The sequence below is a fragment of the Oceanobacillus sp. B139/18 genome (assembly GCF_055524595.1).
On record NZ_JBVFXI010000005.1, the window covers coordinates 57,672 to 115,342 of the forward strand.

Annotated in this window: 54 protein-coding genes, 1 pseudogene and 1 riboswitch (1 of these 56 only partly in view); of the genes and pseudogenes, 17 read left to right on the plus strand and 38 right to left on the minus strand. The window is 40.6% G+C overall.

Annotated features, from left to right (window positions below):
* The 9 genes from icmF to ACZSMY_RS15255 all read right to left on the minus strand — a co-directional run.
* Nucleotides 1–392 carry the 5' end (the start) of a fused isobutyryl-CoA mutase/GTPase IcmF gene (gene icmF / locus ACZSMY_RS15215; RefSeq protein ID WP_193064712.1) on the minus strand. 2,839 nt of this gene lie to the left of the window's left edge, so the window shows 392 of its 3,231 coding nt (coding positions 1–392); the start codon lies at nucleotides 390–392; its stop codon lies beyond the left edge, outside the window.
* A 59-nt stretch (nucleotides 393–451) separates the two neighbouring features.
* On the minus strand, nucleotides 452–1,057 hold the full coding sequence (locus tag ACZSMY_RS15220; protein ID WP_042529447.1) for a TetR/AcrR family transcriptional regulator: 606 nt from the start codon (nucleotides 1,055–1,057) through the stop codon (nucleotides 452–454).
* Between the two features lie 32 nt (nucleotides 1,058–1,089).
* Nucleotides 1,090–2,229: an acyl-CoA dehydrogenase gene (locus tag ACZSMY_RS15225; RefSeq protein WP_193064713.1), complete on the minus strand. Its 1,140-nt coding sequence runs from the start codon at nucleotides 2,227–2,229 to the stop codon at nucleotides 1,090–1,092.
* A gap of 2 nt (nucleotides 2,230–2,231) precedes the next feature.
* Nucleotides 2,232–3,374: an acyl-CoA dehydrogenase gene (locus ACZSMY_RS15230; RefSeq protein ID WP_193064714.1), complete on the minus strand. Its 1,143-nt coding sequence runs from the start codon at nucleotides 3,372–3,374 to the stop codon at nucleotides 2,232–2,234.
* Between the two features lie 10 nt (nucleotides 3,375–3,384).
* Nucleotides 3,385–4,242 carry a 3-hydroxyacyl-CoA dehydrogenase family protein gene (locus ACZSMY_RS15235; RefSeq protein WP_368901271.1) on the minus strand — a complete coding sequence of 286 codons (858 nt, stop codon included), beginning with the start codon at nucleotides 4,240–4,242 and terminating at the stop codon, nucleotides 3,385–3,387.
* 45 nt (nucleotides 4,243–4,287) lie between these two features.
* Nucleotides 4,288–5,481 carry an acetyl-CoA C-acetyltransferase gene (locus ACZSMY_RS15240; RefSeq protein WP_042529441.1) on the minus strand — a complete coding sequence of 398 codons (1,194 nt, stop codon included), beginning with the start codon at nucleotides 5,479–5,481 and terminating at the stop codon, nucleotides 4,288–4,290.
* A gap of 88 nt (nucleotides 5,482–5,569) precedes the next feature.
* Nucleotides 5,570–7,678 carry a (Fe-S)-binding protein gene (locus tag ACZSMY_RS15245; protein ID WP_465147948.1) on the minus strand — a complete coding sequence of 703 codons (2,109 nt, stop codon included), beginning with the start codon at nucleotides 7,676–7,678 and terminating at the stop codon, nucleotides 5,570–5,572.
* Between the two features lie 475 nt (nucleotides 7,679–8,153).
* Nucleotides 8,154–9,824: an arginine--tRNA ligase gene (gene argS, locus ACZSMY_RS15250; RefSeq protein WP_368901268.1), complete on the minus strand. Its 1,671-nt coding sequence runs from the start codon at nucleotides 9,822–9,824 to the stop codon at nucleotides 8,154–8,156.
* 182 nt (nucleotides 9,825–10,006) lie between these two features.
* Nucleotides 10,007–10,438: a YwiB family protein gene (locus ACZSMY_RS15255; protein WP_042529435.1), complete on the minus strand. Its 432-nt coding sequence runs from the start codon at nucleotides 10,436–10,438 to the stop codon at nucleotides 10,007–10,009.
* 302 nt (nucleotides 10,439–10,740) lie between these two features.
* Here ACZSMY_RS15255 and ACZSMY_RS15260 point away from each other — a divergent pair, with 302 nt between their 5' ends.
* Complete coding sequence (locus ACZSMY_RS15260) at nucleotides 10,741–12,753, plus strand: transglycosylase domain-containing protein (protein WP_455725672.1); 2,013 nt, start codon at nucleotides 10,741–10,743, stop codon at nucleotides 12,751–12,753.
* Between the two features lie 62 nt (nucleotides 12,754–12,815).
* On the opposite strand, the gene ACZSMY_RS15265 is transcribed toward ACZSMY_RS15260, so the two are convergent.
* From ACZSMY_RS15265 to ACZSMY_RS15310, 10 genes are all read right to left on the minus strand, one after another.
* The gene (locus ACZSMY_RS15265) at nucleotides 12,816–14,177 is read right to left on the minus strand and encodes an MmgE/PrpD family protein (RefSeq protein WP_455725673.1); all 1,362 of its coding nucleotides are present in this window, start codon (nucleotides 14,175–14,177) and stop codon (nucleotides 12,816–12,818) included.
* A complete protein-coding gene (locus ACZSMY_RS15270; RefSeq protein WP_455725674.1) occupies nucleotides 14,170–15,312 on the minus strand; it encodes an amidohydrolase in 1,143 nt (380 codons plus the stop codon). Before ACZSMY_RS15270 ends, ACZSMY_RS15265 begins: the two co-directional genes overlap by 8 nt.
* Nucleotides 15,305–16,054, minus strand: coding sequence for an amino acid ABC transporter ATP-binding protein (locus ACZSMY_RS15275; protein WP_042529429.1), 750 nt, complete (start codon nucleotides 16,052–16,054; stop codon nucleotides 15,305–15,307). Before ACZSMY_RS15275 ends, ACZSMY_RS15270 begins: the two co-directional genes overlap by 8 nt.
* A 12-nt stretch (nucleotides 16,055–16,066) precedes the next feature.
* Nucleotides 16,067–16,744: an amino acid ABC transporter permease gene (locus ACZSMY_RS15280; protein ID WP_042529427.1), complete on the minus strand. Its 678-nt coding sequence runs from the start codon at nucleotides 16,742–16,744 to the stop codon at nucleotides 16,067–16,069.
* A gap of 150 nt (nucleotides 16,745–16,894) precedes the next feature.
* Nucleotides 16,895–17,677, minus strand: a complete 783-nt coding sequence (locus ACZSMY_RS15285) for an amino acid ABC transporter substrate-binding protein (protein ID WP_455725675.1) — start codon at nucleotides 17,675–17,677, stop codon at nucleotides 16,895–16,897.
* Between the two features lie 19 nt (nucleotides 17,678–17,696).
* The gene (locus ACZSMY_RS15290) at nucleotides 17,697–18,209 is read right to left on the minus strand and encodes a GNAT family N-acetyltransferase (protein ID WP_465147949.1); all 513 of its coding nucleotides are present in this window, start codon (nucleotides 18,207–18,209) and stop codon (nucleotides 17,697–17,699) included.
* Entirely contained in the window at nucleotides 18,202–19,566 is a 1,365-nt protein-coding gene (gene purB / locus ACZSMY_RS15295) for an adenylosuccinate lyase (RefSeq protein ID WP_465147950.1), read from the minus strand. The genes ACZSMY_RS15290 and purB overlap by 8 nt, the downstream gene beginning before the upstream one ends.
* A 316-nt stretch (nucleotides 19,567–19,882) precedes the next feature.
* Nucleotides 19,883–20,392 carry a YwhD family protein gene (locus ACZSMY_RS15300; RefSeq protein WP_256705234.1) on the minus strand — a complete coding sequence of 170 codons (510 nt, stop codon included), beginning with the start codon at nucleotides 20,390–20,392 and terminating at the stop codon, nucleotides 19,883–19,885.
* Nucleotides 20,393–20,456: 64 nt separating this feature from the next.
* Entirely contained in the window at nucleotides 20,457–20,963 is a 507-nt protein-coding gene (locus ACZSMY_RS15305; protein ID WP_042529382.1) for a YwgA family protein, read from the minus strand.
* A 6-nt stretch (nucleotides 20,964–20,969) separates the two neighbouring features.
* On the minus strand, nucleotides 20,970–22,271 hold the full coding sequence (locus ACZSMY_RS15310; RefSeq protein ID WP_042529381.1) for an HD domain-containing protein: 1,302 nt from the start codon (nucleotides 22,269–22,271) through the stop codon (nucleotides 20,970–20,972).
* Nucleotides 22,272–22,438: 167 nt separating this feature from the next.
* On the opposite strand from ACZSMY_RS15310, the gene ACZSMY_RS15315 reads away from it, so the two are divergent.
* Entirely contained in the window at nucleotides 22,439–23,278 is an 840-nt protein-coding gene (locus ACZSMY_RS15315; protein WP_465147951.1) for a lipoate--protein ligase family protein, read from the plus strand.
* 116 nt (nucleotides 23,279–23,394) lie between these two features.
* On the opposite strand, the gene pta is transcribed toward ACZSMY_RS15315, so the two are convergent.
* Complete coding sequence (gene pta / locus ACZSMY_RS15320; RefSeq protein WP_042529377.1) at nucleotides 23,395–24,369, minus strand: phosphate acetyltransferase; 975 nt, start codon at nucleotides 24,367–24,369, stop codon at nucleotides 23,395–23,397.
* Between the two features lie 387 nt (nucleotides 24,370–24,756).
* Between pta and hemQ the strand changes: the two genes are divergently transcribed.
* The 4 genes and pseudogenes from hemQ (at nucleotide 24,757) to ACZSMY_RS15340 (ending at nucleotide 26,898) form a co-directional block, all read left to right on the plus strand.
* Nucleotides 24,757–25,506 (plus strand): hydrogen peroxide-dependent heme synthase, encoded by a 750-nt coding sequence (hemQ, locus tag ACZSMY_RS15325; protein WP_042529375.1) that lies wholly within the window; start codon nucleotides 24,757–24,759, stop codon nucleotides 25,504–25,506.
* A 127-nt stretch (nucleotides 25,507–25,633) separates the two neighbouring features.
* Nucleotides 25,634–26,059, plus strand: a pseudogene (locus ACZSMY_RS15330) (cell wall hydrolase).
* Between the two features lie 68 nt (nucleotides 26,060–26,127).
* The gene (gerQ, locus tag ACZSMY_RS15335; RefSeq protein WP_042529373.1) at nucleotides 26,128–26,559 is read left to right on the plus strand and encodes a spore coat protein GerQ; all 432 of its coding nucleotides are present in this window, start codon (nucleotides 26,128–26,130) and stop codon (nucleotides 26,557–26,559) included.
* A gap of 87 nt (nucleotides 26,560–26,646) precedes the next feature.
* Nucleotides 26,647–26,898, plus strand: a complete 252-nt coding sequence (locus ACZSMY_RS15340) for a hypothetical protein (protein WP_042529371.1) — start codon at nucleotides 26,647–26,649, stop codon at nucleotides 26,896–26,898.
* Between the two features lie 43 nt (nucleotides 26,899–26,941).
* Here ACZSMY_RS15340 and ACZSMY_RS15345 read toward each other — a convergent pair whose 3' ends face one another.
* The 6 genes from ACZSMY_RS15345 to ACZSMY_RS15370 form a co-directional block, all read right to left on the minus strand.
* Entirely contained in the window at nucleotides 26,942–27,313 is a 372-nt protein-coding gene (locus tag ACZSMY_RS15345; protein ID WP_042529369.1) for a DUF423 domain-containing protein, read from the minus strand.
* 50 nt (nucleotides 27,314–27,363) lie between these two features.
* A complete protein-coding gene (locus tag ACZSMY_RS15350; RefSeq protein WP_341173374.1) occupies nucleotides 27,364–27,681 on the minus strand; it encodes a YwdI family protein in 318 nt (105 codons plus the stop codon).
* Nucleotides 27,682–27,785: 104 nt separating this feature from the next.
* Complete coding sequence (locus ACZSMY_RS15355) at nucleotides 27,786–27,941, minus strand: hypothetical protein (RefSeq protein ID WP_175296994.1); 156 nt, start codon at nucleotides 27,939–27,941, stop codon at nucleotides 27,786–27,788.
* Nucleotides 27,942–28,170: 229 nt separating this feature from the next.
* Nucleotides 28,171–28,764, minus strand: coding sequence for a lysophospholipid acyltransferase family protein (locus ACZSMY_RS15360; RefSeq protein WP_193064726.1), 594 nt, complete (start codon nucleotides 28,762–28,764; stop codon nucleotides 28,171–28,173).
* A 113-nt stretch (nucleotides 28,765–28,877) separates the two neighbouring features.
* Nucleotides 28,878–29,213, minus strand: coding sequence for a CHY zinc finger protein (locus ACZSMY_RS15365; protein ID WP_042529363.1), 336 nt, complete (start codon nucleotides 29,211–29,213; stop codon nucleotides 28,878–28,880).
* An 82-nt stretch (nucleotides 29,214–29,295) separates the two neighbouring features.
* Complete coding sequence (locus tag ACZSMY_RS15370) at nucleotides 29,296–29,631, minus strand: phasin family protein (protein ID WP_193064738.1); 336 nt, start codon at nucleotides 29,629–29,631, stop codon at nucleotides 29,296–29,298.
* Between the two features lie 337 nt (nucleotides 29,632–29,968).
* Here ACZSMY_RS15370 and ACZSMY_RS15375 point away from each other — a divergent pair, with 337 nt between their 5' ends.
* A complete protein-coding gene (locus tag ACZSMY_RS15375) occupies nucleotides 29,969–31,312 on the plus strand; it encodes a YjiH family protein (RefSeq protein ID WP_332094103.1) in 1,344 nt (447 codons plus the stop codon).
* 59 nt (nucleotides 31,313–31,371) lie between these two features.
* Here ACZSMY_RS15375 and ACZSMY_RS15380 read toward each other — a convergent pair whose 3' ends face one another.
* The 3 genes from ACZSMY_RS15380 to ACZSMY_RS15390 all read right to left on the minus strand — a co-directional run bounded on the left by ACZSMY_RS15380 (nucleotide 31,372) and on the right by ACZSMY_RS15390 (nucleotide 34,051).
* Nucleotides 31,372–32,382 carry an acyltransferase family protein gene (locus ACZSMY_RS15380; RefSeq protein ID WP_042529357.1) on the minus strand — a complete coding sequence of 337 codons (1,011 nt, stop codon included), beginning with the start codon at nucleotides 32,380–32,382 and terminating at the stop codon, nucleotides 31,372–31,374.
* 245 nt (nucleotides 32,383–32,627) lie between these two features.
* Nucleotides 32,628–33,077 (minus strand): OsmC family protein, encoded by a 450-nt coding sequence (locus ACZSMY_RS15385; RefSeq protein WP_332094102.1) that lies wholly within the window; start codon nucleotides 33,075–33,077, stop codon nucleotides 32,628–32,630.
* Between the two features lie 152 nt (nucleotides 33,078–33,229).
* Nucleotides 33,230–34,051 carry a TerC family protein gene (locus tag ACZSMY_RS15390; protein ID WP_042529354.1) on the minus strand — a complete coding sequence of 274 codons (822 nt, stop codon included), beginning with the start codon at nucleotides 34,049–34,051 and terminating at the stop codon, nucleotides 33,230–33,232.
* Between the two features lie 402 nt (nucleotides 34,052–34,453).
* Here ACZSMY_RS15390 and ACZSMY_RS15395 point away from each other — a divergent pair, with 402 nt between their 5' ends.
* On the plus strand, nucleotides 34,454–35,548 hold the full coding sequence (locus ACZSMY_RS15395) for an AI-2E family transporter (protein ID WP_193064731.1): 1,095 nt from the start codon (nucleotides 34,454–34,456) through the stop codon (nucleotides 35,546–35,548).
* 11 nt (nucleotides 35,549–35,559) lie between these two features.
* Nucleotides 35,560–35,745 carry an SE1832 family protein gene (locus ACZSMY_RS15400; RefSeq protein WP_042529350.1) on the plus strand — a complete coding sequence of 62 codons (186 nt, stop codon included), beginning with the start codon at nucleotides 35,560–35,562 and terminating at the stop codon, nucleotides 35,743–35,745.
* Nucleotides 35,746–35,880: 135 nt separating this feature from the next.
* Here the strand turns inward: ACZSMY_RS15400 and ACZSMY_RS15405 are convergent, their stop codons facing one another.
* The 4 genes from ACZSMY_RS15405 to ACZSMY_RS15420 all read right to left on the minus strand — a co-directional run bounded on the left by ACZSMY_RS15405 (nucleotide 35,881) and on the right by ACZSMY_RS15420 (nucleotide 40,855).
* The gene (locus ACZSMY_RS15405) at nucleotides 35,881–36,942 is read right to left on the minus strand and encodes a dipeptide epimerase (protein WP_042529348.1); all 1,062 of its coding nucleotides are present in this window, start codon (nucleotides 36,940–36,942) and stop codon (nucleotides 35,881–35,883) included.
* Nucleotides 36,943–36,985: 43 nt separating this feature from the next.
* The gene (locus ACZSMY_RS15410; RefSeq protein WP_042529346.1) at nucleotides 36,986–38,143 is read right to left on the minus strand and encodes a DUF819 family protein; all 1,158 of its coding nucleotides are present in this window, start codon (nucleotides 38,141–38,143) and stop codon (nucleotides 36,986–36,988) included.
* 179 nt (nucleotides 38,144–38,322) lie between these two features.
* A complete protein-coding gene (locus tag ACZSMY_RS15415) occupies nucleotides 38,323–38,652 on the minus strand; it encodes a DUF3870 domain-containing protein (protein WP_042529344.1) in 330 nt (109 codons plus the stop codon).
* A gap of 397 nt (nucleotides 38,653–39,049) precedes the next feature.
* Nucleotides 39,050–40,855, minus strand: a complete 1,806-nt coding sequence (locus ACZSMY_RS15420; RefSeq protein ID WP_042529341.1) for a cation:proton antiporter — start codon at nucleotides 40,853–40,855, stop codon at nucleotides 39,050–39,052.
* A 519-nt stretch (nucleotides 40,856–41,374) separates the two neighbouring features.
* Between ACZSMY_RS15420 and recQ the strand changes: the two genes are divergently transcribed.
* A complete protein-coding gene (gene recQ, locus ACZSMY_RS15425) occupies nucleotides 41,375–43,537 on the plus strand; it encodes a DNA helicase RecQ (RefSeq protein ID WP_465147952.1) in 2,163 nt (720 codons plus the stop codon).
* 69 nt (nucleotides 43,538–43,606) lie between these two features.
* Here recQ and ACZSMY_RS15430 read toward each other — a convergent pair whose 3' ends face one another.
* Entirely contained in the window at nucleotides 43,607–44,845 is a 1,239-nt protein-coding gene (locus ACZSMY_RS15430) for an aminopeptidase (protein ID WP_193064734.1), read from the minus strand.
* A gap of 225 nt (nucleotides 44,846–45,070) precedes the next feature.
* Here ACZSMY_RS15430 and ACZSMY_RS15435 point away from each other — a divergent pair, with 225 nt between their 5' ends.
* The 3 genes from ACZSMY_RS15435 (at nucleotide 45,071) to ACZSMY_RS15445 (ending at nucleotide 48,094) form a co-directional block, all read left to right on the plus strand.
* Nucleotides 45,071–45,391: a winged helix-turn-helix transcriptional regulator gene (locus tag ACZSMY_RS15435; protein ID WP_455725676.1), complete on the plus strand. Its 321-nt coding sequence runs from the start codon at nucleotides 45,071–45,073 to the stop codon at nucleotides 45,389–45,391.
* A gap of 767 nt (nucleotides 45,392–46,158) precedes the next feature.
* A complete protein-coding gene (locus ACZSMY_RS15440; protein ID WP_042529332.1) occupies nucleotides 46,159–46,641 on the plus strand; it encodes a PH domain-containing protein in 483 nt (160 codons plus the stop codon).
* The gene (locus ACZSMY_RS15445; protein ID WP_052484870.1) at nucleotides 46,631–48,094 is read left to right on the plus strand and encodes a PH domain-containing protein; all 1,464 of its coding nucleotides are present in this window, start codon (nucleotides 46,631–46,633) and stop codon (nucleotides 48,092–48,094) included. The genes ACZSMY_RS15440 and ACZSMY_RS15445 overlap by 11 nt, the downstream gene beginning before the upstream one ends.
* A 65-nt stretch (nucleotides 48,095–48,159) precedes the next feature.
* Here ACZSMY_RS15445 and ACZSMY_RS15450 read toward each other — a convergent pair whose 3' ends face one another.
* The 3 genes from ACZSMY_RS15450 to megL all read right to left on the minus strand — a co-directional run bounded on the left by ACZSMY_RS15450 (nucleotide 48,160) and on the right by megL (nucleotide 51,509).
* Nucleotides 48,160–48,675 (minus strand): acyl-CoA thioesterase, encoded by a 516-nt coding sequence (locus tag ACZSMY_RS15450; RefSeq protein WP_042529327.1) that lies wholly within the window; start codon nucleotides 48,673–48,675, stop codon nucleotides 48,160–48,162.
* Between the two features lie 29 nt (nucleotides 48,676–48,704).
* Nucleotides 48,705–50,144 (minus strand): cardiolipin synthase, encoded by a 1,440-nt coding sequence (gene cls / locus ACZSMY_RS15455; protein ID WP_042529325.1) that lies wholly within the window; start codon nucleotides 50,142–50,144, stop codon nucleotides 48,705–48,707.
* Between the two features lie 186 nt (nucleotides 50,145–50,330).
* Nucleotides 50,331–51,509: a methionine gamma-lyase gene (gene megL / locus ACZSMY_RS15460; protein WP_042529323.1), complete on the minus strand. Its 1,179-nt coding sequence runs from the start codon at nucleotides 51,507–51,509 to the stop codon at nucleotides 50,331–50,333.
* 249 nt (nucleotides 51,510–51,758) lie between these two features.
* Here megL and rarD point away from each other — a divergent pair, with 249 nt between their 5' ends.
* The 4 genes from rarD to ACZSMY_RS15480 all read left to right on the plus strand — a co-directional run bounded on the left by rarD (nucleotide 51,759) and on the right by ACZSMY_RS15480 (nucleotide 56,666).
* On the plus strand, nucleotides 51,759–52,670 hold the full coding sequence (rarD, locus tag ACZSMY_RS15465; protein WP_042529321.1) for an EamA family transporter RarD: 912 nt from the start codon (nucleotides 51,759–51,761) through the stop codon (nucleotides 52,668–52,670).
* Between the two features lie 196 nt (nucleotides 52,671–52,866).
* Nucleotides 52,867–52,965: riboswitch (SAM riboswitch) on the plus strand.
* A 93-nt stretch (nucleotides 52,966–53,058) separates the two neighbouring features.
* The gene (locus tag ACZSMY_RS15470; RefSeq protein ID WP_042529319.1) at nucleotides 53,059–54,717 is read left to right on the plus strand and encodes an O-acetylhomoserine aminocarboxypropyltransferase/cysteine synthase family protein; all 1,659 of its coding nucleotides are present in this window, start codon (nucleotides 53,059–53,061) and stop codon (nucleotides 54,715–54,717) included.
* Between the two features lie 372 nt (nucleotides 54,718–55,089).
* Nucleotides 55,090–55,989, plus strand: coding sequence for an SGNH/GDSL hydrolase family protein (locus ACZSMY_RS15475; RefSeq protein ID WP_244882322.1), 900 nt, complete (start codon nucleotides 55,090–55,092; stop codon nucleotides 55,987–55,989).
* A gap of 17 nt (nucleotides 55,990–56,006) precedes the next feature.
* Nucleotides 56,007–56,666, plus strand: coding sequence for a YpmS family protein (locus ACZSMY_RS15480; protein ID WP_042529315.1), 660 nt, complete (start codon nucleotides 56,007–56,009; stop codon nucleotides 56,664–56,666).
* A 63-nt stretch (nucleotides 56,667–56,729) separates the two neighbouring features.
* Here ACZSMY_RS15480 and ACZSMY_RS15485 read toward each other — a convergent pair whose 3' ends face one another.
* Entirely contained in the window at nucleotides 56,730–57,308 is a 579-nt protein-coding gene (locus ACZSMY_RS15485) for a hypothetical protein (RefSeq protein WP_042529313.1), read from the minus strand.
* Nucleotides 57,309–57,671: the final 363 nt, after the last annotated feature.

Here is a 57,671-nt window from a genome sequence, read left to right on the forward strand (position 1 = left end):
AGACCATACTTTCTCCCATCCTCAGGAGAAAAAACCTGAGCTACGCCATAATCATGAAGCTCTTTGATTTCACGGGGGAGAATCGTCCCTCCGCCGCCGCCTAACACTTGAATATGAGCCGCATCCAGTTCTTTCAACAGGTCAATCATATATTTAAAATATTCCACATGCCCGCCCTGATACGATGAGATAGCAATCCCCTGCGCGTCCTCCTGGATTGCTGCGTAGACGACTTCTTCTACGGAACGGTTATGTCCAAGATGAATAACCTCGGCACCGCTCGCCTGCAAAATGCGCCGCATAATATTAATGGAAGCATCATGCCCGTCAAACAGGCTCGATGCCGTTACAAAACGAATAGGATGCTTTGGCGAATAACGTTCTTCTGTCATGCTTATCCCCCTCTTTTAGTCAGCTCTTAACATAGTAAAATCCCTAATCCTCCCTATAGTTACAGCCAGCAATCCACTTGCTTCATCTGCAGCTCGACATACTCATCGAGGGTAAATTCCTTTTGAATGAGCCAGCGGCGGAAACACCACATATGCCCGCTGACGACAATATGATTAGCCAGAAAATGAATTTCTTTCGCACTCCGCTTTTCTTTTAAACAAACATTCAACAATTCCTCCATCATTCCGACAACCTTCTGCTCCTGCCCCAAGACAAATTGACGTTTTTCTTTATTTAATGATTTTGTTTCCTGATAGAGCATTAAAATTTCAGGCTGAATCGTGTCCATAAAGTAAAGATACTGCCGAATCGCCTGACGCAGACTTTCCATTGTCGGATTTTCTACAGAAATCGTTTCTGTCAGCTGATCGCGAACCCGGTCATGCACGAATTCACAGACGAGAAAAAGCACATCCTCTTTTGTTCTGATATACTCATATAATGTGCCAATGCTGAACCCGGATTCTTTCGCAATTTCTCTGGTCGTTGTACGGTGAAAGCCTTTCTCCTGAAACAGCCGCATGGCGCCTTCAATAATCTGCTTCCGGCGCCGCATCACAAGCTCCTGATCTTTTACAGAAGAGCGGATTTGATCTTCACTCATTTTTTCAGCCTCCTTTTAAAAGAGATTGTGCTTTATTTTGTTACCATCCGCCCAATAACAAGCCGCTGAATTTCATTCGTCCCCTCATAAATTTGCGTTATCTTCGCATCACGCATGTAGCGTTCTACCGGATAGTCTTTTGTATATCCATAGCCGCCGAAAATTTGCACTGCTTCGACGGTAATGCGCATTGCTGCATCTCCTGCAAATAATTTGGACATTGCGGATGCCTTTCCATATGGCTTCCCTGCTGATTCCAGCCATGCTGCCTGATAGGTCAACAGACGGGCTGCTTCAATCTCCGTTGCCATATCCGCCAGTTTAAAAGAGATACCCTGGTTTGCTGCGATTGGTTTGCCGAATTGTTCTCTTTCCTTCGCATATGCTGCAGCTGCATCCAGTGCGCCCTGTGCAATTCCTAAAGCTTGTGCAGCAATCCCATTTCTGCCTCCATCTAAGGTCGTCATGGCGATTTTAAAGCCTTCTCCTTCTTCACCCAGCACATTTTCAGCTGGAATCCTGCAATTTTCAAAGATTAACTCTGTCGTAGGCGAAGAACGAATGCCCAGCTTCTTTTCCTTCTTGCCAAAGGTAAATCCTTCTGTTCCTTTTTCAACAATAAATGCCGTGATGCCTTTATGTTTTTGATCCGCATCTGTTTTTGCAAAAACGATATAAATATCAGCAACCCCGCCATTGGTAATCCATACTTTGCTGCCATTCAGTATATAATCGCCGCCATCCTTTTTGGCTGTTGTTTTCATGGAGACAACGTCACTGCCCGCCCCCGGCTCAGACAAAGCATAAGCTCCCAACGCTTCTCCCGTTGCAAGACGCTGGAGGAAATGCTGCTTCTGCGCTTCATTTCCATATTTATAGATTGGCCAGCTTGCCAGGGATACGTGGGCAGAAAGGGTAACTCCAGTCGAAGCACAGACACGTGATAATTCCTCTACCGCTATACAATAGCTCAGATAATCAGCGCCGATTCCGCCGTATTCTTCCGGCCAAGGGATACCTGTTAATCCCAGTGCTGCCATCTGATCAAAAATTGCTCTGTCAAACCGCTCTTCTTCATCTCTTTCTGCAGCTGTCGGCTCTACTTCATTTTCAGCAAAATCCCGAACCATTTTCCGAAGCATTTCCTGTTCTTCCGTTAATTGAAAATCCATTCCTATCTCCCCTTCAAAAGCTCTTTGGATATCACAATATGCTGTATTTCATTTGTTCCTTCATAGATTTCCGTTACTTTGGCATCACGAAATAACCTTTCTACCGGATATTCCTTTGTATAGCCGTATCCCCCGTAGATTTGGACCGCTTCAATGGCATTTTGCATAGCCGTTTTCGTTGCTGTCAGCTTTGCCATCGATGTTTCCTTGATACAGGATTGATTCATTTCAATCCGTTTGGCTGCCTGATAGGTTAATAGTTTCGCCGCTTCTACATTGGTTGCCATCTCAGCCAGCTTAAAAGCTATTCCCTGATTGGCTGCAATCGGCTTGCCAAATTGTTCTCTTTCCTTCGCATAAGCAACAGAATAATCTAAAGCTGCTTCGGCAATACCAAGTCCCTGTGCCGCAATCCCGATCCTTCCGATGTTCAAGTTAGCCATCGCAATTTTAAAGCCTTCCCCTTCCATGCCAAGCAGGTTTTCCTGCGGGATACGGCATTGCTCAAAGGTTAATTCCACCGTGCTTGAACCCTTTAAGCCCATCTTCTTTTCATTTTTCCCAATCGACAGACCGGGACTATCCTTTTCCACAATAAAAGCACTGATGTCATCTTTCGATTCACCTGTTCTGGCAAACGTAATAAAGGTATCTGCATATTCTCCATTAGTAATAAATACTTTGGAGCCGTTCAATACATACGTATCATCTACCAGCTTAGCAGTTGTCTTTAACCCGCTTGCATCTGATCCTGAATTCGCTTCAGTCAGAGCAAATGCACCTAAATATTCCCCAGAAGCAAGCTTCGGGATATATTTCTGTTTCTGCTCCTCTGTTCCGAAATAAAGGATCGGATTCGTCCCGACAGACGTGTGTACCGATAAAATAACACCGACGGTTGCACTAACCTTGGACAGTTCATGAATCACCCGGATATAAGAGCTGAAATCCATGCCCGCTCCTCCATACTCCTCCGGGATAGGAATTCCCATTAAGCCGAGTTCCCCCATTTTCTTGATAATTTCTTCAGGAAACCGGTCTTGTTCTTCCATCCGCTCGACTTCGTTTGCAATTTCATCGCGGGCAAAGTCCTGAACCATTTTCACTAACATTTTTTGTTCTTCTGTTTGTGTGATAATCAACATGCACACCCCTTTAGTCAGTATATGAGTAGAACCCTTTACCCGCCTTCTTCCCAAGTCTTCCTGCCTGCACATACTGTCTCAGGAGCGGACACGGACGATATTTACTGTCTCCAAAGCCTTCATGAAGAATTTCCATAATCGATAAGCAGGTGTCCAAGCCAATGAAATCTGCCAATTGCAGCGGGCCCATCGGATGATTCATCCCCAGCTTCATCACCTGGTCCACATCTTCTATACTGGCAACGCCTTCAAAGACGGTATAGACGGCTTCGTTAATCATTGGCATCAAGATACGGTTGGAAGCAAACCCTGGAAAATCTTTCACTTCCACATCCTGCTTGCCTAATGCTTCCGTCAATTGCTGTACTGTTTGATACGTCGCATCACTCGTTTCTAAGCCCCGAATAATTTCAACCAGCTTCATAACAGGAACAGGGTTCATAAAATGCATGCCGATAAATTGTTCTGCCCTGCCAGTAACAGCTGCAATTTCTGTAATCGGCAAGGAGGAGGTATTAGTTGCAAAAAGGCTATGTGCGGGCGCAAGTTCATCCAGCCTGCGGAATACATCTTTTTTTACTTCCAGCTTCTCTACCACTGCTTCAATAATAAAATCTGCTGTGATTGGATCTGCTTCCAGGTCAACAACAAGCTGCAGGCGATTCAATGCCCGCCTCTTTGTATCCGCTTCCATTTTTCCTTTTGCAACATCCTTCTCAAATATCTTTTCAATATACTGCTTTCCTCTTTTCAATGCCTCAATATCCGCATCATACAGCTTCACCTCATAGCCGGAACGGGCAAAAACGAGTGCGATGCCTGCACCCATTTGCCCTGCTCCGATTACCATTACTTCTTTTACAGTCATGATTATACGCTCCTTTTCAAGGGGTTTTAAACTTATCGTTTAAACTCATGCTTCACTTGACGGTACTTCAATTAGAACTGCGTCTCCTTGACCGCCGCCGCTGCAAATCGCTGCAATACCTTTTCCTCCGCCGCGGCGTTTTAATTCATGAATCAAAGTTAAGATAATCCGGTTACCGCTTGCGCCAATTGGATGCCCCAGTGCTACTGCCCCTCCATTGACGTTGATTTTCTCCTCATCAATATCCGCAATTTGCCCGCTTGCCAGTGCAACTACTGCAAATGCTTCATTGATTTCATAAAGATCAATTTCTTTCTTGGATACACCTGTTTTTTCTAGCAGACGATTGATTACTAAGCCCGGTGTTTGCGGAAAGTCTTTTGCTTCCACTGCTACTTCTGCATGACCTAAAATTGTTGCCAGTGGTGTTTTATTTAATTCCTTTGCTTTTTCATCTGACATCACGACGACAGCACTTGCCCCATCGTTTACGCCAGGTGCGTTTCCTGCTGTAATAGTACCGTCCTTATCAAATGCAGGCCGAAGTGTTGCCAGTTTCTCCACCGTGGTTCCTTTTCTTGGCGTTTCATCATCGCTGACCACAATCGGCTCCCCTTTACGAACAGGAATTTCTACAGGAACAATCTCCTCTGCAAATTTCCCTGATTCGATCGCTTCTACTGCCAGCTGCTGGCTCCGGGCTGCCCATTCATCTTGGCGTTCACGTGTTACTTCAAAGGAAGCAGCTGTGTCATTTCCGTAGCTGCCCATGTGGTTTCCTGTAAAAGTACAGGTAAGACCATCATGAATCATTAAATCCTTCACCGTTTTATCGCCCATGCGATTTCCCCACCTGGCATCAGGTAAGAAGTACGGTGCATTACTCATGCTTTCCATTCCGCCAGCTACAATGACATCCTCTTCCCCTAAGCGAATCAATTGATCAGCCAGCGTCACACTGCGTAATCCAGAGGCACATACCTTATTGATTGTTTCCGTTTTTACTTCCCAAGGGATACCCGCTTCTACAGCAGCCTGTCTGGACGGAATTTGCCCCTGTCCGCCCTGCAGAACCGTTCCCATGATTACCTCATCTACATCTGCTCCGTTAAGATCTGCCCGTTCCAATGCTGCTTTAATTGCTTTTGCTCCCAGATTTACTGCGGTTAACGGCGTTAAAGCCCCTCCAAATTTCCCGAAAGGGGTCCGTGCCCCTGAAACAATAACCGATTTTCTCATACGATATAGCCTCCCTTATTTATTCGAACGAACGCTCGTTCAACAGACAGTAGAAAATATAGAGAGGACGTCTATCCTCTCTATATTTTTATGCTGTTTTTTCTTCATTTTCTTCTAAAACAGATAGTGCCAGAATTTCAGCCACATCCATTGTACCAATATCCTCTTCTACTTCTTTCGCTTTTGTTCCATCGCTCAGCATCGTTAAGCAGTATGGACAGGCGCTGGAAATCATTGATGGCTGCACTTGTAATGCCTGCTCTGTACGGGCCACATTAATCCGGTTTCCAGTCGTTTCCTCCGTCCACATCAAGCCGCCGCCTGCACCACAGCACATCCCGTTCTCGCGGCTGCGGTTCATTTCTATCAGCTCTAAGCCTGGAATAGCCTTCAAAATTTCCCGTGGCGGATCGTAAACGCCGTTATATCTCCCTAAATAACAGGAGTCATGGTAGGTCAATCTTTCATTGATTGCTTTCTGCGGCTTCAGCTTCCCTGACATGACAAGGTCATAGAGCAGCTGCGTATGATGGTAGACCTCTGCTTCAAATCCAAAGTCAGGATATTCATTCTTAAATATATTGTACGCGTGCGGGTCAATCGTGACAATTTTTGTGACGTCATTCTTGGTAAATTGCTTGATATTTTTCTCGGCAATTTCCTGGAATAAAAACTCATTCCCAATTCGTCTTGCCGTATCGCCAGAATTCGCTTCGGTGTTTCCTAAAATGGCAAAGCTGACGCCAGCCTGGTTCATTAATTTAGCAAAGCTGAGCGCAATTTTCTGGCTGCGGCTGTCGAAGGACCCCATCGAGCTGACCCAGAATAAATACTCAAAGGATTTATCCTCCTTCTTCAGCTCTTTCACTGTCGGAATATAAGCCGATTTATCCTCATCACGCCATTTGATCCGGTCCTTCTTCGATAAGCCCCATGGATTGCCCTGACGTTCAATATTCATGACAGCACGCTGAATTTCAGAATCCATTTTCCCCTCTGTCATGACCAAATAACGGCGCATATCGATAATTGTACCGACATGTTCATTATTGACAGGACAAGCATCCTCACAGTTTCGGCATGTCGTACATCCAGCTAGTTCTTCTTCTGTAATGACATCACCGATCAAGCTCATGCTTTGCACCGATGCAGCTGCTTCCTTGCTTGCAGAAGCCTGGTTGCCGGCAGTTCCGGAAAAGGCATAAGAAGGAACCCACGCCGATTTTCCAGTAACGGCTGCGCCTTTTTCGGTTAAATGATCACGAACCTTAATCATAATATCCATCGGCGAAAGCATTTTTCCTGTTCCGGATGCCGGGCAAACATCCGTACAGCGGCCGCATTCCACGCAAGCATAGAAATCGACCATTTGATGCTGTTTAAAATCCTCTACCTTTCCGACACCAAAAGCAATTTCTTCTTCACTTTCTTCATCCATATCTTCTAAATCAAAATCGATTTTTTCTAATTTACCAGGCACTTTTTTCGTCAAAAAGACATTGATTGGTGCAGCAATTAAGTGTGCGTGTTTGGACTGCGGCACATACACTAAGAAAGTAAGCAATGTTATCGTATGTACCCACCAGGCAATATAGAATAAAACCATTGCTGCCCCTGCTGAAATGCCGCCGAATAACCCTGCAACAGCACTGGCAACCGGCTCCGTCCATGTTAATTCATGTCCATGCCAAATCATTGCCATCCCATTTCCGAACAGCACAGAAATCATCAATGTTCCAATGAAAATAAGGACAAGCCCTGCTTTCAAGCCTCTTTTCAAACGAACGAGCTTCTCCATATAACGGCGGTAAAAAGCCCATACCACCGCCACCAGAATCATTAAGGTAACAAGCTCTTGAAAAAAGACAAATCCCGGGTAAAGCACGCCAAACGGTAGATGATTCCCCGGCGACAGCCCTTTGACAAACATATCAATGGCTCCAAATTGAACCAGAATGAAGCCGTAAAACATCATTACGTGAATCGTACCGGATTTTTTATCTTTTAACAGCTTCGATTGGCCAAATACATTTTTTATAATGCGTTGGATCCGCAGCTTTATCTCGCCGTCAAACTCTGATTTTTTACCGAGTCTGATATAGGCCACTCTTGTTGCGATGATTTTGGCAAATAAGAATAATGCATAGCCTGTTATGGCTATAAATGCTATCCAATTAATCATCAGAAATGTATCCAAGATGATTCCCCCCTCTTTATATTATAATATAAATTGACAGCGTTTTCATATCTGTGTAAAAAATAATTCTATCTCTACTTTAAAACATGAATGAACATTCAGTCAACCTATTTGGAGGAAATTATGATAATTTTTAGCGGTTTATTATGTTTGCCGTTAATAATATCCTTTAGATTGTTGATAGCGTTCATCATAGCTGATAAAAAACAAAAATAATCCTCTCATGATCTTTAGCAGGAGACTGAAAAATTATTTTTTCTCTGGTTACCTGCTCTCTCATAACGAGGACTCGTTTATTGATGACCGTTCCATGAACCAAGCATGAATATTTTTTTAATGAAATAATATAGTTTAATTCATAATGATAATACGATCAATAACTTCCTTTCAGTATACTTTACGAAAATGTTGTTTTAAAAAAATCCCACAAAGAAATCAACCATTTCTCTGCAGGATTTTCATATCATTTTCTTTCTTACATTTTCTCCGGTGCATTCACACCTAAGATACCCAAGCCGTTCGCCAGTGTTTGACGCACTGCTTTCATTAAAGCAATACGCGCGCTGGTACGCTCCGGATTATCTCCATCCAATACTTTTTCTGCATTGTAGAAGCTGTGCAGTGTAGAAGCAAGGTCAAATACATACTGCGTGACTTTATGCGGCATTTGTTTGTCTGCCGCTTCAGCGATCACCTGCGGCAGCTCTCCAACTTTTTTAAGCAGGTCCAGTTCTTTTTCTGCGGTCAATAAGGACGCATCAAAATCCCCATCTGTTGCAAATCCTTTATTCTTCGCCTGTTCCAGCATCGTGCAAATACGTGCATGAGCATATTGAACATAATAAACCGGGTTATCATTGGATTGTGATTTGGCAAGGTCCATATCAAAGTCTAACTGCGAATCATTGGAACGCGCTACGAAATAATAACGGACCGCATCGATTCCTACCTCATCCATCAGCTCTCTTAAGGAGACAGCTTTCCCGGTACGCTTGCTCATTTTTACCTTTTCCCCGGCTTCAAACAGATTAACCATTTGGATAATTTTCACGGAGAATTTCTCAACTGGATAACCTAACGCCTGCAAAGCAGCTCCCATTCTTGGAATATATCCATGATGGTCTGCGCCCCACACATTAATAATTTGGTCAAAACCGCGATCTAATTTATTTTTATGGTAAGCAATATCTGGTGTTAAATACGTATATGCTCCGTCCTGCTTAATAAGGACGCGGTCTTTATCATCACCAAAAGCAGTCGTCTTAAACCATAATGCACCGTCTTTTTCATACGTATAGCCGCCATCTTCCAATACTTGTAAAGCAGCATCAATCTGGTCGTTTTCAAAAAGAGAACGCTCGGAGAACCAGCTGTCAAATTCAACACGGAAATCCTTTAAATCATTTTCAATATTACGCAGGGAAGCCTTTAAGCCATATTCTTTAAAATAATCGAGACGCTCTTCATGAGATTTCTCCGCCCAGGCATCCCCTTTCTCTTTCACAAGGTTTTTCGCAATATCAATGATTGCCTGCCCATGATAGCCGTCTTCCGGCATATCTACGGACTGCCCTAATTCCTGTAAATAACGTGCCTCTACAGATAAGCCAAGATTGTTGATCTGGTTTCCTGCATCATTAATATAATATTCTCTCTCCACTTCATAGCCTGCAGCTGCAAAAAGATTACATAATACATCCCCGAATGCAGCATTTCGCGCATGGCCTAAGTGAAGGTCACCAGTCGGGTTAACAGAAACAAATTCAACCTGAACCTTTTCTCCGTTCCCGTCTTTTGAAGTGCCGTAAGCATCTCCAGCGCCCAGTACGGTTTCAATGACTTCCCCTAAGAAATCCTGCTTCATATAGAAATTGATAAATCCGGGTCCGGCAATATCAATTTTTTCAACAGACGCTGCCTGCTTATCTAAGTTGGCTGTAATTTCATCTGCAATTTGACGCGGTGCTTTTTTCGCAATTCGAGCCAGCTGCATCGCAATATTGGTGGCAAAATCACCATGTGCTTTATCCTTCGGTGTTTCCAGAATAATATCCGGAATCGTATCCTCCGTCGCAAGCTCTGCAGCAAGAACAGCTGTATGAATTTGCGCTTTTAATGTTTCTTCTGTTTGTGCTAGTACATTCATTCCTTATTTCCTCCTTGTTTCTATCCCCGCCGGCAGTTTAAGGAACACGACATACAGGTGGACTGCTCTTATGCCAGAAAGGAATACCACTAACGCTCCGCCACTTCTGTCACCGGGTTACTTTTGGCAATTTCTCTCCCGCTTACCTGCTCCCAATTCCTTAAAGACGGGAAAATCTTTGCTTATTTTGCTGAAAATTGAAGCTTGAGCTGATGCTTCCGTTCGAGTTGTTCATTCAGCTTCATCGTATAATTCATATCAAGCACCCGCGGCATGGCATCCTCTGTAAATGAAATCGATTCTGTAAAAGTTTCCATATGAATATTGCCATGCATATGCTGATAAATGTTTTCTGTTTTCTGGCCTAATTGAAATTGCTGATTCATTTGGATGACACCCGTTCTCTTAATCGAGACACGCTCCGGCCGAATCATAATCATATTTTGAATCGTTCCGGCTTCTTCATTTACTTCCTCGTATTTAAGTACATCGATGCTGCCTTTCTTCGTCCATTCTCCCGTGAAGGATTGTTCCTGCGTCTCCTGTTCACCGGAATCTACATCATAAATCACTGTCTTCAGCGTAATAGTAACATGTTCGGAATTATGTTGCATACGTACTCCTTTAATCTTGTTTACAAATTTATATTTATAGTGTACTTATTATATCTTTAAAACACCATGATAAGCAATACTCTTGCTGCTTAAAAAACTTTATCACGGCATGATCGTCTGTAATTTCCCCTAACTGATACGGAAAAAATTGTTTAAGATGAGCGGGGAAAAACGGTCCCCTAAATCAAGTTTCGTTTTACACGTTTATAAAAGGCGTTCTTTTTCCATAATAAATAGAGAGAATAAATAAACTCCAGTATCACCATTTTGTAAAGACATATTTATTTTGGAGACGATAAAGGATGAAATCATTAAAAAAGCTGCGTCTAATCTATAAGTTAATTGGCGTCGTTGTGCTGCTGATTATTACTGGTATTTTAGCTGTTTACTTATTAGCCTATCTCATGGGTCCTCCAAGTCTCAACAATCAATCTCCTGCTGTGTTTTACGACCGGGAAGGGAATGAGATTGAGGATACATTTGGAGACTCTTATGAATGGGTCCCTTTAGAAAATATTGATGATTCCGCTGTCCAGGCGAGTCTGGTGATTGAAGACAATCGTTTCTTTGATCATCATGGACTCGATTATTTCCGGATTGCGAAATCACTGTGGAATAATTTTATTTCCGGCTCGTTAAAAGAAGGAGCCAGCACGATTACACAGCAGTATGCCAGAAATCTCTATCTATCTGCAGAAAAAACCTGGTCCCGCAAGCTGCAAGAAGCCTTCTATGCCATTCGTTTAGAAATGTTTTATTCCAAGGAAGAAATTCTAGAAGGCTATATGAATACCATTTATTACGGTCACGGAGCACACGGGATTGAAGCGGCAAGCAATTATTTTTTTGGAAAGCCTGCTCATCAGTTAACCCTGGCAGAAGCGAGTATGCTGGCGGGGATTCCAAAGGGACCGACGTATTATTCACCACTCAATAACCTGGAAAATGCGACGGACAGGCAGCAGCTTATCCTCCATCGAATGCTGGACAATGAAATGATTACGGAGACAGAATACGAAGAGGCGATAAATGAAGAATTAGCTTATCAGCAGCAGGCTCCAGCTGAGGAAGAAGCGTCCTATTTTAAGGATGAAGCATTAAAGGAAGCTGCACGGATTTTGGAGAAGGATGTGGAAGAAATAAAGCTCGGCGGTTATCAGCTGCACACGACATTGAACAGCGATTATCAACAAGAAATGGAGGAGGCCGCTGCACAAACCATTAAGGAAGGCAGCGACTTACAGGCTGCCGGTATTTCTATTGTTCCGCAAACTGGTGCAATAACTGCCATGATTGGCGGAACCAATTATAAAGAAAGCAGCTACAACCGGGCGATGGACGCCAAACGGATGCCCGGTTCTACCTTTAAACCTATTTTATATTATGCTGCCTTAGAAAATGGCTATACAGCCAGTACGACCTTAACCAGCGAAGCAACGACTTTTGAGCTTGCAGACGGTTCTGCTTACCAGCCGAGTAATTTTAATGGGTATTATGCAGATGCCCCTATCACGCTTGCGGAGGCAATTGCTCTATCAGATAACATCTACGCCGTGAAAACCGCGCTTTATGTCGGCGGAGAACGATTTATTGAGACAGCAGAAAAATTCGGGATTGAAAGTGACCTGAATAATGTTCCTTCCCTGGCGCTCGGCACTTCTGCTGTATCGGTCATTGAGCTGACGAATGCTTATGCCCGTCTTGCTAATGGAGGAGAAGCAGTCACGCCTTATCTTATTGAAGAAATTACCGATGCAGATGGAAAAACACTTTACTCGCACAGCCCCGAAGAGAGCGAGCCCGTTCTTGATGAAAAAAAAGCGTTTATTCTAACCCAGCTTCTAACCGGAATGTTTGACGAAACATTAAATAGCTACACCAGTGTCACCGGAGCAAGTCTGCAAAATAAGCTTTCCGATATTTATGCCGGCAAATCGGGAACAACGGATTTTGACAGCTGGATGATTGGCTATAGCCCCGTTATCTCTACCGGAATTTGGGTCGGGTATGATGACCACCGGGAAATGACCAATGTAGCGGAAGCAGCCTTTTCAAAAGAGATATGGGCAAATTATATGGAGAATATTGACGAAGACGGAAAAAATGTTTTTCCCATGCCTTCTGGAATCGTCGGTCTTCCAATCGATCCGGTCAGCGGATTACGGGCCGATACCAGCTGTGAAAAAAGCAGAATCATGTTTTACGAAAAAGGCACTGAGCCGCTTGGTTACTGTCATAACGGAAATGTCGATCAGCGGGATGATGTCATCGAGGACACAGGGATTCTTGAGAGATGGTTTGATTTGTTGTTCTAAACGCGGAAAAAGACTGCGGACAAGGTCTCAAAAAAACCTTGCCCGGCAGTCCTTTTTCTGGATTAGCTTTCTGCTTTTAACAGCGGAAGCAATTTCTCTAATGTGACTGTTTCTTCTTGCTGAAATACTTCTATAAATGGCATCGCCTTTTGCTGCAGCAGCTTGTCTGCTTTCTCTATCAAATCTTCCCGTCCCAACGGGTTTCCCGGCGAACCATACGGAATATCGCAGCGGGCTTGCTTAATATCCCCATTACGCAGGCTGATTTCTATCATACTATATCGATTCGCCGGATAACTCACAGAGGCAAATGGAATATTCTCATCATACACCCTTGTTATTTTATTCATTAACGCACTGACCTCTTCCGGAATCTCTTCCCCCAAAAAAGCCTCCATGGAAAGCTCTCTTCCGGTTAACAGCAATGCTGCACAATACTCTGCACTAAAACGTCCCTGCTCCCCATTTTTCGGATTTGTATAGATAAGTGCTGCATCACCGTTTTCAGGAAAATAAAGCTGAATCGAAGCGATTTGCTTCAAATCTACTTCCCAGTCCCTCATCAAGGCTTTTGTCGCATCAATTGGATGAGCGTTCGCTGAGCAGCAGGGATACAGCTTAAACCAAAATCCTGGCTTATCAACAGCCCATTCCAGCCCCCATTCATCAAGCAGACTGTCTATACTGCTGTCTTCATTTCCAAACATGGACAACAATCCATTCTCAGCTGTTATTGTATTACCATTACCAGCAACACCCTGTTTAACAAGATGCAGAATCTGCCACGCTTTTTGCGCTGTCAGCCCTGCGTGTAACGGTTTGATAAGCGTTCCAAAATGGCTCCTGGAGCCGCTGATTTGCGAAACACATAGGTCGAGTGCTTGGTTAAATTCTTTTTCTTGTAATGTCATATAATACGCTCCAGCAGCAACGGCTCCATACATTCCCGCTGTGGCTGTCGTATGAAATCCTTTTTCATAATGAGATTTCCCCACTGTTTTGGATATGCGTGTCATCACTTCTACTCCAATTAAATAAGCCTCAAAAAAACGGGCAGTATCTTGCTTCTGTTCTATCAAGGACATTAATAAACTGAGAATAACAGCAGATGGATGCCCGCGGATTTCCGAGTGGACATCGTCCAAGTCTAAGGCATGCGCAGCGTATCCATTCAAAAAACAGGCATCGTAGGGGTGGCCCTTTTCACGTATCCCAATAACCAGTGCGTTCTCGTGAGCTGCATCTGGAAATAATCGAGCATTCCATACGTTGGGAAAATGCGTATCATATGCAACAGTGGTGTAGCAGCAAACAAGATAATCCAATAACCCTTTTTGTAAATTTTCTTTTGTATCCGCTTTTAAATCTTCCCACTTAGGAGCAGAAAAAACCCTCTGAACGAGGGCTTCTGTCATATTATTCATTTTTCAGGACCTTTACAGCTAATGTGGCAAAGAATGCTGCTGCTACTTCAATGGCATCCTCCTGCAAATCAAATTCTGGATGATGCCATTCTTTTGGCCCATCGACTCCCATCCACACAAAGAATCCCGGGATATAATTCTGATAGTAAGCAAAATCTTCTCCGCCAGAGCTTGGTACAGCATCTACGGCTTGATAGCCTGCCTCTACAGCAGCCTCACGCACCGTTTGTTCATACTGAGATGCATTATTTACTACCGGCAAATAGCTTTCCCACTCAAAATCGACTTCGCCGCCATTTCCTTTAGCAGTGGTTTCTGCTAAATTCTGCATAAACTCCGGAATAGCCTGACGTGCTTCCGGCTGAAATGTTCGGACTGTACCTTGCAGCTTCACCTGATCAGGTATGACATTCCACGTATTCCCGCCATTAATGCTTGTAATACTGATGACCGCATTATGGAAAAGATCAATTCTTCTGGCAATAATCGACTGTACATTCGTTACATACTGGGATGCTATCACGATTGGATCAATCGCATTATGCGGAATCCCTGCATGTCCGCCGATACCTTTAAACGTTATTTCAAACTTATCTACGCTGGCCATCAAACCTTCCGATTTCACGCCAATGGTGCCTACTGGCAAATCAGGCTTATTATGCATGCCAAATATACCGCACACGCCTTCTAAGACACCTTGTTCTACTAGATATTTTGCTCCTTGAGCTACTTCTTCAGCCGGCTGAAAAATAAAACGGACAGTGCCATGTAATTGATTTTTTTGTTCATTCAGCAGAATGGCTGCACCTAAAATAGAAACCATATGGAAATCATGGCCGCATGCATGCATTTTCCCCTCTGTTTCCGATTGGAAAGGCACATCTGTCTCTTCTTTGACCGGCAATGCATCAATATCCGAACGAATAGCGATTGTCGGGCCAGCATGCTCCCCTTTTACTTCTGCAATAACGCCTGTTTTTATATCAAAAGGCAGAATCGTGATTTCATTCTCTTCCAGCCATTTTTTTAAGTGGGCCGACGTATTTATCTCCTCAAACGCAAGCTCTGGGTTCCGATGCAAGTATCTGCGTTTTTCGATTAAATCTTTGACTAGTTCTTCTGTTACCTTAAACATTTTCTTCACCTGCCCCTAATCTTCTTAAAAATTGTTTTGTTCTCGGAGACTGTGGATTATGGAAAAATTCTTTCGGTGTATTTTCCTCAATGATATTTCCATCTGCCATAAAAATAACGCGGTCTGCTACTTCTTCTGCAAATTGCATCTCATGTGTCACGATAATCATTGTTGAGTTCTGCTCCGCAATTTTTTTAATTACCTGGAGCACTTCAGAAATCCATTCCGGGTCAAGTGCCGATGTCGGTTCATCGAACAGAATCGCATACGGGTTCACTGCAAGCGCACGCGCAATACCAACACGCTGCTGTTGTCCTCCAGACAATGTAACCGGATATTGATGTACTTTGTCTCCTAAACCGACTTGATTCAGTATTTCCATTGCAATTTTTTCAGCTTCTGGCTTCTTCATTTTTTTAGCAATTATCAGCGCTTCTGTTACATTTTCCAACGCTGTTTTATTTTTAAATAGGTTATAATGCTGAAAAACCATCGCCGTCTGCTGTCTTAATTGATAGATTTCTTTGGAAGACATTTTTTTAACGTTTATCTTTTTATCTCCAATAATCAATTCCCCTGCATCGGGTTTTTCTAATAAATTCAAGCAACGCAGCAACGTCGATTTCCCTGAGCCAGATGGTCCGATAATTGCCAGGACCTCCCCTTCTTTTACCTCCAGGTTGATTCCGTCTAACACAACATTAGATCCAAATTGTTTTTTCAAATTTTTTACCGTAATCATATTCGTACTCCCTTATGATTGATATGGCCGTTCCATTCTTTTTTCAAGCGCCTGTTGAATAAACGTATAAATAATAATCATCGCCCAGTATAAGAGCGCCAGGGCTAAATACGTCTCAAAAAAGCGCAGGGAGGAAGCGGCAAGTATTCTCCCTTGTGCGAACAACTCTACAACTCCTAATGTAAACGCCAGGGATGTTTCCTTAATCAATCCAATAAAAATATTTCCTGTTGCAGGCGTAGCATTTCGTACTGCTTGGGGCAAAATAACTCTGCGGAAGCTTTGAACTCTTGTCATTCCAACAGACAGACAAGCTTCCATTTGTCCTTTATCAACAGAAGCGAGTGCGGCACGAAATATTTCTGCTAAATAGGCTGCCTGCTTCAGACTTAAACCAAGGATAGCAGCAGCAATCGCCGTCATTCCGCTTAGAGCAGGAAAAATCTGCGGCAGCCCGTAATAGATTAAGAAAAGTTGAACCAGAGATGGAATTGCCCTAAAAAACGAAACATAGGCGATAGCTAAGTGCGTGAGGACAGGTATACCTGAGCGCAGCACCAGTGCGATACCCATCCCCAAAACAACTGCAATCACCATCGTAACAATCGCTAAAAATAATGTAAGTGGTATAAATGGTAATAAGTCTGGAATCAAACTTATTAAATAAACGAAGTCTATATTAAAATTCATATGTCATCCTCCAGTTAGAAAAACTTCAAAAAACGAAGACCAGCCAAATCATAAAGTGAAAGCCGCTGTCAGAGCTGGGACTGCTTCATCAATCCAGATCAGATGCTTACAGCGGCATTACTTCTGTTTTCGTATGCTCAGCCAAATAAATTATTCTTGTACGGTTATATCCTCTCCGGCAAAATATTTCTTTGAGATTTCTGCCAATGTACCGTCTTCACGAAGCTTTTCTAATTCTTCATCAAATTCTTCACGTAATGCCGCTCCTTCCTCATTCTTTGTAAACGGGAAAGAAATATCTTCGTACACAAATGGGTCTCCAACAAATTTAAGAGGTAAATCTCCTAATTCGATTTCTGCTATCAAGGCAGACTTCGAATTCACATAGCCATCGACACGGTTATTGATAGCATCATTCATCGCACCATCACGTGTTTCATACGTTCTTGGCTCAATTTCTGGATCAAAGGCTTCTAGATTTTTAACATTATTGGAACCCAATACCCCAGAAACGGTTCTTCCTTTAAATTGTTCTAAGTCTGTAAAATCGTTATCCTCATGAGTCACAATGGTTGCACCAGCATACGCATAAGGCACCGAAAAGTCATATGATTCAGCTCTTTCCTCTGTTACAGCCACAAAGTTCGCCACGGTATCAATCCGTCCTGTTTCCAGCTGCCCCATAAGCCCTGAAAAATCGGTTGTTACCCATTCGACTTCGTAGCCTAAGTTTTCAGCAGCTGTTTCTAATACTTCTACATCATAGCCTACTAATTCGCCGTTTTCCTCATAGCTATTTGGATAGCTTTGTGCCGTTGTTCCTGCCTGTAGTACGTTATCACCCGAACCTTCTTCAGAGCTGCCGGAATCCCCGCATGCTGCTAGAATGGTTATTAAAACAATGCTTCCTGCTAGCAATATCAATTTTTTCATTTTTCTATAACCCGCCTTCTTATCTCTTTTTATATTCTGTGCCCAATAATAATTTTTCCAAATAAACCGTCTGATGACCCTTTCCAAGATCCGCTTCTCCGACCGGCTGGTAACCACGCTTGATGTACATATCTGCCAGCCAAGGGTGCTCTTTTGCTGTTCCTAGACTCACCGATGGACAATGCAGCTGGTGAGCTAAATAATCCTGTTCCACAAAATCAAGAATTTTAGATGCATATCCTTTTCGTTTATATTGCGGATCGACAGCTACCCACCAAATATGCGGAATTTCATAGGGGCCGTGATGCGGACTCCAAGGCATCCGAATGGACGCAGTCGCTACGGTAGCATCCTCATCTTTCATATAAAAACATATATTTTCATTTATATTTCTCTTAACCAGTGCATCATCTGCTGTTGCGGCAGCAAAATGAATGCCAAGGTCGCGAATGGATGCATAAGCTTTTAATGTGAGCTCCTTTATTTCTGATACATTATCTTCAGTAGCTTGATAGAATGCTAGTTTACCCATTTAAAAGAGCTCCTTTTTTTATTTGCGCAATGACTTCTTCTACTTTTTCACTTGCCAAACCGGTATATTGGCTCGGATCCAGTAAATCTTCAATTTGCTCCTCTGATAATACGCTGCTTACCACTTCATTTTCCGTCAGCGTTGTTTTAAACGGAATATTTTCTTCGTAGGATTTCATAGACAGCTCGTATACCAGGTGATGAGCGGTCTGCTTGCCGACCTTTTCTGACAACGCAAACATAATTCGTTCGGATAATAATAAGCCGCCTTGCATATTCAAATTACGAAGCATGTTTTCCGGCTTCACAATCAATCCTTTTAATACATTAATTGTGGTTTTAAGCTGAGAAGATAAGTATAAACAAATTTCCGGCAACGCTACCCATTCGCTTCTCCAGCTTTTTGCATCCCGTTCATGATCCATAATCAATGATTCATGAAGCAGACTCACACTATGTAAAACAGGTTTGGTCAAGCTCGCAATTCCTTCAAACAAAGCAGGATTTCGTTTGTGCGGCATGGTTGTCGAACCAACATTTCCTGCTTGAAACGGCTCTTCCAGTTCATCAATCTCTGTCCGCATTAAGTTATAGAATTCATTACCCAGCTTGCCTAATGATCCGCTGACAAGTCCAAGAATGGATCCATACTCCGAAATACGGTCACGAGAGGAATGCCAGCAAATATCTGGTGTAGATAAGCCCAGTTTATCCAATGCCTTCGTCTCTACCTCCGGACCAATACTGCCAAGCGCTGCATATGTACCTACTCCGCCGGCAAGAACACCTGTAAAAGTACGTGGCTCTGCTTCTTTCAAACGCTGCAGGTGACGGTCAAATTCGCTTAAGACCACTGCCAGCTTAAATCCAAATGTAGTAGGAAGCCCCTGCATGCCATGTGTCCGTGCAGCCATTGGTGTATTTTTATATTTATCTGAAAGTTCAACCAGCAATTGTGCAGTTTCTTTCATATCTCTAAATAGTATCTGATGCGCCTCTTTTAATTGCAGAATGGTTCCGGTATCCGTAATATCCTGGGTAGTAACACCAAAGTGAACAAACTCTCCATACTCACCAGACAGATTCTGCAGTTGATTGACCGTAGCCATTAGCGAGTGCTTTAATTTTACTGCCTCCTGCGCAATATCCTCTACATCAAAATTCTCTATTTTGGCTGCTTCGGCAATCGTTTCTCCCGCTTTTTCCGGAATGACACCAAGTTCACTTTGAGCCAGCGCAAGAGAGGCCTCTGCATCAAGGATTTTCTGTAATCTATTTTCATCATTCCAAATCTGGCGCATTTCCTCTGTGCTAAAATTATTTTGCAACATCCGTAAATCAATAACATGTGATCCCATTTATCTTCTTAATCCTCTTTTCGAAATAAATTATATAATTCTTATCGTTTTAGTGTATTTTATAGCAATAATTGTCGAATTTCAATACCTTTTTTAAATTAATCTGACTTATTTTAAGTTTATATATAGTTCGTCATTTATTATGAAAATAGGACAAAAAAGCGGTTCGTATCGAATTAATTCGATACGAACCGCTTTTTTGTCCTAGTAAACATGAGTTCAGCCCATGTACTCATAGTTTACAAAGGATTTGAGAAAAGTACAAGAATTTCTAAATATGTTCATAATTCATTCACAATTTTGTCATTGTTCTGGTTTAAATATCTAATTGCTCTTTCAGCTCTGCAGTAGAGTTTTCCCACATTTCTGGTTTGAATTCTTTTAAGAAGTCGCCCAGTAACTTTTTAGAATGATCATCCATGTGCTCTACAATAATTTTGCCCTTTAAGGATTTCTCCATATGCTTCACATGCTCTGCCATGGATTTATACGCACGTTTGATTTCCCGGTTCACGCGGATCTCACTGCCGGCAACACCAGCGTAGTAAGGCCCATTTTCTCCTTTTTCCACCGTTACCCAGACAATCCAATACAGCTTTCCGCCTTGCACTTCTTCCCGATCTCTTATCCATTTCACACGGCGCTCTACGGAACTTCTTGCATGCATCGCATCCATATCCACATATGCCTTATTTTCATTCGGATCGACGATAATCGATGACATATTTTCCAGACTGACTGTTCCTGCTCCATAACCGCCGTGCCCGTCCGTTGAATCATCTTTTATAATCGTAAATGTATTCTTCTTTTTATTTTCTTCCGTCATTGTATTCCCCTCCTGACATTCATTCTGACCTTTGTCTCATTCTACCATGTTCTAAAAAGGTTTTTTAGTGAGAAGACTTATTCCGCAGCTCGTCCATAAATCGGAATGCTTCTGTCATCTCCTCATCTGTGTATTTCAGCTTCGACTTTACGGTGTGCACTTTATCAATTATTTCTTCCTTTGACAAATAAGAAAAATATAACATCGTCGAGACCAGCTCTAAAAAGCGGGCGCTGCACTCCTGTAAAAGGTTAATTTGATTCTTGATATCCGGCATGTTCACTTCAAATTGCTTTAAGAAAGTTTCCCCATCTTCCGTGATGGAATAGTGATATTGATGATAATTGCTTTTTTCTTCTTTTTCTTCCTTTAAAAAATGTAAATTGCAAAGTTCCTCGACACGCAACGTTAATTCTTCTGAATAGGGTCCGTAGAAATGAAATTGATATTTTTCTTCAAAGGGAACCCGGCTTTGCTGTAAGATATAAATCATTTTCTGTAATTTCTTTCTTCCTGTCACTTGCCTGGCTTCAGAGAAAAAATAGAGCAGTTTCGCATGGTTGTCTAACACAAATGGTCATTCCTTCCCGTACAATATATCTAAAATTCGTTTCTTCAAATCCGTATCTTCTATTCGCTGTATGCTGTCCTTAGGAAAGTACAGCTTATGGTCCGTCCTTTTCTTACCAGAGATTGCTTCAACAATATCGGAATGCCGGGACAGCTCCTTTAAACCGCCATCAGGCATTAACAGATGGATTGGCAGACGTTCTTCCTCTTCTCCCGGCCGGTAAAAATCATACGGCAAATCGGACGATGAATCCACTACTAAATAATAGTCTGGATCAATCCCTGCCTTTTTAAACAGCTGATACAGCTCCATCCCTGCATTGATTTGCGGGTCCGGGTTGTATTCCACATATTTAAATAAGTGACGGTTGATAAACCGGTAGCTTAAATCAGCCAATATAGCATCCTTTTCTTCCTGCCATTGCTGAAAATAATAATATACAATCATATCATCCAGCTTTAAATAATCCGACAGCTGCACTTTTTCTTCAAAAAAGGAAATAAAGTGTGTCGGCTCCAGCTGAAATTGATACGATTCGTCCTCGTAAAGCACCTTTGCCCGCTGAAAAATTTTTGACAGGATAACCTCTGCACTCCGCGTAACCGGATGAAAATAAACCTGCCAGTACATTTGATACCGGCTCATGATATAATCCTCGACCGCATGCATCCCCGTTGATTTAATCACAACTTGATCATCCATCGGCCGCATGACGCGCAAAATACGCTCCATGTCAAAATGGCCGTAGCTTACCCCGGTAAAATACGCATCGCGCTGCAGGTAATCCATTCGATCCGCATCGATTTGACTCGATATCAGGCTGACAACAAGCTTATCTGAATATGTCTTGGCAATCACATCTGCTACCTTCACAGGAAAATCAGCTGATACTTTTTTCAGGATTTCATTGACCTTCGTGCTCCCTAAGATAATCTGTTGTGTAAACTGCTCATGATCCAGCTTAAACACTTTCTCAAACGAATGCGAGAATGGCCCATGCCCCAAATCATGCAGTAACGCAGCACAAAGACACAGCAGCCGCTGCTCTCTGTCCCATCTTTCCCGGTCTGCAAAATTGGTGGTAATCCTTCTGACTATTTCATAGACGCCCAGCGAATGATTAAAACGGCTGTGCTCTGCACCATGGAAGGTCAGATTCGTCGTTCCCAGCTGCTTTATCCGGCGGAGCCTCTGAAATTCCGGTGTAGCGATCAAATCCCAAATAACCCGATCACGGACATGAATATACCGATGGACCGGATCTTTGAATACCTTTTCTTCTATTAATTGTTCATCTTTATATGCCATATCATTATCTCCATCCGCAGTTTCCTAAAAATTTTCGTATAGTTATCCAGTTAAGTTTCCGTTTATCTCTGTATATTTAAAGAAGCCTCTTATACTTCTTTTCCATATATGCTTTGAATATATTATAATATAGTTAAACAGTTGATGAAAGGTTTAGGATGAACACGATGAAAAATTGGAAAGAAATTATTCGACATAAAACATTTCGTTATATAGACCATTCCACAGCAACAATGGTGGCGGGCAAACCGAATACAGCCCTCGCCTCCTTTGCTATGGATGATGCTCTGGCTATTTCCGTCAGTGAAGCAGCTTCTCCTCCTGTTATCCGTTTATGGGTGCATCCAGATACCATTGTTTTAGGTATCCCGGATTCTCGCCTGCCTCATATTGATGCGGGGATGGCATTTCTAGAAGAAAAAAATTATCAAGGGATTGTCCGCAATTCAGGGGGCCTTGCGGTTGCTCTGGATGAAGGCGTGCTTAATATTTCCCTGATTATCCCCGGCGCAAATGACTTATCCATTTACGATTGTTATGAGGCGATGGTTCAGTTTGTCCAGGCCATGTTTGCAGATCTAACCGATGCTATGGAAGCCTATGAAATTGTCGGCTCCTATTGTCCCGGTGATTATGATTTAAGTATTAACGGAAAAAAATTCGCTGGTATTTCTCAGCGCCGGGTCAAAAAAGGAATCTCCGTACAAATTTATCTAGATATCGAAGGAAACAGTAAGGCACGCGCTTCCTTAATTCGGGAATTTTATCATATTGCCAAACAAAATCAAGAGACTACCTTTACTTATCCAGAGGTGACCCCTGATGTGATGGCTTCCCTTTCTGATTTACTGGGAATTCCTTTAACAGTCGAAGAAGTGAAACAGCGTGTAATGGATACATTAAATGGGCTGACAGAAGAAATCATTACCATGCCGATGCAGGATACAGAGCAGGAAAATTTTGATAAACGGTACCAGCAAATGATAAAACGGAATGAAAATATTTGAACGAAGCTTCCTTCCGTAAAAGTTTTACAGACGTTTCTACATGATAAGCACATGTTCAAAATGCATACAAAAACAGCCTGACCAACTATTCCGGTCAGGCTGTTTTTATGGATTGATTATTCAGCTGCTGCTTGAGCTGCTGTAATAAGTGCCAGGTTGTACACATCTTCTGAACTGCAGCCTCTGGACAGGTCATTCACGGGTTTGTTCAGCCCTTGCAGGATCGGACCTACTGCTTCAAATCCGCCTAAGCGCTGTGCGATTTTGTAACCAATGTTTCCTGCTTCCAGGCTTGGGAATACAAATACATTAGCATCCCCTTTGATAACAGAATTCGGTGCTTTTTTCTCTGCAACACTTGGAACAAAAGCAGCATCAAATTGGAATTCTCCATCGATTACAAGAGAAGGGTCTTTTTCCTTTGCAATCGTTAAAGCGTCGGTAACCTTTTCTGTTTCTGGCGATTTTGCAGAACCGGCAGTTGAGAAGCTGAGCATAGCAACACGCGGATCCACATCGAATAGCGCTCCTGTTTTCGCACTTTCTACAGCAATCTCTGCTAGATCATTGCTGTCTGGAGCAATATTAATCGCGCAATCAGCAAATACATATTTTTCTTCATCTCTTACCATAATGAATACACCGGAAGTTTTCTGCACGCCTTCTTTTGTTTTAATAATTTGTAATGCCGGGCGTACGGTATCTGCTGTAGAGTGGGCAGCACCGCTTACCAGACCGTCTGCTTTATTTAAATAGATGAGCATCGTACCAAAATAGTTTTCATCTAAAAGAATTTTCTTTGCATCTTCTTCGGTTGCTTTCCCTTTTCTTCTTTCTACAAAAGCGTCAACCATTTCCCCGAAACCTTCATAGCTTGCCGGGTCAATTATTTCTAGTCCAGATGCTTGTACACCAAGATCTGCTGCTTTCTTTTCTACTTCTTCCTTATTGCCGATAACGACAGGTGTCAGCACAGCATCTTCCGCCAGACGTCCTGCTGCTGTTAAGACACGTTCGTCTAACCCTTCTGGAAATACGATACGTTTGCCGTTTCCCTTTACTTTCTCTGTTAATTGTTCAAATAAACCCATGATGAAACCTCCTATAATAATTAACATATTAAAATGATAGTTACGGACTTTTTGTTTGGAAAAAACAATTCGTTTTTTACCTTCAAATTCTCTTTAATGATATACCATTTATCGGCACAAATAAAGCCTTGAACCCCGAAAAATCAATGTAAAGGATTACATCTGTTTTCCTTTCACAGGAGGAAGAACTTCTCCCATTTTTCATCCATCCTCTTCAATCAAGTATGTTCAAAAATTGGTCTTGCACTTCTTTCTAATTTTGACAAACCCTTGACAATACGTAAAATATCATGATTTTGTGCCTTTTTTTATATGATTCACACCCTCTGGTTATGCTATAGTTAATAGTGATTCAGTATTTAATTTATGTGAAGGAGTGTATGAACGATGGCAGAAGCAGTAGTAACTGTAGATGGCTGGTCCGCATTACATGATACTCGTCAATTTGATTGGACATCTTGGAAATCCATTTCTGAAGACGAAAGAAATAAAGCAATACAAGAGTTTGAAGAACTTATCAAACAATGGGAAACCGTAGAAGAAAATAAAGAAGGCAGTCATAGTATATTCAAAGTTGTCGGAAATAAAGCAGATCTGATGTTTATTTTCTTACGTGAAACAATGGACGAGCTGGAAGAAATCAAAAGAGCTATCAATAAATCGGTATTAGGTGACTTCTTAATCCCTGCTTATTCTTATGTATCCATTATTGAAATGACAATGCATGATCCAATGAAAGCCGGTGAGGATCGCGAGCTTTCTCCGTATGTTAAAGAGCGCTTAAGACCGATTATGCCGAAATGGGAGCATGCCTGCTTCTATCCAATGGCAAGACGCCGTGAGCCGGAAGCAAACTGGTTTGCCATTGAGAAAGAAGAACGTACCAAATTACTTTATGAGCATGGCATGACCGGACGTAAATATGCCGGTAAAGTAAAAGAAATTATCACCGGATCGATTGGACTGGATGAATGGGAGTGGGGCGTAACATTATTTGCTCATGACCCGCTGCAGTTTAAGAAAATCGTTTATGAAATGCGTTTTGATGAAGTAACCACAAAATATGCAGAGTTTGGTGATTTCATCATGGGTAATTACTTAGCACCAGATGAGCTTGCTAATTATCTTGCATTATAATCTCACTTATTAAAGAGGCTGAAACGGCCTCTTTTTTTCGTGAAAAAATAATCATGAAAATACACTCTCCTACATACATATCATTAATGAGCTTGCACCGAAGATTTTCAAGAAATGAGGTCGGTCTATGGCTATTATTGCTCATAATGAAGCGGATGTTGATTTACTCGCCCGACTAATGCGTGCTTAGGCAGAGGGAGACGGCGATCTTGGCATGTTGATGGCAGGTAATACAGGGGCTAACCGTGTTCTTGCGGATTGTTTAGATTTCACGGATATCCGGACCATATCGACCAGGCTTTTTCAGAGTCCTGGAGGATTTGAAGCAACGCAGAAAGGATATTTTTATCAACGGACAAGAGAATCCGAAAAACGTCTTACAAGAAGAGCTCTTCAAGGCAAGATGCAGCATCCTGCTTCCAATTCACTTTGGTTCTTTATGCCTAAAGAACCCTGTCCTGACCAATGGTACGGTCAATGGAATACGGGAAGGTTTAAATCACATTGCTTTTATGCACCATCTGCAGAGGAGTGTCCAACTGTATTTCGGTAGACAGAGATGGATAACTTTTTATATTGCATGTATAGCATCACGTTTTTATTTTGAAGGAGAGTGAACTTATGAGTGATCAAATGAATCCAAATCAGCCAGTGAATAATAACCAGGCTTACTACCCAAACCCTTATTATTATCCGCAGGCAACAGGTAGTTTTTATCCAGCTTATTCCGTTCGGCAGTATGCCCAGCCAAGCAATGGAACTGGCGGCGGACAGTTAACCAACCAGCAATCGTTTATTGAGAATATTTTACGGTTGAACCGCGGAAAATTAGGTACCTTTTATCTGACCTTTGAAGGACAGCAGCCAACGTCATTTCGAGGCTATATTGAGGAAGCCGGACGGGATCATATTTTAATTCGGGAGGAAGACTCCAATCGTCGTTTCTTATTATTAATGGTGTATCTCGATTATGTATTATTTGATGAGGAAATCAACTATTCTTACCCATATGGCGGCAATCAGGGCCAATTATCCAACTACAATCCAAGATAAAGAAATAGAAGCAGTAAATAAAGCGTAGACATTCATGAAGTCTACGCTTTATTTACCTTAAAATGTGTGTATTGCGAGGAGATTAAAATGAGACACCCTCTGGAAAAATTTATACGCATGGAAATGCTTGCAATAATTGGCGGCCTGTTTGCCGGGATTTTTGCCTGGATAACAGGATGGATGTTCTTTTTATTCCTAGCTTGTTATCTTTTTGTATTCAGCATGCTCAGTAATGTTTTCATTTTGCTGTATACACACAGAGCTTCCGATGCCATGAAACAGGTTATCCGGGCTTTTTTATTGTTTATATTTCTTACTTCTCTTTTCTTTTATATATAAAAAACGTTTTAACCTTAAAAATCAAAGGCTAAAACGCATTTTTTCATACTAATTTCATCGCGCCTATCCCCAAAAGAACCCAGCCTGCCAAAAAGGCCAATCCTCCAATTGGTGTAATCATCGCAAGCGCTTTGACGCCGGTTAAAGCATAGATATATAAACTTCCTGAAAATAAAATAATACCTGTTAAGAACAGCCAGCCGCTGGATGCAAAGAGACTGCTTCCTTCAAATTTTCCTAAAAGAAGCGCAACTGCAACAATGGCTACGGTGTGGAACATTTGATAATCTACCGCTTTGCCCCAATTTGTTAAGGCTCTTTCGGACAGCCTTCCTTCCAGACCGTGTGCACCGAATGCTCCAAAAGCAACTGCCAGAAATCCAAGGATAGCTCCAATGATTAAAAATAACTTCATCTTTTCATCTCCTAATCATAACATATTATATAAAATACATTTTCCATAACCTAAAAATCAAATATAGAATCCCCATTGGCATCTTCTTCTATCAGCTTATTCTTTTCCGGTACAGCCCCTTTGTCCGCAGGCTGCTTGCCGAGCATTGCTCTCATCTCTGCTTCCGAAATTCGCTCCTCTGTATCTTCTATATTTACTTGCTTCTGACTGGCAACACTGGAATCAGAGCTCCCTGAAAGAAACAGTTCACTTAACAGGTGGATATTTTCCATATGTTTTTTTACTTGATCTTCCTGATGGGCTTTTCTTTTGGCTTCTTCCAGCTCATGAATCATTTTATTGATTATTATTTCATTGCTTACAGCCATACAACCCCTCCTTTTTCTGCATTCATTACGAATTATAGCACAGAAATCCTTTAAACCTGAAAACATAAAAAAAGAGCTTCAGACGATAGCCGTCTCTCTGCTCTTTAACGTAATATACGATTTACGTTCAGCTTTCTTCCCGATATTTCCTCCACGGTATAGCGTTCATACATCCATTTCAAAAATATAACCTCAGATTCTTCTAATTCTCTTCCTAGCTGTGTTGAAGTTTGATGATATAGATGAAAAAAGTTTTTCATTCTTGAAAACTCCCCCTATACTGCGCAGTCAAATATAGAAATATTATAGCATTGTCTATTTTTATCTTCAATAGGAGAATTTTTCAAGTTTTCATTCTAAAGAAAACGCTTTATCTGCTTATTACAGCAAATTTTAACAAGAAAAAGATTCTCCTGACATATTATCTCCTTTAATTACATTGAATATGTCAGAAGAAATTTCTTCCTTTATATCAAGCTATTTATTGTTTTATTTATCCTCTATTGTGGATTGCAAAGCGTATAACTTTTCATTCATTATTTCCATCATCTGGTCCATCGCCTCTTTACGAGGTACATCCTCAGGCAAATAAATCGGATCACCAAAGATAATTTTCGGCTTTTTAAACTTAAACAGCTCTTTAAAATTATTTGGACCTGTGTAAGCTGCAGGAACAATCGGCGCCTTACTGTATGCAGCAATGGTGACAGCCCCTCTTTTTAATGGAACCTGATTCGTTGTTCTTGTGCCGCTGGGGAAAATACCGATGACTTTTCCTTCTTTTAAAAGCTTGCGAGGCACTTTAATCGTGCTGGGTCCTGGGTTATCCCGGTCTACAGGAAATGCATTTAATTTTTTCATCAGCCATCTTAGAGGGCCGGATTGAAATAATTCCTTCTTCGCCATATAGTGGACTTTCGTCGGCAATAGACTGACTCCTAACCACAAAATATCGACCCAGCCTGTATGGGTACATGCGATAATATACCCGTCTGATTGCGGGAGTTTTTCTTTTTGAAATACCTTTACACGTCCAAATAAACTTAATATAACTTTTAATAGATATGCAGCAAAATAATACATGCGTCTCTTCCTTTTTTCAAATTTAGTACCTGGTGCTTATATAAGATACTATTAGAAATAGCGTAAAATTACAAGATGTTTATGATAATTAAATGATGTCAACGACGGATAGGCTATTGTCTTTTACAATCCGCTGTATAATCAAAGTATAAATGATAATGATGTTGGCAGCCTTCATTAAAGGCAGATTCACAACGGAGGCACTTGTCCGTATTTAAATACTGTTTAATCGTATGTTCTGTTTTACAAACACCGCACAAAACCGCCGGCGTATCGAATTCATCTTTCCCCCATACAGCTGCTTTATGATTTTCACATTCTGCGTGACACTGAAAGCATGGATAATATTTCTGGCAGCATTTAAAGTTGATGGCAATAATATCTTTTTGCGTATGATAATGCCTGCATCTTGTCTGATTATCAATCACTGGTCCGTGAACTGTCGGCATGTTATTCCCTCCCCGCGTCAGCAATTATCCAGTAAAAAAGCAGCACACCCTCATTCTATCGAAAGCGTCCTGCTTTTAAACATTAGTTCTGATCTTCTTCTGTGTCAGCTTCTTCTGCCAGGGAAACGCCCAGCTTATCTTCAAGTACAATAATCCTGGCGCGCAGCTCATCGATATCATCTGTCGTTGCCAGTCCAGATTCTCTAGCTAATTCTTTCTTTTTCTCTCTGCTTTTTTCGTCCCACTCGTCTTTTTTAGTGCTGCCTTTTTCCATAAAGTTATCTAAAACAGTTCTTGCCTGCTCTTGTGTCAATTCATTCTTTTCTACTAATTCTTTCACTTTTTGTTCAAATTTCTCTTTCCCGCTTACTGCAGCACCCAGCCCCAGTAAAAATCCTTTACGTAAATAATCACTCATCATTTATACCTCCTATTGTATGCTGTTATGATGATTCCTTAAAACTGGATGAAGCTTGCTTTTTCAGCCTGCCATCCTTACAATACGTGAAACAGGAATGTTCTATACATTATTTGGGTACATATAATAAAATAAACTTTCTTACTACCTATTATATAAAACATTTTGCTGTCACGTAAACGATTTTGGCGCCAAATTTCCCTGATATACTTTTATATTCCCTTTATTTACTATATTTAATCATTATCTAGCTATGCCCTATTGAATAAAATTACGTTTGATTGTATAATCATACAGTTACAATTTTTAGTTTCTATATTATTTAGGAGGAAAATAAATGAAGTCCTATTCCTTTAGTCAGATTATTAAATTCATTATTCCATCTTTATTAGGTTTATTCCTATTTTTATATCCATTACCGACAGAGGAAGGGTTTACCATACCTATTGCCTTTTTAGCCGGTACACTGCAGGATATACTTGAAAGCAATCTGTCTCTTATTATGATGATCGTTATTATCATCACTGCTGGATTCACTGCCTTTGCTAAACTAGCCGGTGAATCAACTTTCAGCAAATCTCCTTTCCTGCATCAATTATTTTATACCACATGGTTCTGGACAATTACACGTCTGTTGGCAGCCGTTTTTGCAATTATGGTTTACTTTCAAATTGGTCCGGAGTTTGTTTACAGCGAAGATACAGGCGGCATGTTGCTGGACAGCCTGCTGCACACCCTGTTTGTTACCTTTTTATTCGCCGGTCTCTTTTTACCTTTCCTGACGAATTTTGGATTGCTGGAGTTTTTCGGAGGTATCATGAGAAATATCATGCGGCCTTTATTCCGTCTCCCGGGCAGAGCTTCTGTCGACAGTTTAGCTTCCTGGGTCGGAGATGCGACAATCGGGGTACTGCTGACAAATAAACAGTATGAGGAAGGTTATTATACAAAGCGGGAAGCAGCTATTATCAGTACAACGTTTTCGGTTGTATCCATTACGTTCACTTTAGTTATTTTACAAGAAGTTCGTTTAGCACATATGTTTTTGCCTTTTTACCTGACTATCCTGATTGCAGGAGGAGCTGCAGCTTTCATTATGCCGCGCATTCCGCCGCTCTCTAAAATGCCAAATACCTATATCAGCGGTAAGGAAAGAACAGACGATGAAAAAATCCCTGCATCGGATAATGTATTTACTCACGGATTCAAAAATGCCGTCAAACGTGCAGAGAAAGAAACGAGCTTCCGTACCTTTTTTATAGACGGCGGAAAAAATATTTTTGATATGTGGTTTGCTGTCACACCTGTTGTGATGGCGTTCGGAACGTTGGCAGTGATTATTGCAGAATATACACCGTTATTCCAGTGGCTCGGAATGCCATTCGTTCCTATTTTAGAACTGATGCAGATTCCATTTGCCCAGGAAGCATCTGAAACCATTCTGATCGGTTTTGCAGATATGTTTCTGCCAGCCATTTTAATTACTGGCGTAGAGGCAGAAATAACACGATTTATTATTGCTGCCTTATCTGTAACACAGCTTATTTTCATGTCTGAAGTCGGCGGACTGATTCTAGGTACTAAAATTCCAGTATCCTTCCGTCACTTAGCTATTATCTTTTTAATGCGTACCGTGATTACACTGCCAATTATCACCCTTATTGCGCATCTGTTATTTTAAAATCAATAAAAAATGCGGAGCCCTTTCCGGGAACTCCGCATTTTTTATTTTACATTTTTTTAAGAAGATGTTCCTTTGTGCCGGTGGTTAAATAATGATTTAACCTTGGCTAAGCGACCTTCAATCAGCGGCTGGGAGATGGTCAAAATAGGCTTGCTGGACAGCGAAATGACAATCAGCGCTGACAAGCCGGCGATTCCGACGACATCAAACCAATGATGAACAGATAATAAATCAAATTCTCGCAGGAACTGAACGATAAAACCATGCAATAAGTAAACATATAATGTTCTTGTTCCAAGGACTGTTACCCAGCCCAGGTTTCTTTTAGGAATCCAGGCTAATATACTGATTGTCATCACTGCTGCAATGGCATAAACAAATAACCGCACGAAGCCGCCGAAACTCTCCACACCTAAATTACTGTATGATTTTGAAGCAAGCAGCCATCCGGTATCGATAACCGGGAATACATAAATTAATACGAACATACTTGCCATCACAGCAATTGAAGCGATCTTCACTTTGCGATGCTTCACCAGCATCATTTGATCGACGGTTAACCAGTAACCAATCAAGAAGAATGGAAAAAACACAAATGTTCTGGATAAGCTGAACGAATGCCCAATTTCTCCAAAATAGCCGACAACGATACCTATCAATATGGATAAAGTAATACTCCACCCAGCAGGTATCTTTTTAAATAACACAAGCAGAATATGCCAGCTGAATAAGCTGAATAAGAACCACAATGACCATTGCGGATAGAAAACTCCAGTCTGCCAATCTGCTTTTCCTATAAAGAAATAATAAATCGTATATAATGTTTGAAAGATAAAATATGGAACAATTAACTTTTTCGTTAAATTCCATATATATTTCTTATTTCCTGAGCCTTTTGCAAAGAAACCGGCTAATAAAATGAACGCCGGCATATGGAAGGTATATATCCATATATAAATTGCTTCTGTCGATTGTGAATCGCTGATAAAAGGTTGAATCATATGACCAAAAACAACGAGAAAAATCAAAAACACTTTCGCATTATCAAAAAATGCATTTCGTTCCATAGACCATCCCTCTATTTCGTACACCATTTTAAAGTTGTATATTCTACTTTACTCGCTTTTATTTAAAAAATCTCCCCAAAAAGGGAATTTTTATCGTTTTGTAATCTATTTGTTAGTGTCTCGAAAAAATGTAACATGAAACAAAACTTTACGGAGTCGGGCTTTTATTTCATTTCCCAGTAAAAAGTCATATGATAACAATTTGAGCTGAAGCTCTCCTTGTTTCATATGACCTTGATACATTCTTACTTTTCTATCTGAACGGTTGGTTCCAGTCCTAATTGAACGTTTCCTTTTATTGCTCTTGAAATCATGCATGATTCTTCTGCTTTTTCAATGAGTTTATTAGTTAAGCGTATCTGCTGCTCTGCCGCCTCTTTTTTTAAGGTAACATGGGGACGGTGGATGATTTTTTCGTAAGTGAAAATGCCATTTGTTACGTCTACCATCCCCTCAGAGGTTATGCTCATGGTATTAACAGGAACTTCTGCACGTTCCAGCATGGCTGCCAATGAAATAATATAGCATGTCGCAGCCGCTCCAAGCAGCATTTCATCTGGATTGGTACCAATACCGGGCCCATCCATTTCTGGCGGGATGGAGATTTTCGTTTGTAAATTCCCGGCGTTGATATACCCTTCGCTGTTACGACCGCCTTGCCATTTCCCTTCTAGATGAAAGTGATGCAATGTCATCCGGATCACTCCTTTTTTTCTTTTCTTTCAATTATGACGCACGGGAAGATTTTTTACAAAAAATAGAATTTTAAAATCTGCTGATTAAAAAAGTCGTGCTGTTCCTATTGCAGGGCAGCACGACTTTCCCTCATAGTACGGGATTATCTCATTTATCTGGACTGTTCTTTATTTCTTTTTAATTTCGGACTAGATGCAAACCAGCCGATTAACGCAATTCCTACAAGAATAATATAGAAGGAAGCTTTCCATAATGTAGAGTGCGGGAAGTGCTCTGGAATCACAGCTAAATCCGGATTGGCTAATACAATAACAGCCAGTTTCACTCCTACCCAGCCCACAATCAGAAATGCGGCGATTTCCAATGTTGGCCGTTTATGCAAGAGACCTACAAAAATATTGGCAGCGAATCGCATAATAATCAAGCCAATCATACCGCCGGCAAATACAACAGCAAATTGACCGGTATCCAAGCTTCCAACATGGCCGAAATCTGTTGGAGGCAATGCTACCGCTAAGGCAACAGCTGCTAAAATGGAATCAACAGCAAATGCTAAATCTGCAAACTCCACCTTCACCACAGTCATCCAAAATTCTTTTTTAGATGCTTGTTCAGGCTCCTGATTTCCTGCCGCACCAGCCTTTTTACCATTTTGTGCCGATGCATCGGAAGTCTCCGGCTCCTTCTTCTTAAACCTGTCATATAAATTCTTTCCTGATATAAATAAAAGATAGGCAGCGCCTAACGCTTGTACAATCCAGAAATCGACCAGGAATGAGATAACAAATAAAGACGCAAAACGCATTACAAATGCCCCGGCTAATCCATAAAATAATGCTCTCTTCCTTTGTTTTTCAGGAAGGTGTCTTACCATGATGGCCAGTACAAGCGCATTATCAGCAGCTAATAAGCCTTCTAATGCAACTAATACAAGCAAGACCCATAAATACTCCAGCAATAGTTCAGTTCCCATGATGTATTCTCCTCTTCTACATGTGTTTTGCAGAAAAGGCCATAAAAATAGACCTTTACCTGCAATCGGTAAAGGTCTCGCTAACAACTTTTCTGGTTGCCACATAAAGCCGGAGACGGTTATCTCGTAATGACGACTTTACGTGTACAGCTACTCCCCTTTAGGAAATAAATGTTTACTAAGCTTTTTTAATATGACGTTCCCAGACAGCAAAAATGTTTCCTTCCTGTCCTTTGCCAGCCATTTATTAAGTATACTTTATTAAAACCTTTTTCATGCTCTTTGTCAATATCTTTTACAGTAACTTTATATTTAAATCGACCGCAGATGTTTATAGCTTTCTGAATTCGGTTAATGTAAAATAATATATAGCATAACTTGGAAAGAAAGTAGTGTGATTCAATGACACAGAAACGCTGGTTTCAATTTTTTATCTTTTTTATTTGTTTGTTTACATTAATTTTTCTCATCTCTATAACGCATTTTATCTTTACACCTGTTCTGCAATTAGTCGGTGCTGTAGCTCTTCCGATTATCGGTGCAGGTATTCTTTATTACTTAACCCGGCCATTGATGAATCTGCTGGTAAGATATAAAGTCCCGCGGATTTTATCTATTATTATCGTATTCCTGGTTATCATCGGGGTCGTTACGCTATTCATTGTATTTATCTGGCCGATCGCCCGTGATCAGTTTGAAAATTTAATGGACAGTATTCCTGGAATGGTTAGTACGGTCGAGAGCTGGATTGGGTATTGGCAGGAAAATATTGCTTTAGTTCCTGACCAGGTAATCGATGCCATCAATAATTTTGCCAATGATATTCCCGGACACATTGAAAGTGTATTGAATAATGTCTTTGGCTTTTTAGGAAGCTTCATTGGTCAATTGGTAAGTATCATTGCCGGCATAATTCTGGTTCCATTCTTCCTTTTCTTCATGTTGAAGGATGGAGAGAAGCTTGTACCTTTTATTCTGCAATTTTTCAGCAAGAAAAAAGCAGAAAACTTACATGGACTATTAAGTAAAATCGATAATGTATTGTCCTCGTTTATCCAAGGACAGTTATTAGTAAGTTTTGCAGTAGGTATCCTCTTGTTAATAGGTTACTTGATTATCGGTTTAGAGTATGCCGTCGTACTTGCTCTATTCGGTATGATGATGAATGTCATCCCATTTTTGGGACCTTATATTGCTGTTGTTCCAGCTATCCTGGTTGCAGGGTTCCAGGATCCAATGAATATCATATGGATAGCTATTATTATGTTTGTTGCACAGCAGCTGGAAAGTGTATTTATTTCTCCTAATGTGATGGGGCAGGCGCTTAATCTGCACCCGCTGACTGTTATCACAGTTATCCTCGCGGCAGGAAGTATTGCCGGATTTTTAGGAATTTTATTCGCTATCCCTGTGTATGCAATAATCCGGACAATTGTAATCCACTTTTACCAAACCTTTGTGGACTCCAGAAAAAATAAAGACGATGCATTGATTTAGGAGGGGTTTTCTTGACAACAAAAGCAGAACTGCAACAAAAGCTCGATGAATTAAAGTCTGATTACATCCGTATCCAAGGAGATTTAGACAAGTTAGAGTTCGTCAAAGGACGTGTCTCCTCTGCCGAAGAACAACTGGTCCGTTTAGAAGGAGAGATTGCTGAGGTAAGAAAAGAATTGGAACAGTATAATAACTGATAGAATAACAAAAAAGCTAAAAAGTTTTCTTTTAGCTTTTTTGTTATTTCTTTTTACAATTCACAACGCTTTCAAGAAAAAAATCCTAAAATGAAATTTTATGACAGCCGGGACTTCTTATCGCCTCTTCTCGTTCTACTTATCTACACCAGAAATCCCCTCACCTGTTGATAGGGAAACCTTCTCTCCCTGATATTCAATCACCTCAGGCTTTTCTGTTAACCATAATGGAGCATCTAAATCATAATATATAACATTTGGATGGGCGGCTGCAAAATGAGCTGCTGCTCCGACAGAATAGCTTGATTCCATCATACTGCCAATCATACATGGAACCTGATTGACCATTGCAAGATCAGCAATGATTAATGCGTTATAGATACCGCCAGATTTCATTAATTTTATATTAATTAAATCTGCGTAATGCCCTTGAATAATCTTAAAAGCATCTTGTGGAGAGAATATACTTTCATCCGCCATTATAGGTGTTTTCACATTATCTGTAACAAATTTAAGACCTTCCAAATCATTTGCTTTTACAGGCTGCTCGATAAATTCAATTCCAGCATTTATACGCTCCATTTCTTGAATTAACTGTACTGCTTGTTTAGGTGTCCATCCTTGATTTGCATCTAATCTAAGCAATATTTCAGAAGGAATGACTTCTCTAATAGCCAGGATTCTATCCATATCAAGCTCTGGTTTTGCACCAACTTTAATTTTCAAACTTGTATAGCCTTTTTCCACCCACTTGTCGGCATCTTTCGCCATTTTTTTTGGGTCATCCACGCCTATTGTCATAGATGTCTTAAGTGATTGATAATCTCCTAATAATTGATAAAGCGGGACCCCCATCCATCTGCTGTATACATCATGTAAAGCAATATCAGCAGCTGCTTTAGCACTTGTATTTCCAATACAACTATTTTGAATAGCAACCAGTAACGATTGAAAATGTCGTATATCCTGCTGCAGAATCGCCTGTTTAATTGGTCCTTCTAATGCTGCTTGAATACTTTCTGATGAATCTCCAGTGATTACCCACGTAGGAGCAGCTTCTCCTCTTCCAGCTAATCCATTTTCTAAATAAATAGTCACAGTAATACTCTCTATATATGTTGCAGTTCTCAGCGCTGTCTTAAATGGTGTATGCAGCGGTATTTTCCTGCGAGAAGTTCTTATATCTTCAATAAACAATTTATATTCTCCTTTTAGTGTCAATTTCGTATCCTATCATTCTTTAAAGCATTTCAAGGATTTTCCCAACAAGCATTCCAAAATAGGTGCCTAAAAACGAACCTATCAATGCCATGATGACCCCCACAGGAATCAGAGTCTTACTATATGCTGCTGCAAGCATCGGTGCCGACGCCATACCTCCAATATTAGCTAAACTAGCTATTCCTAATGTAAACAAATCTAACTTAAATAATTTACCTAGCAGGAGCATAATAATTAAATGAACAAGCATAATTAAGAAACCAGAAATAATATAAATAGGTGCTTGAGCAATTTGTGAGAAATCTGAATGGGAAGCAATTAAAGCTATAATGATATACAGCATGACATTCGAAACATCTAAAGCACCTGGAATTTTAGATAAACGAGTTTGACCAAGTACCAGTCCAACAACAGAAGCGATTAAAATAGTCCATGTTGTAGCACTAAATACATCGCCGAGTTCAGGTAAGTTATCTCCGGCTAGTGTTGCTAATGCTGAAACAAACAGACCGATCCCCAGCAAGTAAATAATATGTTTAAATTCAATCCCCTGATTATCTGATGATGCCTCATTTGTTTCATATTCATTGTCAATCATCGTTATATCTGCTTTGGTCCACCGATTAAATGCACCAGCAAATGGGACCAGCCAAAACATAAACATCACCCAAACAGCATAATTAATTGTATCCATCATTAAAATGTATCCAAAGATATTTTCCGGAACTTGTAAAATATCTTGTAAAGCAACCATATTTGCACTGCCGCCAGTCCAGCTACCTGCCAAGGCCCCAAAAGCGCGCCAAGTATCGGCAGCATATAATTGATTAAATATAAGATAAACAACCGTAAAGCCAATAATTATACTTATTACTGCAACAAAATAACCACCTAACATACGAGGGCCTAATTTAATGATGCTTCGAATATCGCATTTTAATAACATCAACATTAACATAGCGGGTAGTAAAGCATCTTTCACTGCTACATAAGATGATTCTGTAGCCTCATTATCAAATAAACCAATAGTCTGTAACAAAGCTGCACCAATATAAATCAAAACAATACCTGGTATAAATTTAAAAAATCGATTTGAGCTAAATTTACTTTCTATCCCTACCATCAAAGCGGCTAGAGCTACTAAGACGGCAATATAAATAAATCCATCCGTAATCATATTATTCCTCCTCACTTTCATTTAAGATTTTTTTATGATTCTAATCCCCTAATGTTTTCTATATAGCCCCTTTCTTCAAAATTTCCATCCTCACAAATACCAATCTATTGAATCATCCATATTTAGCGAAAAAAAATCCAGTCTAACTAAAATAAAATTTTAGTTAGACTGGATTTCAACTAGGTTTCTTTAGTTAAAGCAGCTTTTACTTGAGTATATTTATATTCAGCATCTCGATAGGCTACGAGCAGGGCTTTTTGTGATGAACCGTGATACCTTTTGCGAATGGACTCTTCTATTAAAGAGTTGCCCATTGCCTCACCAATAAACAGAGATTTAACGAAATGATTCGTTAATTGAATGGTAGACGAACATTCGCAATCCACAATTTCATCTGTTTGAAAGTCTACCACTAGCGCTACAAAAAATTGACTATACTTTTTTGTAATTGGATTATTCTGTGAAGCTTTGGCATCGCCGATAATATAGACTGTATTTGAATGATACAACAGATAAGTCTCCTTTAATACAATGCAGGTAATATAAGGAATCCACGAAGGGTAATCGTAGTTACTCATATCATGCAGGCGCTTTCTTATTTTGTTATTATAATATTTTTAAAATTACAGGTCAACTACTTTTTATAATATCTGCATTTTAAATATTTGACTATTATTTCTTTGTTTTAATTAGTTATAGTTATTTACGTGGAGAACAAGTAATATATTTTAAGCAAAAGCTGCCTTTCTGACTGCTCTATCAGAAAGGCAGCTTTTTACTTATAAAGAAATTATAATATCTTATATCTTTTTTGCACTTTACGAGAGTATAAAAATTTAAGCAATAAAGTATAAGCATAACTGCCAAGGCGACCATGCGCTTTTTTAGCTTGGTTTTCTTTAAAATTTATTTTACTTTTCCTTTGGTCAAACTGACAATCTTATCTCCTGATGCGGGTACAGTACGCATTTCCTCAGAGAAAAACTTCAGCTGTCCGGATGGTTTGATTAAGAATAAATATACCGTCTCCGGATCTTTTGCCTGTTTGTAGTGTTCAAATGTGAATTTATCGGTGAGTGTTGTCTGCCGCACAGTAAACCCATTTTCCGCTTTATCGATTAGATCCTCCAAAGAGAATTTTTTATCAAATAAAATACGGCCGCCAACCTGTGAAACCATACCAGTTGAGTATCCATTATCCTTGAATGTTGTGTACGGACTCACTTTAAACACATTAGTTCTTCCATATTCCGGAAGAAACGTTGTACAGAGGAGCGAGTTATACGATTTATCATGCGTCAGTGTTAATAAATACTCGTATGGAATCGTATCGAGATGATGCTCTGTCTGCTCGGACAACATGCTCCCATGATAAAATTGCAGGCCTTCTTTTCTTGCCAGAGAAAGATTTTCCCACGAAGAATCTACAATGATAGACGGATAATTTGCTTCTTTTAATGATTTAGCCAATTGAATCGTAAATGGATTGCTTCCGACAATAAGCGCTCCCGGATTCCCTTTATTCGACAGATTCAGCTTTTTAGAAAGCCAGCCGATAGAAAATCCATGCGCAATAACCGTAAAGATAACCAGCGCAAAGGTTAATGCCGTCAGAATAGATGCATCCTCATAGCCTGCTTCTGTTAACACTCCGGCAAAATAACCAGAAACCGTTAGTGCAACAATTCCCCGCGGTGCAATCCAGCCAATCAGCACTTTTTCATTAAGGCTAAGCCCAGTTCCAATAGTTGACAAGAAAATAGATAAGGGACGGACAGCAAACATCATCAATAATACGTAGCCAATAATATGAGGGTTAAAAATTTGCATAATCGTTGCCACATCCAGCGAGGCTGTCAGCATAATAAAAATGGTTGAAATCAGCAGTACCGAAATATTTTCTTTGAAATGACGCATATCCGATACAGAGCGAATCCCCATATTTGCCAAGGTAATTCCCATCGCAGTGACAGATAAAAGTCCCGTCTCATGCATAATGACATCCGCAATGGTAAAACAGAATAAGACAACAACGACAACTGTCGGAGATTTTAGGAATTCAGGCACATGCCCCATTTCGAACATCCAGCCAAGTCCGCGTCCTAATATCCAGCCTAAGAAAACGGCAAATAGAGAGCCTGCGAAGAATAATAAAATCTGACTAGCTTCGGGATTAGATGCGGTGATAAACGTAATAATTTCAAAAGCAAAAACCGCAAGCAACGCTCCAATTGGATCAACAATAATCCCTTCCCACTTTAAAACCTTCGCCGGACGTGCTTTCAGCTTCGCCTGACGTAAAAGAGGCATAATAACGGTCGGACCAGTCACAACAAACAAACCGCCAATCACAAAGGCAACTGCCCAGGATAATCCGGCAATATAATGAGCGGTCAGCGACCCTAAAATCCAGGCAATAAATGCTCCTACCGTAGATATCCGGAAGATTGGTTTTCCAATTCCGCGTAATTCTTTAAAGCTTAAATTTAAGCTTCCTTCAAATAATATAATTGCTACAGCAACAGAGATAAGCGGACTGTACAAGTCCCCAAAATCCTGTTCTGGGTTAATTAATCCGAAAACAGGGCCAATGATTAGTCCTGTAGCAGCCATCACAACGATAGCCGGCATACGAAAGCGCCATGCGACCCATTGGGAAGCGACACCTAATAAGCCAATCAACATTAATTCAAACAGCAAAGAAGGTACCATATATCCTCCTCCTTTTCAAAAAGATATAGCATATTTTAAAGATGAAACAGGGAAATGTAAATTCATATGAAGTTGTCCATCGAAAAATTAACATTTCCTTACGTCATATTTGCTTTTTGACAGCATTTCCAGCTGTTATTTGCCCTTTTTCCTTACTTTACTTTCGGGCTAAAACGTTCTAGGATAGAAAGTAGAATAATGATGTAATTATCTAACATATACAAACTCGAAATAATAAACTCAAGCTATTCTTTCCTATATCAGCAATTCATGCTACAGCGGTTTTAATGGGGCGAGTAATCGTAGCAACGGTTTTAATAGACCGAGTAATCGCAGGTCTCAATGTTGTCAGGTTAATGCGGCCGCTGTGGAAAAACACTACGCTAGATAGGTTTTATTACTATCTAAATAATATTTAAGAAAATTCATTAACCTGACAACAATGGTAATCCCAGCCCCAGCGGTTTAATGGGATGAATATTCGCATCCTCAACCAACCTCAATAAGGGAGATTTATCTATGGAAAAGTATTTAAATATTTTACAGAATTACTTTGGTTACTCCAGTTTTCGGCCTGGACAAGCTGAAGTTATTGATACAATTGATCAAGGTGAAAATGTCCTTGCTGTGATGCCGACCGGTGGCGGAAAATCACTCTGTTATCAAGTACCCGGGCTTGCGATGAACGGAACAGCAATTATCATTTCACCGCTTATTTCACTGATGAAGGACCAAGTTGACGGACTGCATGCCCTCGGGGCAGCAGCAACTTATATTAACAGCTCCATTTCTGCAGGTGAGCAGTATCAGCGTTTAATGGCGATGCAGCAAAATCGCTATCAATTTGTTTATGTTGCTCCAGAGCGTTTTGAATCAGGGGCTTTTATTCAAGCCTTGCAGCAGACTAATATATCTCTGATTGCCTTTGATGAGGCGCACTGTATATCCCAGTGGGGTCATGATTTCCGTCCAAGCTACCGCTCTATCGTTCCTATTCTCCAGGAGATTGGCGGCAATCCAACGGTTATGGGGCTTACCGCGACAGCGACCCCTGAAGTAATTGAAGACATACAGGCTCTTTTACATATCGCTCCTGCAAATACAGTGCATACTGGCTTTGAAAGAAAAAATCTTTCCTTCTTTATCGAAAAAGGGGTAAATAAAATAGATTATATTCTTTCCTATCTGAAAAAACATCAGGGAGAAGTCGGTATTATTTATGCAGCAACACGAAAACAGGTCGAACATGTCTATGATGTCCTAAAAGGGAAAGGTTATGCTGTATCCAAGTACCACGGCGGATTGTCCGAGCAGGAACGGCAGGCTGCGCAAACGGCCTTTATCTTTGACCAGACAGAGTTGATGGTTGCTACGACTGCATTTGGAATGGGGATTGATAAATCAAATGTCCGCTTTATTATTCATTATGCCATTCCGATGAATATGGAATCGTATTATCAGGAAGCAGGAAGAGCAGGACGCGACGGCGAGCCGAGCAACTGTGTCCTGCTTTTCTCTCCTCAAGATATCCATACTCAAAAATTTTTGATTGAGAAATCCGATTTGGATGAAGAAGGAACACAGCGGGAATATCAAAAATTGAATAAAATGGTGAACTACTGTCGTACACAAAACTGCTTATACAGTTATATTTTAAACTATTTCGAGATGGGGTCGGCCGCATCTTCTGTATCTTGCGGACGCTGCAGCAATTGCCTGAAGCAAGGAGAGTTAGAGGATATTACCGAAGAAGCGCAAATGATTTTATCCTGCGTGAAGCGCATGCGTGAACGCTTTGGCGCTTCCATGACAGCGAAAGTTTTAAAAGGTTCAAAGGATAAAAAGCTGATTCAGTTTGGCTTATCGAAATTATCTACTTACGGCATCTTATCCAAATATACGGAGAAGGAAATTACAGAAAGAATCCACTTCTTAATCGCTGAAGAATGCTTATCCGCAGAGGAAGGGCAGTTTCCTGTTTTAAAACTAAACCGGAAGTCCATGGACATCCTGACCGGAAAAGAGAATGTTACCATGTTTATCCAGGATGTCCCTGCTGTCAGTGAAACAGATTACAGTGATGATCTCTTTGAGTCACTGCGCCAGTTAAGAAGATCGATGTCTCAGGAGCTGGATTTGCCACCTTATGTGCTGTTTTCAGATATGACATTAAAAGAAATGGCCCGCTATCTTCCAGAAGGTAAGGATGAATTCTTACGGTTAAAAGGAGTAGGACAAAAGAAATATGACCTCTATGGAGAAGCCTTCCTGGAAGCTGTTGCCGAATGGAAAGAAAAAAACCCGGATTACAAAGCCCCTACTGCCATTCATTATCAAAAGGCTGCGAAAGCAAAGGATGCGGATGACCGGCCGTCCTATCAAATATCATATGAGCTCCTGCAAAAAGGAAAAACGATTCGAGAAATTGCTTCCATCCGGGATTTAAAAGAGCTGACCATCGAATCACATATTTTTCAGGCTTTCCAAAAGGGATATACGCTGAATTGGAATCTATTCTTTAATACCGAGGAAGAAGGCAAAATTTTATCCAAGCACGAAGAAATTGATCCAATTGGATTGAAGGAGCTGAAAGAGGCTCTGCCGGAAGATTACACCTATCGCAAAATCAAAGCAGTTCTAGTAAAGAATGATAAGTTTATGGCGAAAGAAAAAAGCTCTTAAGCCATTAAAAAAGGCAGCAAGATATTTTAAAAAATCTTGCTGCCTTTTTTTGATTACTATTTTGTTTAATTACTTCATATCCAGCGCCCAAGTCCCGTTACGGAAAACCGGCTCTGATTTCCCATCTGCAGTAATTCCGTCAATGTCCATTTTATCTGATCCAATCATAAAATCGACATGGACCAGACTGTCGTTCACGCCATGCTTGTCTAACTCCTCTAAGTCCATTGCAGCTCCGCCTTCGAGATTCGTTGGGTAAGCTTTCCCTAACGCAATATGACAGGATGCATTCTCATCAAATAACGTGTTATAGAAAATAAGCCCGGATTGCGATACTGGAGATTCGTCCGGAACCAGCGCAATTTCCCCCAAACGGCGGGCTCCTTCATCCGAATCCAGTAAATGCTTCAAGACCTCTTCTCCCTGCTCTGCTTGAAAATCAACTACTTTTCCATCCTTAAAGGTTAAGGAGAAGTTATCAATTAAGCTTCCGCCATAGTTTAATGGTTTTGTGCTGGATACGGTACCATTAACCCCATATTTATGCGGTACGGAGAAAACCTCTTCTGTCGGCATATTCGGGTTAAAGGTGACTCCCGTCTCTGCTACGGCCGATCCGCCTTTCCAGATATGCCCCTCCGGCAGCTCCATTTCTAGGTCTGTACCAGGTGCTTGAAAAATTAATTTTTGATAGCTTTTCTTATTTAACACTTCTCTGGCGGTTCTTAATGTTTCATTATGCTTGTCCCATGCTGCAACAGGATCGTCCTGGTCAACACGGACAATTTTTAAGATAGCCTCCCAAAGGCTGGCAACCGCATCCTCTGCTGATTTATCAGGGAAGATTTTCTTTGCCCAATCCTTTGAAGGGATAGAAATAATCGTCCATGGAATCCGGTCATTCATTGTATATTTACGGAAGTTCACCATTGCTTCAGCGGCAGCTTTAGTTGCTTTGGCAACACGGGATGGATCAATATCCTTTAATAAATCCGGATTGGTGGAGCGAATATTTACAACGGCAGCGCCGTCTTCTGCAAATGTATCATGCAATTTCACTTTCCATTCCGGATAATTCGTAATTACTTCATCCGGGGCATTCTCGTATTTTAACAAGGTAAGCTCATCATCCACCCAGTTAATATGGACATCCTTTGCTCCCATTTCATATGCTTTACGGGCAACAATCCGTGTAAATTCTGCTCCTTCAATCGGGGCATTGATCATGACAGCTTGTCCTTTTTGTAAATTAACCCCTTTTTTCAATGTTAATTCTGCATATTTTTCTTGTACCTGTGCCTGAACCATTTATGCGTCCCTCCATATTTACAAATTTATTTTTCTTTCTTATCATACCCTATTATTTCATATCCCTTTGAATATTTCTAAAGAAAACATGGAATTCGTTATCCCCCATTCCGGCTTTCATTTACTACCTCTCCTATTTATGATACCCTATCATTAGATTACTTTTCGTAACTAATGTATATATCACGCATTTTAGATACAAGATTGTTTTATGGGGGTGGAAAAATGAATCAATTATGTCCACGTTTTGAAAAAGCAATGGTCTTATTAAGTACACGCTGGGTCGGTCTTATTTTATTTGAACTATTAAAAGGGGCAAAACGTTTTTCAGAGATGGAAGCAGATCTCCCAATCAGCGGGCGTTTACTATCGGATCGTTTGAAATTACTGGAAAAAGAAGGGATTGTCGAGCGGAATATCTATTCGGAATTTCCAGTTCGTATTGAATACACCTTATCAGAGAAAGGAAAAGCACTGGAGCCTGTTATTAAAGATATTCAGCGCTGGGCGGAAGAATATGTCTCAGCAGATAACGAAGTGAAGTAAACCTTTCTCTTATATCTAGAAATCTTTTATTTTATAAGAAATACAAGAACACCGCTTTGTCTTTAAATCACTAGTGTTCTTGCCAAAGAGATGTCCGCTCCGGAAAGTCGCTTTCCGCGGGCAACGGATCAGCCTCCTCGGAAGAAAACCACTTCCTGCGGGGTCTTCACCTGTTGCCTTTCCCGCAGGAGTCGACTTCCCTCCGCTCCCATCTTTGAAGAAATATGCTTCATTTGCTTTCTTTCAAAGAAATAACGCAAATTCTAGCGACGGGTTTGATGGGGCGAGTAATCGCAGCAACGGTTTTAATAGACCAAGTAATCGCAGGTCTCAATGTTAACAGGTTAATGAATTTTATACAGATAGTAATAAAACCTATCTAGCGGAGGAAAAACACGTAGACTCCTATGGGAAAGCGCAGGGTGAAGACCCCGCAGAAAAAAGCGTACTTCTTTTTTTCGAGGAGGCTGAGCGCAAGCCCATGGAAAGCGTAGTGTTTTTCCGCAGCGGTCGCATTAACCTGACAACATTGAAGATTACTCCCTCCATGAAACCCGTTGGAGCGGCTATTTATATAAACATTCTTTTTCTTTTAAAAAATCCAAATGTATGATGAATCTCTGTCCTATACTTCCTAAAGTAATCTCTATGGATAGACGGCGGTTCACTGATATATTTGGATTTTCTTAAGCTATTCTTAAATTTTTTTCTAAACCTCCCCATCTGTTGTATGATAGAAGCAGTCAAAAAACAAGGAGTGGAAATGCATGCGGGAACAGCCTAATGTAAAAATTGCTACAGATGCTATCAAAGCATGGCAGCTTACAGCACATATATATGCACTCATCTTTTTATTGATAACCATTGGAGCAATTGTTGTGTATATTATTTTCGATTTTCTGCCGCTCTGGATTGTTTTCATCATTGCCGGTCTTACCGTGGCGGAATGGATCATCACCGCTTTGATTATTCCAAAATTAAGATGGCGCAGATGGCGTTATCAGGTCTACGATCAGGAGATTTACATACAACATGGGATTCTTATAGTAACGCGGACAATTGTACCAATGATTCGTGTCCAGCATGTCGATACACAGCAAGGGCCCGTCTTGAAAAAATATAAGCTGGCCACCCTGGAAATATCAACGGCAGCGACAACACATCAGATACCTGCTTTATTAGAAGAGGAAGCATATGATTTACGCGATCAAATTTCTGAATTAGCAAGGGTGGAGCAAGATGATGTCTAATCCGAAACGACTGCACCCCGCTGCAGTAATATTTAATATTATTCAATCATTGAAACAATCTATCATTGGGCTTTTACCTATTGCTATTGTCATTATCAGAAACAGTAATACCTTTTATCTGATAATCGGTTTGCTTGTAATCATCGGATTAATTATTTTATTCAGCTTTTTATCATGGCTTCGTTTCACCTATCAATTAGAGGAAGACCAGTTACGTATCGAACGCGGAATTCTCATTCGTAAAAAACGCACGATTTCCAAGCATCGGATTCAGTCTATTGATTTATCACAGAATGTTATTCACCGCATCTTCGGGTTAACCAAAGTAGCCATTGAAACTGCAGGGAATGACTCCTCTACAGATGCCGCGCTGTCTGCGGTCCGTATGGAGGACGGGCGCATGCTGCATGATGAATTAAAATACAAGAAACACGTACCGGAAACCGGGGAGCTGGAAACCGAGGTATCAGATAACGAACAGCAGGAGCAGGATGAAGCTCACCTCCCTAAACGGACAATAACAATTCAAGCCCTGTTGATTACCGGCTCCACCTCAGCAAGCTTCGGAATTTTAATCGGGCTCTTCGGGGTTGCCTTTTCTCAGGTTGAAACTTTGATTCCAGACCAATTTTACGATGATGCGACACGCTGGCTTCTGTCTCTCGGCATGCAAATTATCATTATTTTAGCGATTATCGTTCTCATCTTTCTATGGTTATTAAGTATTCTATATACGGTGATTAAAGATTGGAATTTTACCATTACCCGTTATGAAAAAGAACTATTTATTACCAGAGGGTTATTAGAGAAAAAACAAACAACCATTCCATTAAAAAGAATACAGGCAGTGGGGATGAAGGAATCCCCTATTCATCAACTATTTGGCTTTGCCAGACCTTATGTTGAAATTGCAAGCGGAGAGATAAATAGCAGTCAGGAAGTAAATACGATTATTTTCCCGCTGCTCCGCAAGAAAGAATTTGCAGCTTTTCTAAGTGAATTTTTACCGGAGTATAGCTATCGTACGGAGAATCTGATTCATCCGCCGAAAAAAGCCTTACCTTATTATCTATGGCGGTCCATCAATCTTCCGTTATTAGCTGTTATCATTACAGGTATTTTCTTCGTATCCTATATCTGGATACCTGCAATTATTATGCTGGTCCTCGGGATAATGGGGTTTGCTGTATTCAAATCCATCGGCTATGCGATTGATGAACAGCAGATAACGATTCAGACACGAACAATCAGCAAGGATACTGCGATTATTCCGCATCGAAGGATCCAGGCCTTGCAGCAGAAACAGCATCTGCTTCACCGAAAGCAGTCCCTTGCAACGCTGGACATGGCTATTTTAAATAAAGGCGCAGGACGCCATTTTGTCATTAAAGAGCTGCGAACAGCGGATAGTTATTCAATTGCTGACTGGTATTCTTATCGGGAAAAAGTGTAATACAATATATAAAAAGCCGGTTAAAATCATATGTTGTGATTTTAACCGGCTTTTTACGATCTATCTTATTTTTCTGTTCCATAGACGGTTCCAAAGGTTTCTGCAAGCTGCTTAGATTGCTTTCTCCGCTCCGCACGGCGGTTGGCACGCAGCGGTGCACTTTCATGAAGCATCTTTTCATCGTCGGTTTCCGGATAAACGGATGGCACTTTAATCGGTTTGCCCGCTTCATCAATCGCTACAAACGTCATAAACGCTGTTGTACATGCTGTTCTTTCCCCGGTCCGGATATCTTCGGTGATTGCCCGGATAAATACCTCCATGGAGGTGTGATGTGTCCAGGTCACAAATGCTTCAATCGAAATATATTGGCCAACTTTTACAGGCGCTAAGAAATCTACAGAATCCGTAGAAGCTGTTACCACCGGGCTATTTGCATGCTTTACTGCTGCAATCGCACCGATATCATCAAGATGCGCCATTAATTTTCCGCCAAATAACGTATCATATTGATTCGTATCCGGCGGAAGGATATGTGTTGTTTTTAAAGCTAATGATGCGGAACAAGGTTTTGCTTTCATTTATATTGCCTCCTGCTGTCTAGTTTGTCTTATAAAACTGGTGATATTAAACGCGAGACGGATTCCTTAAAACGAATTCCGATAGAACGTTTGTCATATAACTTTTTCGTCATTTGTGTAGAATGCGCCAAATCTTTGTCGAAATCGACCATCAGCCGACGCACAACTTCAATATCATATAAAAATGCATTGACCTCAAAATTGAGCCGAAAGCTTCTTACATCAATATTTGCCGTACCGACAGAAGCTATTCTTCCATCGACAATAATGGTTTTAGCATGCAGAAATCCATTCTGGTAAATAAAAATCTCTGCACCGGCGCCAAGCAGATCCCCGCAATAATACATGGTTGCCCAATAAACAAAGGGATGGTCCGGTTTATTGGGAATCATAATTTTGACATCTACTCCGGATAGCACGGCAATACGCAGTGCATCACGCAAGCTTTCATCTGGTATAAAATAAGGTGTCTGAATATAGATATACTCTTCTGCTTCCATGATCATCTTAATATATCCGTTTTTGATTTGCTCATACTCCGAATCGGGTCCGCTGGAGACAATCTGCATCCCTATATTCCCTCCAGAGATAGTTTGAAAATGCTCTTCTTCGTAAGGAATTTTCTGCTTCGAGGCCTGATTCCAATCCAATACAAAGCGTGTCTGCATACTTTGCACTGCATCACCTATCACCCGCAAATGAGTATCACGCCAATAACCAAATTTGCTTTTCATTCCCAGGTATTCATCTCCAACATTAAAACCGCCAATGTATCCGATTTCTCCATCAATAATCGTGAGCTTGCGATGATTCCGGTAATTGATTTTAAAATTAATAATAAATTTCGATGGGAAAAATGCTTCTACCAGAACGCCCGCTTCTTTTAATTTTTTTATGTAGCTTTTCTTAAGTGACCTGGAGCCCATATCATCATACAAAAGCCGGACGCATACCCCCTCTTTTGCTTTTCTTATTAATGCATTCGCAAGCCTGCTCCCTAGCCCGTCACTCCGCATAATATAATATTGTACATGAATATGATGCTTTGCCCGATTGATATCTTCTAAAAGAGCCTCAAATTTTTCATGCCCATCTGTAAAAATATCTACGCCATTATTATCTGTATAAACAGCATTGTCATTACGGAGATGAAGATAGACTAAATCCTGATGTTTTTTTAAATCGTCATGATTTAACAGGAAAGCGTCATCCTCAATGGCATTGATTTGTTTTTGTACAGCCTTCTTCACATCCATCCGGCTCCGCTGATCCCATTTGAATATCCGGCGATTGCTGATGGGCCGTCCAAAAATTAAATAAAGAATAAATCCTAAAATAGGGATGAACAGCAATACCATTACCCATGCCCAGGAAGAGGTCGGATCCTTCCTTTCCAGAAAAATAATGGATATAGCTAACGCAATATTTATAACAAAAATTAATCCAATTATGATTGAGTAAACGCCCATATATCCTGCTCCCATCACTTCTTTTCCAATAAAAAAGGGAATTCTGCTCTTATCATAGCACAAAACGAAACTTCATTCAGCGTGAAAGGGTTAATGAAGTTTCGTTTTACCCATAGCTTGCGTATCTGCTATTTCTTCTATATAAAACGTTCTTTTTCCGGCAAATAACTGAATCCCCTATTTTAATTATGTCAGCGCCTGCTCCAAGTCCTCCCAAATATCCTGCCATGCCTCTATTCCGACAGATAACCGAATCAGAGCGTCTGTTATTCCCATTTTCCGGCGTTGTTCATCAGGAATCACAGCATGTGTCATGGTTGCCGGATGCTGAATCAATGTTTCTGTATCTCCAAGACTGACAGCGATGTTTATAAATTGAAGTTTATTCAGAAAAGTCTGCGCTTCTTTCTTTCCGCCGTCTATCTCAAAAGATAAGGTGCCTCCGCCAGATTTCATTTGTTTTTTCATAATTGAATAGCCTTCCGCATCCGGATCACCCGGATAAAATACATGCTTAATCTTTGGATGCTGCTTTAGTTTTTCTGTAATTTGCAGGGCATTATCCGAATGTTTATCCATTCGGAGCGGCAATGTCTTCATTCCGCGAACAACCAGCCAGGCATCAAACGGCGAAAGCACACCGCCAATATCCTTTTGCGTCGTTGCTGCGATTTGCTCCATTAATTCGTTATTTCCTGCGGCGATGCCCGCAATCACATCACCATGACCGCTTAAATATTTTGTCGCGCTATGCACTACCACATCTGCCCCCAATTCCAACGGACGCTGCAGGTACGGTGTAGAAAATGTATTATCCACCACAACTAAAATATTATGCCGCTTAGCAATATCAATCACTAATTTCAAATCAATTACTTCCATTGTCGGGTTAATCGGCGTCTCAATATAAAATACCTTTGTTTCTGGCCTGATTTTTCCCTCTATACTTTCCGCATCTGTCATAGCTATATAATCTGTCTGGATATTATATTTTTTATCCATCATCGACAACAGTCCAAAGGTACAGCCGTATAGTCCGGACGAGCAAATAATATGGTCATTTGCTTTGGTGAGTGCAATCAAAACGGCAGATATGGCAGCCATCCCCGAGGCAAATGCCAGTCCTTTTTCAGCCTTTTCCAATGCGGCCAGCTTTTGTTCCAGTATTTGCACGGTCGGATTACTGACACGCGTATAGACATGTCCTTCTTCCTCTCCGGCAAAACGTGCCTCCCCCTGCTCCGCTGTGTCAAAGGTAAATGTAGATGTTTGAAAAATGGGCGGTGTTAAACTGCCAAGCAGCTCTTTGGAATCGTACCCTTCGTGAATCATTGCTGTTTCCATATGTTTAAACTTTTTGCTCATTTATATTCTCCCCGATCCTGATAAAGGTAATAATTCAGATAAGTCTCTCTCTTTATGATAAAGTATTCCTGTGCTGTTGGAAATGTTTCCGGCTCAAAAAAATATCTAATATTTCGTACAAAGAAAACAAAGCTCCCGCTCCATGAAGCTTCGTTTTACGGAATACATTATTTAAAAGTTATTGCTTCCTGCCTCATAAAGTTTTAATATTGGTTTTAGTTTAATTTTTTCAGAAGGCAGGAATGGATAATGGAGGATAAATCTTTACAACAGGGAGCGGTTATTACCTTTGCTGCTTATTTATTATGGGGAATCTTTCCAATCTATTGGAAGTTTCTTGAACATGTTCCAGCTGGCGAAGTACTAGCCCACCGGATTGTCTGGAGCTTAATTTTCATGATTTTTTTAGTACTGGTGACAGGTAATTGGCGTGAACTGATTGAAACGGTCCACGAGCTGAAAAAAGATAAAAAGAAAACCATCGCTATCATTACAGCTTCCATCGTTATATCTATTAACTGGTTTCTATTTATTTTTTCGGTTCAGCATGGACATGTGCTGCAGGCCAGCTTAGGGTACTATATCAATCCTTTGATCAGCATTTTATTAGCGGTATTTGTATTGAAAGAAAAGACAACGAAAGGACAGGTCTTATCGTTCATCCTTGCCGGTATCGGCGTACTTTATTTAACACTGAGCTATGGTGTGTTCCCTTGGATTTCGCTGTTATTGGCCATCACCTTTGGCTTTTATGGATTGATTAAAAAAACACTCCATCTGCATGCAATGTATGGACTTACTATTGAAACACTTGTAGTGGCTCCGATTGCTCTATTGTATTTACTATTTGTTCCGTCAGAAGGATCTTTTACTTTTTCTCCTTTGTTTACATCGGACAATCTTTTACTTATAGGCGCGGGGGGTGTTACAGCAATACCTTTACTGCTGTTTGCTGCAGGGGCCAAACGGATTCCATTGGCAATGGTTGGCTTTTTACAATATGTGGCACCGACAATTATGTTCTTTCTGGGGGTATTTCTATATAATGAAACCTTTACGGTACATCATATGATTACCTTTGCTTTGATTTGGGCTGCACTTATTATCTATATGGCCAGTATTTACCGGGATGCACCGCGGAGAAAAAGAAGAAAGGCATAGTTTTCAGCCAGTAACGGCCCGGTTCGTCCAAAGGCCTTTAGGTCATACTTTTGTGATAATTCCTTCAGTAAGGATGAAAGAAATCCCCGCTGAAGGAAGATTCACTTTATTTCATCTATTAATCCCTAGTAAAACACTTGACTTTTAACCTGTAAAACTATATACTCGCAAGTAATTTCAAAATATTTAGCAGAATCTCTTATGAAGAGCGGCGGAGGGAATAGGCCCTGTGAAGCCCGGCAACTTGAACATTCAGGTGCTCCATCCTACAGATATATCATCTGAAAGATAAGAGAGGGTTCTAAGTCAGTTATCAGAGCTCTCTTCATTATAGAAGAGAGCTTTTTTCAGGTAAAAGAGTGTTTTCAATAAAAAGGGAGGAAATACAATGTCAAACTATCCAGTACAGCAAGACGAAACGATTTTGTTACACGGGGGGCAGGTTCCAGACCCGACAACCGGAGCACGTGCTGTTCCAATCTATCAAACAACCTCTTATGTTTTTCGTGATACAGAGCATGCACAAAACTTATTTGGATTAGCAGAGCCAGGTAATATCTATACTCGAATTATGAATCCGACGGTAGATACATTTGAGCAGCGGATTGCACAATTAGAAGACGGAGTCGGTGCTTTAGGTCTAGCTTCCGGGATGGCAGCTATTACGATGGCGATTTTAAATATCACCCGTGCCGGTGATGAGATTATCGCGGACAGCAATCTATATGGCGGGACGTATAACTTATTTGCCAACACGCTCCCCCGTTATGGAATCAATGTAAAATTTGTAGATGGAACTGACCCGGATGCTATTGAGGCTGCAATTACAGATAAAACAAAAGCAATTTTTGGAGAAATCATCACTAATCCAAGTTTATATGTTTTTGATGTCGAAACGGTGGCTGATATTGCTCATAATCATCGCATTCCTTTAATTATTGATAATACATTTGCCCCTTATTTTGCCAAGCCGTTAACCTGGGGTGCGGATATTGTGGTTCACTCCGCCACGAAATGGATTGGCGGACATGGCACAACCATCGGCGGTGTCGTTGTCGACAGCGGCAGATTTGATTGGAATAATGATAAATTCCCTGATTTTATCGAGCCGGATGAGAGCTATAATGGCTTAAAATATGCGGATTTAGGTCCTGCTGCATTCATTACCAAGCTGCGCGTCCAATTATTACGTGACATCGGACCTGCGCTTAGTCCGCAAAATGCCTTTTTATTACTGCAAGGCCTGGAAACTTTACACTTACGCATCAGGAAGCATAGCGAAAATGCAGAAAAAATAGCAGCTTACCTGGAAAATCACCCTGCTGTAGAATGGATCAACTACCCGGGGCTGGAATCACATCCCTCCCATCAGCTTGCTAAAAAATACTTAAAGGGCGGTTTTGGGTCAGTTATTACATTTGGTATTGAAGGCGGACGAGAAGCAGGCCGTACTCTAATCGATAATGTGCAGCTCTGGTCTCATGTCGCCAATGTGGGGGATGCCAAATCGCTTATTATCCACCCTGCTTCTACAACCCATCAGCAATTGACAGATGAGGACTTGGCAAAAAGCGGTACAACGGAAGAATTGGTCCGTTTATCCATTGGTTTAGAGTCATTTGACGATATTGTAGCTGACTTGGATCAAGCCATTGATAAAGCAACAGGAAAATCACAGGGCAATCAAAAATCAGCCGAGGAAATAGCAGTGCAAAATTTACTTCAATCCCCATTTGACCGCAGCGAAGGTGTCCGCAAAAAGCGGATTATTACTGTCGGCATCGCGGACGAAGAAATTGTTCCTCTCTATAAATTAGGCTATGAGGTAATTCCTGCGGCAGATATCGATGAAGTGACAACAGATATATTAACAGGAGCTGATGCAATATGGCTGCAGGAAGGTAAACAGACACCAGAAGAAAACGCAGCTTATCAGGGCACGATTTTATTCACAGCTTCTGCTCCTGAAGTATCATCTGAAGTGTTTATTCTTTCGACCGTTCAGCCGGCGCAATTTGCTCTTGAATTACGCAGCTCCGGACGTTAAATACAAAAATAACATCCTTCCCCGCCTTTCTTTTATAGAACATTTCCATGTTTTATTGTTAAGAAAGGCGGGTAATTTTATCATGGAGAAAAACAACACTCCCACTGATTGATGTTTCGTTTTATGTTATACTATAATGTGGTTACGTCTTCTAGCTTAAAAATTAGAAGGCGTTTTTCATTTAATCTGTTTAGTATTGATTATCCTTGATTAAAATAAGACTATAAGAAGACGCATATATTCTATGAAACTTTACCAATCCATTTTGCAAATACACATATAACAAATTTAATTTCCTTTTCGTATTCTTAGGTAATTTTATTTGTTCCAACATAAACTAGAAGAAAAGAACACGTAGGTGTGATGATGAAAATGACGAAAAAGAAATGGTTTATTCTCATTAGCTCCACTCTGATTACCGCTATTGCTGTTTTTGCAATTTTACAGCTGCCCTATTTTCAATTAAACTCGGAACAACGGGAAAAAGAAGAAGCATTAAGAGAACAAATTACGCCTGAAGAAACAGAAAATGAGGAAGAAACACCCGAAGAGAGCGAAGAGGTTATGGGGGACGTTGAAGAGCAGGAAAATACTCCAATCGCTGTCGACGAAGATTTAGAAAATACATTTGAATTTGCTTCGGAGGAAGATGTAGATATTGTGGCACTCGGAGACTCCCTGACGCAAGGGGTAGGGGACGATACAGATCAGGGAGGGTATGTCGGGATATTAGACAGAACACTCCAGGTTCTTGATACCAACGTTCATTTTCAAAATTTCGGAAAGCGCGGAAACCGAACGGACCAGCTGCTTCACCGTCTGGAGGAAGAACCTGCATTAGCTGAGGCTTTAGAAGAAGCAGATATGATTATCATAACCATCGGTGCGAATGATATTATGCAAGTACTGAAGGAAAATATCATGGATTTAGAGATCAGCTATTTCAATGAAGAACAAACATCCTATGAAGAACGATTACATGAGATATTTGATACGATCCGTTCCCTTAATGAGGATGCTTCTATTTATCTATTAGGTATATTTAATCCTTTTAAAAATTATTTTGAGGATATCCCGGAATTGGATCAAATCGTTCTGAATTGGAATGATATCGGAAGAGAAATTGTCAGCGAAAATGAAAACAGCACTTTTGTTCCAATTGATGATTTATTTGATGACGATGCTGCAGACTTATTTGCAGAAGATAATTTCCACCCTAATTATGACGGATATTATTTAATGGCTGAACGTATTCTGGAATATTTTAATTAAGTTGGGATGAAAACATAATGAGAATAAAGAACAGACAAATAAAAATCAATAATAAATGGAGGGCCGGGTTTTTCGGTCTCCTCATCTTTAACGGCCTTATCCTGCTGGTTCTGCTGGTACTTATTTTTTGGCCGGTTTCCAATAATGCATTCCCTCCAAATACCATGATAGACGAGCAGGAAAGCTCTGAGTTTTATATTCAGACAACCAAGCAAAACTTAAATAATCTAGTCAATGCTTATATTGAAAAATTACTGGAGGGAACAGAGCATCATTACCGTATTTTGCTTGAAGATGATGTGCATCTGATGGGAGAACTGCCTGTTTTCTCCTCTACGGTGCCTTTATCCGTCCGTTTTGAACCGATTGAACAGGCAAATGGGGACCTTATCCTACAGCAAAAGTCGATATCCGTTGGACTGTTAGAGCTGCCGAACAAAAAAATCATGGAATATATGGATCGCTTTTTGCCAATGCCTGAATGGGTAACTATTGATCCAGACAGCCAGGAAATTTATGTAGCTGTTACTGATATGGAATTACAGGGGAATTTCGATGTTGCTGTACACCATATGGACTTAGAAGCAAATAATATTACCATGAAACTTGTCGTCCCTTATGAAACTCTTGGCATTCAAGATGTCAGCATGGACGCGATGCAGGACTTGTTTGAATGAAACCCAAAAAAGCACAGCGCCTCCAGTGAGACGCTGTGCTTTTTAGATGCCTTATCATGACATTTATAAATTAGAAATATAAGATAATGATGGCTGTTCTGTCAGTGATAACGAATCTATGTCTTTATAATGTAATAATACCCCTTCATAGATAAGCTTTAAATTAGGAGCACTCCGAATATCCTCTGGTGTTGTAAAATAAGGATCTTTTGTCAGCGGAAGGCTCGTTACATTTTGTAAAATGGTTGCCACAAACTGTGAGCAAAAAAAGGCTGTCTGCCGTGTAATTTTTATTTTCATCATAACCCCGAACAGACCGATAAAATTATAACGGTATTTCTCTTTATCAATCTCTATATGCTGAATAAAGGTTTTAATATATTCATATTCTTTTTCAGTGACTTTAAGCTCGTAAATTTCACACCTGGACTGATTTAAGTACGGCGAGAAAATATCCTCCTTCACAAAGCCGCCGATAAATGGGTTATTAGGCTGTTTTCTCCCAAAGCTATAAACTTCTGTTAATTCTCTATCTAAAGCTATAGAAACATGGTTTAAAGGCTCATGGGTATACAGATGAATTAATCGTGACAGATAGCTTCCTGTATCGGTAAACAGCAAATAAACCGACTTGCTTTTCATCTACGTGTTCCCCCTCTTTGGACATACCCCTTTTTATTAATATATACAAAAGCTTTTTAATATACAACAGCTGATACAAAAAATTAGGTAAACTAGTAAACCTAACGTTTTTCAGCAAAATTGCTTTTTTCAAATCACTGCATCCTTCATTAATGAGGAAATGTCGTGTTCATTTTTTTCTCTTCTATATAAATTGTTCTTCTACCATTTATTTACGTATTACATTTAAAAAAAGTTTCATTGGCTGTTCTAAATCGGCATGATTTTTTCTTAATATGCTTTCGATACGCCTTGTACTTTTTCATCGCAGCATCAGATTCCTTTCGGTCGCTTGCTTTCATCTATCGATATTTCTTCAGCATG

What these genes read in the sequence shown, in the direction of transcription:
- ACZSMY_RS15300 (WP_256705234.1), bottom strand. Translation starts at nt 20,392, where the DNA reads ATGACGGAAGAAAATAAAAAGAAGAATACATTTACGATTATAAAAGAT.
- ACZSMY_RS15265 (WP_455725673.1), bottom strand. Translation starts at nt 14,177, where the DNA reads ATGAATAATATGACAGAAGCCCTCGTTCAGAGGGTTTTTTCTGCTCCT.
- ACZSMY_RS15375 (WP_332094103.1), top strand. Translation starts at nt 29,969, where the DNA reads ATGAAGTCCTATTCCTTTAGTCAGATTATTAAATTCATTATTCCATCT.
- ACZSMY_RS15360 (WP_193064726.1), bottom strand. Translation starts at nt 28,764, where the DNA reads ATGTATTATTTTGCTGCATATCTATTAAAAGTTATATTAAGTTTATTT.
- ACZSMY_RS15310 (WP_042529381.1), bottom strand. Translation starts at nt 22,271, where the DNA reads ATGGCATATAAAGATGAACAATTAATAGAAGAAAAGGTATTCAAAGAT.
- ACZSMY_RS15225 (WP_193064713.1), bottom strand. Translation starts at nt 2,229, where the DNA reads ATGGATTTTCAATTAACGGAAGAACAGGAAATGCTTCGGAAAATGGTT.
- pta (WP_042529377.1), bottom strand. Translation starts at nt 24,369, where the DNA reads ATGGGTTTATTTGAACAATTAACAGAGAAAGTAAAGGGAAACGGCAAA.
- ACZSMY_RS15260 (WP_455725672.1), top strand. Translation starts at nt 10,741, where the DNA reads ATGAAATCATTAAAAAAGCTGCGTCTAATCTATAAGTTAATTGGCGTC.
- ACZSMY_RS15355 (WP_175296994.1), bottom strand. Translation starts at nt 27,941, where the DNA reads ATGAAAAACTTTTTTCATCTATATCATCAAACTTCAACACAGCTAGGA.
- ACZSMY_RS15390 (WP_042529354.1), bottom strand. Translation starts at nt 34,051, where the DNA reads ATGGGAACTGAACTATTGCTGGAGTATTTATGGGTCTTGCTTGTATTA.
- ACZSMY_RS15340 (WP_042529371.1), top strand. Translation starts at nt 26,647, where the DNA reads ATGAGACACCCTCTGGAAAAATTTATACGCATGGAAATGCTTGCAATA.
- purB (WP_465147950.1), bottom strand. Translation starts at nt 19,566, where the DNA reads ATGGGATCACATGTTATTGATTTACGGATGTTGCAAAATAATTTTAGC.
- ACZSMY_RS15270 (WP_455725674.1), bottom strand. Translation starts at nt 15,312, where the DNA reads ATGTTTAAGGTAACAGAAGAACTAGTCAAAGATTTAATCGAAAAACGC.
- ACZSMY_RS15445 (WP_052484870.1), top strand. Translation starts at nt 46,631, where the DNA reads ATGATGTCTAATCCGAAACGACTGCACCCCGCTGCAGTAATATTTAAT.
- ACZSMY_RS15480 (WP_042529315.1), top strand. Translation starts at nt 56,007, where the DNA reads ATGAGAATAAAGAACAGACAAATAAAAATCAATAATAAATGGAGGGCC.
- hemQ (WP_042529375.1), top strand. Translation starts at nt 24,757, where the DNA reads ATGGCAGAAGCAGTAGTAACTGTAGATGGCTGGTCCGCATTACATGAT.
- recQ (WP_465147952.1), top strand. Translation starts at nt 41,375, where the DNA reads ATGGAAAAGTATTTAAATATTTTACAGAATTACTTTGGTTACTCCAGT.
- ACZSMY_RS15380 (WP_042529357.1), bottom strand. Translation starts at nt 32,382, where the DNA reads ATGGAACGAAATGCATTTTTTGATAATGCGAAAGTGTTTTTGATTTTT.
- ACZSMY_RS15420 (WP_042529341.1), bottom strand. Translation starts at nt 40,855, where the DNA reads ATGGTACCTTCTTTGCTGTTTGAATTAATGTTGATTGGCTTATTAGGT.
- ACZSMY_RS15385 (WP_332094102.1), bottom strand. Translation starts at nt 33,077, where the DNA reads ATGACATTGCATCACTTTCATCTAGAAGGGAAATGGCAAGGCGGTCGT.
- ACZSMY_RS15315 (WP_465147951.1), top strand. Translation starts at nt 22,439, where the DNA reads ATGAAAAATTGGAAAGAAATTATTCGACATAAAACATTTCGTTATATA.
- ACZSMY_RS15280 (WP_042529427.1), bottom strand. Translation starts at nt 16,744, where the DNA reads ATGAATTTTAATATAGACTTCGTTTATTTAATAAGTTTGATTCCAGAC.
- ACZSMY_RS15410 (WP_042529346.1), bottom strand. Translation starts at nt 38,143, where the DNA reads ATGATTACGGATGGATTTATTTATATTGCCGTCTTAGTAGCTCTAGCC.
- ACZSMY_RS15345 (WP_042529369.1), bottom strand. Translation starts at nt 27,313, where the DNA reads ATGAAGTTATTTTTAATCATTGGAGCTATCCTTGGATTTCTGGCAGTT.
- ACZSMY_RS15350 (WP_341173374.1), bottom strand. Translation starts at nt 27,681, where the DNA reads ATGGCTGTAAGCAATGAAATAATAATCAATAAAATGATTCATGAGCTG.
- ACZSMY_RS15395 (WP_193064731.1), top strand. Translation starts at nt 34,454, where the DNA reads ATGACACAGAAACGCTGGTTTCAATTTTTTATCTTTTTTATTTGTTTG.
- ACZSMY_RS15365 (WP_042529363.1), bottom strand. Translation starts at nt 29,213, where the DNA reads ATGCCGACAGTTCACGGACCAGTGATTGATAATCAGACAAGATGCAGG.
- ACZSMY_RS15470 (WP_042529319.1), top strand. Translation starts at nt 53,059, where the DNA reads ATGTCAAACTATCCAGTACAGCAAGACGAAACGATTTTGTTACACGGG.
- ACZSMY_RS15440 (WP_042529332.1), top strand. Translation starts at nt 46,159, where the DNA reads ATGCGGGAACAGCCTAATGTAAAAATTGCTACAGATGCTATCAAAGCA.
- ACZSMY_RS15230 (WP_193064714.1), bottom strand. Translation starts at nt 3,374, where the DNA reads ATGTTGATTATCACACAAACAGAAGAACAAAAAATGTTAGTGAAAATG.
- ACZSMY_RS15240 (WP_042529441.1), bottom strand. Translation starts at nt 5,481, where the DNA reads ATGAGAAAATCGGTTATTGTTTCAGGGGCACGGACCCCTTTCGGGAAA.
- ACZSMY_RS15485 (WP_042529313.1), bottom strand. Translation starts at nt 57,308, where the DNA reads ATGAAAAGCAAGTCGGTTTATTTGCTGTTTACCGATACAGGAAGCTAT.
- ACZSMY_RS15370 (WP_193064738.1), bottom strand. Translation starts at nt 29,631, where the DNA reads ATGAGTGATTATTTACGTAAAGGATTTTTACTGGGGCTGGGTGCTGCA.
- ACZSMY_RS15285 (WP_455725675.1), bottom strand. Translation starts at nt 17,677, where the DNA reads ATGAAAAAATTGATATTGCTAGCAGGAAGCATTGTTTTAATAACCATT.
- megL (WP_042529323.1), bottom strand. Translation starts at nt 51,509, where the DNA reads ATGAGCAAAAAGTTTAAACATATGGAAACAGCAATGATTCACGAAGGG.
- ACZSMY_RS15475 (WP_244882322.1), top strand. Translation starts at nt 55,090, where the DNA reads ATGACGAAAAAGAAATGGTTTATTCTCATTAGCTCCACTCTGATTACC.
- rarD (WP_042529321.1), top strand. Translation starts at nt 51,759, where the DNA reads ATGGAGGATAAATCTTTACAACAGGGAGCGGTTATTACCTTTGCTGCT.
- ACZSMY_RS15235 (WP_368901271.1), bottom strand. Translation starts at nt 4,242, where the DNA reads ATGACTGTAAAAGAAGTAATGGTAATCGGAGCAGGGCAAATGGGTGCA.
- ACZSMY_RS15435 (WP_455725676.1), top strand. Translation starts at nt 45,071, where the DNA reads ATGAATCAATTATGTCCACGTTTTGAAAAAGCAATGGTCTTATTAAGT.
- cls (WP_042529325.1), bottom strand. Translation starts at nt 50,144, where the DNA reads ATGGGCGTTTACTCAATCATAATTGGATTAATTTTTGTTATAAATATT.
- ACZSMY_RS15220 (WP_042529447.1), bottom strand. Translation starts at nt 1,057, where the DNA reads ATGAGTGAAGATCAAATCCGCTCTTCTGTAAAAGATCAGGAGCTTGTG.
- ACZSMY_RS15255 (WP_042529435.1), bottom strand. Translation starts at nt 10,438, where the DNA reads ATGCAACATAATTCCGAACATGTTACTATTACGCTGAAGACAGTGATT.
- ACZSMY_RS15450 (WP_042529327.1), bottom strand. Translation starts at nt 48,675, where the DNA reads ATGAAAGCAAAACCTTGTTCCGCATCATTAGCTTTAAAAACAACACAT.
- ACZSMY_RS15430 (WP_193064734.1), bottom strand. Translation starts at nt 44,845, where the DNA reads ATGGTTCAGGCACAGGTACAAGAAAAATATGCAGAATTAACATTGAAA.
- ACZSMY_RS15290 (WP_465147949.1), bottom strand. Translation starts at nt 18,209, where the DNA reads ATGGGTAAACTAGCATTCTATCAAGCTACTGAAGATAATGTATCAGAA.
- gerQ (WP_042529373.1), top strand. Translation starts at nt 26,128, where the DNA reads ATGAGTGATCAAATGAATCCAAATCAGCCAGTGAATAATAACCAGGCT.
- argS (WP_368901268.1), bottom strand. Translation starts at nt 9,824, where the DNA reads ATGAATGTACTAGCACAAACAGAAGAAACATTAAAAGCGCAAATTCAT.
- ACZSMY_RS15275 (WP_042529429.1), bottom strand. Translation starts at nt 16,054, where the DNA reads ATGATTACGGTAAAAAATTTGAAAAAACAATTTGGATCTAATGTTGTG.